Here is a 49,487-nt window from a genome sequence, read left to right as displayed (position 1 = left end):
CACGGCCATCACCGGCTGTTCGCGGTAACGCATGGCGAGCGGGAAGTCCTCGGTGTATCCGTTGCCGCCCAGGCACTCCAGGGCCTCGTAGGAGTGGTGCGGTCCGCGCTTGCAGATCCAGTACTTGGCGACGGCGGTGGCCAGGCGGCGGAAGGCGCGTTCGTGCTCGTCGGCATCCTCGTCGTGGGCGCGGGCCAGTCGGATGGCGGCGACGGTGGCTGCCTCGGACTCCAATGCCAGATCGGCGAGCACGGCTTTCATGGCCGGCTGGTCGGCCAGCGTGGCGCCGAACGCGGCACGATGACGTGCGTGCCAGACCGCTTCGGCGACCGACTGGCGCATCCCGGCGGCGCTGCCGAGCACACAGTCGAGTCGGGTCTGTGCGACCATCTCGATGATGGTGCGCACGCCACGACCTGGTTCGCCGACCATGAGCGCGACGGTGCCGTCGAGTTCGATCTCGCTCGATGCGTTGGACTTGTTGCCCAGCTTGTTCTTGAGCCGCTGGATGCGGAAGACGTTGCGGGTGCCGTCGGGTAGCACGCGCGGCAGCAGGAAGCACGAGAGTCCTTCGCCGCCAGGTCCTTCTGCCTGTGCGAGTACCAGGAAAGCATCCGACATCGGCGCCGAGCAGAACCACTTGTGGCCGGTGAGCAGGTACTCGCCGCCTGGTCCGCCGCGTCCGACCGGGCGGGCGACGGTGGTGTTGGCCCGGACATCGGAGCCGCCCTGTTTCTCGGTCATCGACATGCCGAAGATGGCCGAGGTCTTGTCGGCACCCAAGTCGCCGGAGTATTCGCGGGAGAGGGCTTTGGGAACCCAGTTCGCGGCGACGTCGGGCTGGAGTTCGAGTGACGGGATGACCGCGTGGGTCATCGACACCGGGCAGGCGTGCCCGGGTTCGATCTCTCCGAAGAGCATGAATGCGGCGGCGCGGACCACGTGCGAGCCTGGCTGCGGGTCCTCCCAGCAGCGGGTGTGCGCGCCGTAGCGCACCGCGTCGCCGATGATCCGGTGATAGGCGGGGTGATACTCGACCTCGTCGATACGATGACCCCACCGGTCGAAGGTCTTGAGTTCGGGTAGGCGCGTATGAGTCAGGGCCGCATCGTGTTTGAAGGACGCACTGCCCACCAGGGCACCGATCTCACGGAGTTCGTCCTCACCCCACCCGCCGTCGTGACGCCGGACGGCCTCGACCAGGACGGTGTCGAGGTCGAACTCGTTGACGTCGACGCGGGGCGCCGACTGGTTGAACACGGTGTGCGTGAGATGCGGCTGGGGCTTGGTTGGCGTGGCGGACTGGGTCATCGTGGTATCCCTTCAAAGGTTTGCTGGTCGAGTGCCGTTGGCTCCGCGGGTTGAGACCGCCCCTCAGATCGCATGCTGCAGAACACTTTCAGGAATCTGCAGATTCGTGAACACGATCGCAACTGCGTCTTCGAGGCCGGCGTCGGGTTGAGGGCCGGTGGCAGCCTGCTGGAGGACGAGCCCGAAGATCGCGGACCAGAAGGCCTTGGCTTCGACGTCGATGGGTGCCCGCATCTCCCAGCCGGTGCGCACCAGGGTGCGCATGAGTGCCTCGGCGCCGCGCTCGTGCAGGACCGAAAGCGTTTCCGCGATCTGCGGTCTGAGTTCGGCGCGCCGTGACGCCATCGACATGGCGGTGGTGAACAACTCGACGTTGCGTGCCTGTCCGCCGAGCAGTGTGGAGATCAGTGCGTGGGTGTACTCGCCGACGGTCGTCGTCGCCGCCGCGGCTTCTTCTGCGCGACGGCCTGCGCGCAACACGGCCGTGCACGCCACCTCGACGAATAGCTGCTCCTTGGAGCCGAAGTAATAGGTGACCTGGTTCGGATACGCGTCGGCGCGCTGGCAGATCTGCGCCACCGACGCCGTCTCGCCGTGTTCGCAAAAGACCTCGGTGGCCGCGCGCAACAACGACTCTCGCGTGGCCTTACCGGCCTCGCGGGTCGCGCGTCCCCTGGTTGGCATGCCTCGCTCCCTCAAGTGTTTGTACAGGAAACAATAAATGGCGGGGTTTGGTTTGGCAAGCAGCGGCAGCAGCAGCCAGCAGCAGCACAACAACTTTTATGAGATCCACGTGTAGTAAAGGGGGCGCTCAAGCGCAGAGGAAGTAGCCGGTACCAAACGCACGCGACGACCAGCAGGTCAGTCGGTCAGGCGTATGTCGCCCAGTGCCTTGCCGTGATATCGTCGGTGTGATATCGGAGGTGGTCAAAGTGGAACAGATCCTGATCCGTAACCTTCCCGCGGGAACCAAGGCTGCCCTGCGGGCGCGTGCCGAGCAGCATCACCGGTCGGTCGAGGCGGAGGCACGCGAGATCCTCGCCGAAGCGCTCGAGCGGGAGCCGGTCACGCTCGTCGACCTGTTGAGTTCCGACGAGGGTGCTGACATCGATTTCGAGCCTGAACGCCTCGGTCTGACCGCCCGAACTGCTGAGTTGTGAAATACATCTTGGACACCAACGTGGTGTCCGCGCTGAGGGTCCGGGGACGCAACCGGCCGGTCGAGACGTGGGCGGCGTCGGTATCCGTAAACGAGCAGTTCGTGACGGCGATGACCATTGCAGAGATCGAGCGTGGCGTGGTCACCAGGGAGCGATCCGACCCAGTGCATGGACGGGTCTTGCGCCGGTGGTTTGAGGAGCGGGTCTTGCCTGCATTCGCCGACCGTGTGCTGTCGTTCGATCTGCCTGCCGCACGGGTGCTGGCGACCTACCGGGTGCCAGAGCATGCGCCGTTCGACGACGCTGTCATCGCTGCCATTGCGCAGGCCGCCGAGATGACCGTGGCGACGCGCAATACCAAGCATTTCGAGCCGCTCGGCGTCCGATGTGTCAACCCGTGGGAACCGAACTCCTGAGGGGATACTCAGAACTCGTACAACGCACATTCACCGCCAAACCCGATCACCGCCGAAGTGTAAACGAGTCCGATAAGTCTAAAAGTCTCTATACCCGTCGTGGCGTGACGACATGGTCAACTCGCCGAGCTGCGGGAGCTTGCGACAACCGTTCAGCACGCATTCCGTGAAGGCCGAGAGCTCGCGTTTGCCGGCGCGGGACCGGCCCCAAGCGTCAGCGACATCGTCAACGAGGATGTCCTCACGTTCCTACGGCGCGCCGAACGACACACCTCGGTGTCCGTGTCACGTCGCGACGTCGAGAGAGGCTTCAGGGAGCCGATCGAGGCCGCTGGCCGCTCTATCGGCGACGACGCCCTGCGTGCCATGGTCGACGCGGCTGGCGGCTACCCATTCTTGCTGCAGCGCATCGGTGCCCAGACCTGGCGCCTGCATCCCGACCAGACCGAGATCACTGTGGTCGACGCCGAAGAAGGTAATAGCAAAGCGCGTCGCCGGAGTGATGGGTTCACTCATTCATGAGCCGGCGCTCCGCACCGTCTCCGACGTCGACAAGTCGTTCCTGCTTGCCATGGCCCTTGACGAAGGGCCATCGGCGATGGCCGATATTCGGCGGCGACTCAACGTCGGCGTCAACTATGCAAGCCGATAGCCCTGGTAAGCGATCACACTGCTGGCGGCGTCGATGATCGACACGTATTCAATTGCTGGCCAGTTCTTTACGCCAACGGCACTCGGATCTGCCCCCGGCCTCGAGGTCCGTCTCCTTTCCGCACCCGTGTGGGTAGACCGCGTATGGAGCAAGCGGATCGACTCGAAATGGTCGGGTAACGGGTCCGTGACCACCAGGAGAATATCTTCGATAGGCGTGGGCAAGCGTCGCCAGGGCCCACCACAGACGCGAGTAAGACCCGGTCAGGTCAGGGGTGTACTACTCTCGCGGATTTGTCCTACTTTGGTACGGATCTCACAAAGCAAGCAGTGGGTAATGCTGGCCGCGCGGCGGTTGACCTGGTTGACCGCAGACCGCTGCCGCGCTATCTTGAGTTGACTTGGTTGACTCAGGGAGGTGTGTCGGATGTCCGATCTGATGGATCAGAAACGGGCGCTGCTTGATGAGCTCACCAACTTGGTCGATGAGCGTTTCGAGGCTGCAGAAAGAGCCGGTGTGGATGCTGCGCTGTATGAGGACACTGCGGCAATCGCCGCGGCGATGGTCTCTGCGCTTCCCGCGGCTGGTGTCCACGACCAGATTGTGGGACCGTTCTACGACACCACTGGATTGACCTCATGGCTGGGTATCAGCAAACAGGCTGTGGCCAAACGCGTGAAGCACTCGACAATGATCGGCTGTCAGCTCCAGTCCGGAACGTGGGTGTACCCGACTTGGCAGTTCACCGAGCAGGGTGCGGTCGACCGAGAGTTGCTCGAGGCGTGGCGGATTCTGCGGGAGCACGCCAACGCGTGGACTGCTGCGCTGTGGATGCGGTCGCCCAACCCCGACCTGGACGGGCACACCGCGGTCGAGTGCCTGACGTCGGGCAGCGCTGCCCACCGCAAACTCGCCATGGATGCTGCCCGGGCTGATGCGGAGCGTTGGGCGGCGTGAGTCGTCGAGATTCTGTGGCGCTGCGCGTCCCGGATGGCCGAGACCTTTCGGGATTCCCGATTACGGTGGCCGGCAAGGACACTGATCTATACCGCGCGCACCGGAACGGGCGCGGTGCTTGGTACTTCTCGGCCTCTGGCGCGGGTCGGTTCGACCTGGAAGACCCTCGCGGAACCTGCTACCTCGCCATCGATCTGGAGACAGCCGTCCGGGAAGCGCTCGGAGCCACACTGCACGCGCTTGGTGCGGTGGATGCTGACTTCGCTGTCGAACGATCGGTATCGCGCCTGCGGCTTCCTCGCGACCGTGTACTCGCGGACCTCTGCCATCGTCGGGCTGTCGACTTCGGTGTCACGCGCGAGATTCATGCCCTCACCCCCTACATGATCCCGAGGGCGTGGGCCGGTGCGCTGGACGCGATGTGCGACGGACTGCGGTATCAGTCGCGGTTCAGTACTGTACCCACGGCAAACGCGCTGGCGGTATTCGACGATGCCGGATCGAAGAGCTGGCCGGCCGACAACGCGCCGACGTCATTCACGGTCGCAGCCCGCGACGCCGGCATCGCGGTCCTGCACGCACCGAACCGGGTCACGATTGTGCCGCCGCCGGCTTGAACGATGACTCTGGGACGACACAACGCCGAACTGCTTCACTCGGGCGGATTCGTTACACCGAATAGCGGCAGAGGGTTTCGCCGCCGTCGACCTTGATGGGGTCGCCGTGGAGGTAACTCGACTCGTCGGAGGCGAGGAATAGGGCGAGGTTGGCGATGTCGTCGACCTCGCCCCACCGTTTTGAGGGGGATCGATTCGGTGAAGGTTGTGTCGAAGTCCTTGTCGTCGAACAGTGCCCGGGTCAGCGCGGTCTTGGCGTAGGTGGGGCAGATGCCGTTAACGCGAATCTTGTTCTGGCCATACTCGATTGCGAGGATGCGGGTGAGGTTGGCCGCGGCGCCCTTGGAGATGTTGTAGACCGATTGCTCGGGGTGGCCCTGCAAGCCGGCGGATGCAGCGCGTGACCACGCCCGCGCAGTGGGTGGTGATGATGACCATGCCCCTTCCGATCTTAATTCCCATCAGGTAGATTGATCCATGGCTATAAGAAAATGAATCATTGTTCATAGCAGCGTAGAGGTCATAGATGAGTGAGAAGACAGGGCGGGTTGCCGGCAAGGTCGCGTTGGTCACGGGGGCTGCGCGCGGTCAGGGTCGCGCTCATGCGGTTCGGTTGGCTGAGGAGGGGGCAGACATCATTGCCATCGACATAGCCGATCGGCTTCCCAGCGTCACCTATGATTCGGCAACACCCGAAGATCTCACGGAGACGGCCAGGCTTGTCGAGAAACACGGGCAGCGTATCGCGACTGCCCAGGTGGATGTCCGGGATCGGGCCGCCCTCACAGATGCGGTCGGTCACGCTGTCGCGGACCTGGGTCGCTTGGACATCATCATTGCGAACGCGGCGATATCGCCGATCGCGCCGTGGGACGAGATCACGCCGGAGATATTCGACGACACCATGGCGATCAATGTGGCCGGCACGTGGAACACGGTGATGGCCGGCGCGAAGTACCTGGTGGAGGCTGGTGGTGGATCGATCATCTTGGTGAGCTCTGTTGCCGGTATCAAGGTTCAGCCCTTCATGGTCCCCTACACCGCCAGCAAATGGGCTGTTCGGGGCATGGCCAAGGCGTTCGCAGTCGAGCTGGCCAAGGACAACATCCGGGTCAACAGTCTGCACCCAACCGGAGTTGCAACCCCTATGGGTACCGGTGACGTGCAAGAACGGTTGGCCCGTGCGGTCGCTGGCAATCCGCGTCCGGCGCAACTGTTCTCAAACATGCTGCCCGTCGACATCACACAACCCGAGGACGTCGCCGAAACAGTCCTCTTCCTCGCGAGCGATGAATCGAAATACATCACCGCGCACGAGATCGCCCCGGACGCCGGCAACACCGAATTCTGACCGTGATGACAGCGAGGGTCCATCACACCATGAATGCTGAACTGAAATGACGTCCTCATCTTCAGATGTGCTGACTCGACACCGTGTCAAGTCGTTGGACGCGCCGGATCGGCGGAGTGATTTCAGCGCAGAATTAGCGAGAGGGAAGTGAAAAATGCGAAACGATACAGTCGAGGCGCTCATCGCGTTCGAAGGCATTCGACGTACGAAGGCCCGCTATCAATATCTCCTCGATACCAAGCAGTGGGACGAGTGGGCGAGTCTCTTCACGGAGGACTTCCGATGGGAGACCCAAGGCGGAGTCGTTGTTGAGGGACGCGAGAAGTTCGTCGAGATGACCAGGACCTACATCGACAAGGTCTCCACAGTCCATCAGGTGCATGCACCTGTTCTCGATCTGCTGTCACCCACCACGGCATCGGGAATCTGGCCGATGTTCGACTACGTCGAGTTGGAGGAGGGGGCCGCACAAGGCTACGGCTATTACCACGAGACCTATCGTCTCGAAGGCAGCGAGTGGAAGCTCACGACGCAGTTTCTCTCGCGCATCCGCATGGACAATGTCGAGGCTTTGCGTGCCGGTACCGAAGTTGTCTTTTCGCCACTGGATGTCATGATCGCGGCGACCAGAGCGCTTCCGGGACTGGCGTAATAGTCGGCGCATACGGGCTGCGACATCTCTTGGTGTCGTGCTGCGGCGCCCGGTGCATATCGAGTAATTGCGGACCTGATCCCGTCGATGCTTGCGGCGTCGGATGTGTTGGGCACCGGTTGGTTTGGTGCGGTCGGCGCGGACGTCGGGCCGATGAAGACCCTTGCGGTGGGTAAGGAGCGGTCGGGTCGTGAGGCGTATGACGCCCAGGTGGTTCTCGGGATGCCAAATCGGTTGCCCGCCAGTGAGATCCGGTCTCGGATACGATCTCGACTTTGGGGACTTAACTATTGACTAATGAGTTAATAACTGACACCATGACAAATGGTCGACCAAAGAGTCGATACTCGAGTCGTCGCGACGACGACTCCTCGGCAGCGGCTAAGCGGCGGCATTCCAGGTTTGGGACGCCGCCTCGTGCGTGACGGTGCAGAACCGGCCGCGGGCATGCGCCGCGAGTCCCCTGCCGGGCCTCCCGAGATTCTCGGTGTTGGCGGTGCGGGTGTCGCAGACGGTGCCCTTGTTGCGGCCCGCGCCCAGATTCGGCGAGTCCACCAGGGTGAAGACGAAACAAGCTGTACAACTGTAGTTTTCGACAATCGAAGGGATGACGGTGTCCGAGGCATATGTAGTAGACGGCGTGCGCACGGCAGTGGGCAAGAAGAACGGCGCGCTCGCACATACCCACCCGGCGGACATTGGCGGCCGCGTTCTCTGTGAATTGATCACACGAACCGGCATCGATCCGGTCGCCGTGGACGATGTGATCTTCGGGTGCCTCGACGGCATCGGCCCGCAAGCCTCGAACGTCGCAAGAACGAGTTGGCTCGCTGGTGGACTGCCGGAAGCGGTCCCCGCCGTGACCCTCGACCGGCAGTGCGGGTCATCACAGCAGGCACTACATTTCGCCGCGCAAGGGGTCATGAGCGGGACCGCCGATCTGGTCGTCGCGGGCGGCACCCAGAACATGAGCACGATTCCGATCGCGGTGTCAGCGCTACTCGGTGAGCAGTTCGGACACCCCGACGCGACCTCTCGAAGCGAGGGTTGGCAGGTCCGATTCGGTGATCAGGAGTTCTCCCAGTTCCGCGCGGCGGATCTGATCGCCGAGCACTGGGACATCTCCCGCGGTGAGATGGAGAGTTTCGCGCTCGAGAGTCACCGGCGGGCCGCCGCGGCGATCGACGAGGGATACTTCGTCGACCAGATCGTCCCGATTGGCGACTTTGCGATCGACGAAGGGCCGCGCCGAAACACGAGCCTGGAGAAGATGGGGGCGTTGCAGCCGCTGAGCGAGGGCGGACGGATCACCGCAGCAGTGTCAAGTCAGATCTCCGACGGCGCCGCAGCGATCCTCGTGGCGTCCGAAGATGCAGTCGCAGAACACGGTTTGCGGCCGAAGGCACGCGTGCACCAGATGACGGTGCGGGGCGATGATCCCGTCATGATGCTCACCGCCCCGATCATCGCCACCAGGCTCGCGCTGGACAAGGCGGGGATGACGATCGACGACATCGACTTGTTCGAGGCGAACGAGGCATTTGCATCAGTTGTCCTCGCGTGGCAGCGGGAATTGGGGATTCCGTTGGAGAAGGTCAACGTCAACGGCGGAGCCATCGCGCTGGGGCATCCGCTGGGTGCCACCGGAGCCCGCCTGATCATCGACCTCATCGAGGAACTGCGCCGTGCCGACCTCCGATTCGGTCTGGTCACGATGTGCCAAGGCGGCGGTCAGGCCAACGCGACGATCATCGAACGCCTGCAGTGATGACGCCGCGATCGGCGGCGACGCGGTCGGATCCATCGAAAGTTTCTGTGGTGCGACGTGTCTTGGCGAATCCTCCTGCGTCTCGGTGTCGTCGCCGGCTCCGGCGTGGCGGATGCCAGCCGTTCGCATTTCTTGACCTACAGATTGAAAACTGACTCACAGGTTGATAAGTTCGATGGACGAGCCGCCCAGGTCCTGATGCGGCCGCCCGGAGGGAAGGAGGCACCGATGTCGACAGAGGATCCACTCCTCAGCGGTGATCACGCGGGTGTGGTCAGTGCCATCGACAAACTCTGCGCGAGTGTTGTCGACGACGAGTACTTGGCGCGGATCGACCGCGATGCGGTATTCCCGGCTGAGGTCATGAAGGTGTTGTGCGAGAACGGCTGGGCGTCCATGGTGGTCCCGGAGGAGTACGGCGGCTCCGGTGCGAGCGCGAGTGACTTGACGGTGGTCCTCGAGGCCCTGGCGCGCCGAAGCCTGACGGTGTCGCAGAGCTTCTTCTCCATGTGGTTGCTTGGCGCGGCTGCCATCGCGGCACGGGGGACGGAGCAGCAGAAAGAGAAGTGGCTGTCCCGCGTCGCCCGGGACGGCGCGCTGATCGCCTTCGCCCTGACCGAACCCGCCTCGGGCTCGGACGCTGCGGCTGTGTCGACGTCCGGCACCCGGACCGAGGGTGGCTGGATTGTCAATGGGCAGAAGGTGTTCATTACCGGTGCCGCGATCGCCGATGTGATCATCACCGCGATCCGGACCGGCCGCGGGGGAACAAAACGCGACGGCATAACGACAGTCCTCCTCGATCCCCGCGCGCCCGGTGTCGAGATCCGGCCGCTGTCGAAGATGGGGCTGAAGGGAATCGACCTGTGCGAGGTCTTTCTCGATGGCGTGTTCGTTCCCGACGACGATGTGCTCGGTACCGCGGGCGAGGGCTGGAACGGCGTGGTCGACGGCCTTGCGCTGGAACGGGTATGCCTGGCGGCAATCAGCACCGGCGCGCTCACCGACGTCCTCGACCGGTGTCTCGACTACGCCACCGTCCGCAAGACATTCGGCAAATCGTTGGCGTCGCACCAGATGATCGCGGAGAAGATCGTGGAGATGCGCACGGCGGTCGACGCCGGTCGCGGACTGTACAAGCGCGCCGCCGAACTCGTCGATCGGTCCCATCCAGAGGCGGCCACCGCGGGTTCGGTGGCCAAACTCTACTCGACCCGCGCCTATGTCGACGCCACGCGCGAAGGTGTGCAGATCTTCGGCGGATACGGGTTCACCGACGAATACCCGATCTCCCGGCACTACCGGGACTGCAAATACCTCGAAATCGGCGGTGGCGCGAACGAGATCCAGAAGATCATCATCGCCCGCGGGATGGGGCTCAGGGTATGAGCGTCCTCGATCAATTCCGTCTGGACGGTCGTGTCGCGGTCGTCACCGGCGGCGGCGGTGGGCTGGGCTCGGCGACGGCGGAGGCGCTGGCCGAAGCCGGAGCACGCGTCATCGTGGTCGGTCGGTCGCAAGACGTTCTGGTGAAGACGGTCGACCGGATCACCGGAGCAGCGGGAATGGCCGATCATCGGGTGACCGATGTCTCCGACGAGGCCGACGTGGGCGACCTGTTCGATTGGGTCGAGCACGAGTACGGACCCGTGGATGTGCTGGTGAACAATGCGGCGGTCGCCGACGAAGCTGCGTTCGTCGACGTGACGGTCGCCGACTGGGACCGTGTGCTGAACATCAACGCCCGCGGGGTGTTCCTTGCTTCCCGCGCGCTTGCGCGCCAAGAGCACAGTGGGACACGGTCGATCATCAACGTCTCGTCGCTCGCCGCGTCGGTCGGGGTGAAGAACCAGGCCGCCTACAGCGCGAGCAAAGGAGCGGTGACAAGCCTGACTCGAGCGCTCGCCATCGAGCTGGCCGCCAGCTCGATCCGGGTGAACGCGTTGGCGCCCGGATACTTTCACACAGACATGCCGGCGCAGGTGCTTGCGCACGAGCGTGCCCGCGACGCACTCCTGCGCCGCATCCCGCAACGCCGCGTCCCTGATCCGCGTGAGATCGGCCCATCGATGGTCTATCTCGCCTCCGACGCCTCGGCGTTCATGACCGGTTCCACAATCCACCTCGACGGAGGGTATACCGCACAATGACAACTCGATTCACCGGCAAGACCGCTCTGGTGACCGGCGCGGCCGGCGACATCGGACAGGCTACCGCGGTCCGGCTCGCGACTGAAGGGGCCGCGGTCGCAGTCGCCGATCGTAAGGAAGAGTTACTCGACGAGACGGTCTGGCTGTGCAAGGACGCCGGGGGAGTGGTCCTCGCCCTCGGCATGGATCAGACGGACCGCTCGGCGGTCGAGGAGGGTATCGCATCGGTCGCCGATCGTCTCGGCCCAATCGATACGCTCTTCGCCAACGCCGGATATGGCAAGTTCGCAACGTTTCTCGAGCAGCCCGCAAAGGAATGGCTGCGCCATGTCGACGTCAACCTCACAGGCACGTTCAACGTGTGCCAGGTCGTCGCTCAGGGCATGGTGGAGAACAAGCGGGGCGGAGCGATCGTCGTCAACGCCTCCTCGGGTGCCACGCAGCACACCGACTTGCTGACGGCGTACTGCGCGACCAAGGCGGCCCTTCGGATGCTGGCGATCGGGATGGCCTCCGAGCTGGGCAACCATCGCGTCCGCGTCAACACGGTGCTGCCCGGGGTGATCGAGACGGGGATGACTTCTCCGATGCTGTCGGGACCGGACGGCGACGTACATCGCGCGGCACTCCTGTCCGACACCCCGGTCGGGCGGCTCGGGGAACCGACCGACGTCGCCTCGCTGGTCACCTTCCTGCTCTCGGACGAGGCAGCGTTCATCACCGGCGAATCCGTCGCGGTCGACGGCGGCCAGACGATCCTCGGCCACCCGCGCTGGTACTCGACCGATCACCGCAAGTCGCACGAAGAGTTCTGGAAGGCCGGACGATGACCGAGAAAACCATGACCGACCTCGAGACCGCACCGAGACGGAACGGGCGAGTGACCGATGCGGTCACTGTCGGTACACACATCGCCGACGGGATGACCGTTGCGATTGGCGGTTTCATCAACTCAGGTCACCCGATGTCGCTCGTCCGGCAGCTGATACTGGACGGCCGACGGGGGTTACGGGTAGTCGGCGCCGCGTCGGCCGGGCTCGAGATCGACCTGTTGATCGCGGCCGGGTGTGTGGACACCGTCGTCACGCCCTACGTGGGAGCCGAGGGCTTGACCGGAATCGGTGCGGCCTTCCGGAAATCCGTGCAGGATGGCACCGTTCGGGTTTTCGAGCTCGACGAGGCCCACTTCTACGCGGGTCTGCGCGCATCCGCGCAACGACTACCCTTCAATCCGTGGCGCGCCGGCGTCGGCACGTCCTACCCCGTGATCAACCCGGCGCTCAAGGAGTTTCGCGACCCGATCAACGGTGAACTGCTGCTGGCAATCCCGGCGATCGAGATCGACGTCTGCCTGCTGCATGCGTCGATCAGCGACGAGTACGGAAATGTCCAGCACAACGGCACCCGCTACGGCGACATCGCGATGTATGCGGCATCGGAGAAGACGTTCGTCTCGGTCGAGCGCGTCGTCTCGCCCGAGGAGATCCGGGCCAACCCGCTCGCGACGTCGATCCCCGGCGCCACCGGGATCGTCCGGACCCCGTTCGGCGCTCATCCGTACTCGGCGGACGGGCACTATGCACCCGATGTCACGCACATCCAGCAGTACATCGCAGCCGCGACCACATGGCTCAAGCACGATGATCGGACCGACGTGGACCGGTACATCGACGACCACATCCTGTCGGTTCCCACGCACGCCGAGTACCTCGCGCGGATCGGAACCGAGCGACTGCTGTCACTCAACGAGTACTAGGGGAATCGCATGAGCATTCTTGAGGCAGAGGCGACCGAATCCACGACCGCACCGGCCGCCACGGCCAAGGAGATCATGGCGGCGACCATCGCGCACGGATTGCGCGACGGACAATGGGTCGAAGTGGGTGCCAACCTTCCGGTGCCCCGCGCCGGCGCGCTGTTGGCCCATCTGACCCATGGGCCGAACATGACCGTGATGATCGCCATGACCAAGGCGTATCTGCGAGACGAACCCGTCATCGACGAGTTCGAGTTCATCACCGACGTTCGTGCGATGCGGTGGGCCGAGGCCTATTACCAGCACGACCAGTTGCTGAACAACCAACGGCACCGGCCCAACGGTGTGTTCTTCTGTGGCGGTCTGCAGGTCGACGCGTACGGCAACTCGAACCTCATCGGTATCGGGGATGACTACGAGCGACTGAAGTTTCGGGGGCCGGGCGGCATCGGCACCTGCAACGCCACCATCCAGGTCGGCACCTGGCATCTGGTGACGACAGCGCACAACCCGCGCACTCTCGTGGAGAAGGTCGACTTCATTTCCGCACTCGGCTACGGGCGCGGGGAACCCGGACTGCGGGAATCGTTGGGCCTGCAGAACTCCGGGCCGAGTTCGATTATCACGCCGCTGTGTGTCTTCGACTTCGACGAACTCACCCATCGGGCGCGCCTCAAGTCACTGCATGCGGGAGTCGCGCTGCAAACGGTCGTCGAAAACACGGGGTTCGAGTTCGACGTGCCGGCCGAGATCCCCGAGACCGACGGTCCCACCCCGTCCGAACTCCAGATCCTGCGCACGCGAATCGATGCCGGCGGTGCGTTGCGTTGACCTTCGACCACTACGACGACGCCACCATCATGTGGCAGAAAGCAGGACAGTGATCATGGCCGAATTTCTCACCAGCGTCAGCCAGGTGGAGGCGGGTCAGGTTCTTCTGCGCGGATTTTCGCTGGAAACCGTCATGCGCCGGCTCACCTACACCGAGGGCGCATTCCTCTCGATCATCGGTCGCTTGCCGACCCCCGCCGAGGCGCGGCTGAGCGATGCGATCCTGACCAGCCTGCTCGACCACGGATTTGTCGCGTCGACCATCACCGCCGCCCGCTACATCGCGTCGGGCAACCCGCAGATGATCCCGGCGACGGCAGGCGGACTCCTCGCCGCCGGGAGCAACACGCTCTCGCCCGAGCATTCCTACGCTCTGCTCGCGCATGCACGGTCGCTACGTGAACAGCGGGGACTCGACATCGACGGCGCGGCCGACGCGATCGTCGCGGAATACACGTCGGCGCGCAAACGCCTTCCCGGATTCGGGCATCCGGTGCACAAGTCGAGTGACTTCCGTACCGATGTCGTGTTCGAGGTGGCCGAGGAACTCGGGCTGGCCGGTGACGGTATCGCGCAATACCGAGCGTTGTTGCGTGCCTTTGTCGCCAAGACCGGCAAGACCGGGATCCCGATCAACATCGACGGCGGGCTCGCGGCCGTCGGCTGGGACCTCGGGTGGACCGCCAACCAGACGGTCGCATTCGCCGTGCTCTCCGTGCTGCCCGGCCTGATGGCCCATGTCGTCGAGGAGATCGATCAGGGCAAGCCGCTGCGCTACATCCTCGACGGCGAATACATCGGAGCGCCACAACAAGAACTCGACGAGCTGGATTCCCTGCAGAGAAAGGCAACATTGTGAACGACAACACGGTCGACTGGAACCGGGTCTCCGAAGGCGTCGAACGAGCCAAGGGACGGATGATCTGGAAGCCGTACGGCCTCCCCGAGATCATCGACCCCGAGAAGTCGGCATTCTTCGAGGGCACCATCCAGCCTCCCTGGGATGTGCCGGACAAGATCATCATCCAGCCGGCGATCACCGGGGCGTTCTTCACCCGGAACGCCAATCCGAACCAGCCGATCACCGTCGACGAGATCCGCGAGGAGGCACGCGCCTGCCTTCTGGAGGGTGCGAGTGCGATCCACCTGCACGTGCGCGACGACCGCGGCTACAACACGCTGTCTCAGGAACGGTTCGAGGCCGTCGCCGGCCCGCTGCGCGACGAGTTCCCGGACGTGTCCATCGACGGCTGCTATGTCACCGCCCTCGATGGCGAGTGGGACGAGATGAAGCGGTGCCTGGACGCGCACATCCTCGATGCCGTCCCGGTCAACACGACCGCGGTCTACAACGGGGACTCGCTGTTCGCCAAACCGGTCCCACTGCTGCTGGAGAAGACGCGCCTGATCCTCGAGTCCGGTTCGCGGCCCATCATCGCGACCTACACCGACGCCGACGTCAACAACGCCGAGCGCTACCTGTTCCGCAGCGGGCTGCTCGATGCGGGTCAGATCTGGTGTGTGCTCCCTGGTCTGCCCGGCTGCTCTCCGATGGAGAATCCGCGACAGATGGTCGATGGGCTGCTGCGGTTCGTCTCGTTGATCAAAGACGTAGACCCAGAAGCGGAGATCCTCGTCTGCGCGGCCGGTCGTGCGTCGATCTATCTCGCGACGATCGCCGCGGCGATGGGTCTGCATATCCGTGTGGGCATGGAGGACACCGTCTGGAAGTGGCCGCACAAGCAGGAGAAGCTCAGTTCGAATCTCGAAGCATTCCGGATGGCCAAACAGCTCGCAGAGGTGCTGGGCCGCGAGGTCGCGACGCCCGCGGAGTACCGGAAGATGCTCGGGCTGGCCCCGCTCGTCGCGCGGTAGATGGGAGCGCGAGTGATGCCGGCATCGAAAACGACCGATCCGTTCGCCGGGTCGGCGATCGACCCGGCGCGATCGTCGTCTTCCGGCGTCGGCGTGACGGTGGTGCAACAGCATCACGACGCCCTCTCGATGTTTCGCGCGGCGGTCGACGAGTTCGCCGACCACACGATGGTCGCGTACTTCGACGGTGAGCTGACGTTCGCCCAGGTCGACGCCGAGTCGGATGCCATCGCATCCGCGCTCGTCGCCGACGGGGTGGCGGTGGGCGACCGGGTCGCGGTCGTCGCGCAGAACATCCCGCATTTCCTCGTCGCCCTGGTCGGTATCTGGAAAGCGGGGGCGGTGATCGTGCCGGTCAATCCCATGGTCGGCGACGCCGAACTCCGCCACATGCTGTCCGACTCGGGCGCGGTGGTCGTGTTCTGCGAGGAGACGCGTATCGGCTCGCAGGCGTGGCTCGAGGGCATCGACCTCACCGCACCGGTGATCTCGATGTGTCCCCGCGACTACCAGCATCGCGACGACGAACGGGTCCTGCCTCCGTGCCCGGGCACCATCACCGGCCGGGATTTCGCGGGAATCGTTGCCTCGTTCGCCGGAAGGACTCCGAAAGCGTATACACCCGATGGTGATTCGCCTGCGGCACTCACCTATACGTCCGGGACGACGGGCAGGCCGAAGGGGGCGGTCAACCGGCATCGGAACCTGGCCTTCGCCGGGCAGGTGTATCGGGATTGGTTGCCGCTCAGCGAGCACGACGCGATTCTGGGCGTACCCCCGATGTCGACGATCACGGGTCTGGCGATCGGGGTCGCGGCGACCTTGCTCACCGGCTGCCGGTACGTGATCAACTACCGCTTCGCACCGGGTGTTCTCGTCGACATCATCCGTGAACACCGGCCGACGTTTCTGGTCGGCCCACCGACGCTCTACACCGCTCTCCTCAACGACCCGGAGCTCACGGCATCCGACACCGCCTCCCTGACACATCTGTACTGCGGTGCCGCGCCGGTGCCGCCGGTTCTGGTGGAGCGATGGCGTAAGCGGTTCGGTCAGGAGATTCGCGTCGCGTACGGAATGACCGAGGCCACCGGCCCGACTCATCTGGCCCCGGTCGGCGTGCCGATTCCCGTCGACGAGATCACGGGTGCACTGTCCGTCGGGGTTGCGGTGTTCAGCACCCGGGCCCGGGTCGTGCGTCCCGACGGGACCGTCGACGACGAGGTCGGCGACGGGGAGCCAGGCGAGCTGATAGTTTCTGGCCCACAAGTGATTCGAGAGTATTGGCGCAATTCCGAGGGGACGAGGCAGACGATCGTCGACGGCTGGCTGCGCACCGGGGACATGGCCGTCCGGCACGGCGACTGGTTCTTCATCGTCGACCGTCTGAAGGACCTCATCATCACCTCGGGCAACAATGTCTCGCCGCGGCAGGTGGAGGATTGTCTGCTCGGGCATGCTGCGGTGCGGGAAGTGGCCGTGATCGGGGTGCCGGACGATTATCGGGGCGAGGCGGTCTGCGCGTTCGTGGTCACCGATCCGACGGCGGTCGTGACCGAATTGGAGTTGATCGGCCACTGTCGGGACCGTCTGGCGCCGTACAAGGCACCCCGCCGAATCGAGTTCGTCGATGAGCTACCCAAGAACATCGCCGGCAAGATTCTCCGTCGGGTGCTGAAGGATCGGGTTGTCGCGCATGAATCCTGTTGAGTCCGAGCTAGTTGTCGATATGGGCGAAGAACTCGCCGAGTTCCGCGCATCCATGCGGGATTGGATCGGGGGGTCGGCACCGCGCGGCCTGGCCGACTTGGTGGACTGGTACGACGGTGCCACGATTCTCGCCGGATCGAACCGGAACGTGCACGCGGATGCGCTCGCGTCACCGGAGTACGCCGCGTGGGAACGTGCGCTGGTCGACGAGGGCCTCATCTATCCGCACTGGCCGGTGGCCGCGGGCGGAAAGGGCTGGACCGAGGTCCAGACGGCGATCTTCGCGCAGGAATGCGAACGCGTCGGCGTTCCGCGGGTGAAGCGGGGGTTTTCGGCGGACCTGGTGGGCACTGCGCTGCTCTCCCACGGCACCGCCGAGCAACAGGCATTCTTCCTGCCGCGTATCGTGGCCGGAACAGATCGCTACTGTCAGGGCTTCTCAGAGCCGAACCATGGTTCCGACCTCGCCGGGGTGACGACACGCGGGGTGGTGGATGGCGACGAGATCGTCGTCACCGGACAGAAGGTGTGGACATCGGCATACGAGCCCGCCAACATGATCTTCGTCCTGTGCCGAACCGACCCGGCGGCGCCTCGCCGCGACGCACTTTCCTTTGTGCTCTTGCCCTTCGGGCCCGACAACAACATCGAGGTTCGCGGCATCCGTCAGATGACCGGCGCAATCGAGTTCGCCGAGGATTTCCTCGACGGTGCACGAGCCCCGCTGTTCAACGTCATCGGCGGGCTGGGCAACGGGTGGGCTGTCGCGATGTCCACGCTCGCCACCGAACGGGGCGCCGACCTGCTCGGGTCCTACCTCGGTTACGCACGCGAATTACGCGCTCTCATCGACCACGCCCACGAGACGGGCGCAGTCGATGACCCGCTGTTACGCCAACGTCTCGCGCGGGCGTATGTCGACGTCCAGATCATGCGTGCCCAGGCAGCCATCGCCCTGAGTAACGCCGCGTCCGGACAGCCGTCAGACACCCTCGGATTCGTCTCGAAGTTGCAGTGGAGTGAGTACGGGCTCCGACTGGGACAGCTCGCCGTCGACGTCGCCGGTGTCGACGGAATCATCCGGCCCGACGTCCAGGCGCCCGGTGCTCCGGCATTCGTCGGCGACTATCGGACCGACCGTTGGCAGGATCTCCTGCTCTCTGGTCGGGGGGCGACGATCTTTTCGGGCAGCAACGAAATCCAGCGCAACATCATCGCTGAACAAGTCCTCCAATTGCCGCGCGAACCGCGCGGGATCAAACCCGTCGAGAACCAGGCGCAGCAGGTGAGTTCATGAAGATCACTGATTCGGCGGAGCTCACCGAGCTCCGGCAAAGCCTGTCCCGCATGCTGTCCGGGCACGAGTCGTACTCTGTGGGCTCGGGCTCGCCGGACGCGCGGGCCCGCGAGTGGAAACTGCTGAGTCAGGAGTTCGGACTGTTCGAGGCCATCGCCGACCCGGATGTCCAGGGCGACGTCGGCCGGCTCCGACTCATGTGCACGGTGTGTGAACGGCTCGGCGGCGTACTCTCTTCTGCAGCCGTCGGATCGACGATGACGGGCGTCGGTGTACTTGCCGAATCATCGGAACCCGTCGCGCAGCAACTGTTAACAGAGGTGCTTGCACAGATGCACGTCGTGGCGGTTGCGCCCGGCGACGCAGGCCGGCCGTTGTCGGCGGCGCTCGACGGCACCCGCACGACGGTGTCTGGCACGATGCGGTTGGTACTCCATGCCGATGACGCGGATGTCTTCCTGGTCCCGGCGCGGATCGAGACCGACGAGGTTCTGGTGGCGGTGCGGCGGGCCGACGGCGGCGTGAGCACCACACTCACTCCGACGCTTGATTCGACGCGCACATTCGCTCTCGTATCCTTCGATGCGGCCCCGGCCGCCATCGTCGCCCGGTCGGGCGACGCGCCGGCGGCCATCGCTCGGTTGGTGGACACCGGAACGCTGCTGATGGCAGCGGAGTCGCTCGGTGGCGCGCGGCGATGCTTCGACATGACTCTGGAATTCGTTCAGGTGAGGGAGCAGTTCGGCCGGACCATCGGTTCGTTCCAGGCCCTCAAGCACCGGTTGGTCGACATGTTCGTCGCCATCGAGGCGACCTCCGCGCTGGTCGATTATGCCGCCGCGGTCGGAGACGTCACGGATGTGGACCCCACGCACTTCCGGACGTCGGCCAGCGCCGCCAAAGCGTATGCGTGCGAGACGTTCACGACCGTCGCATCGGAGTCGATCCAGATGCACGGCGCGACCGGATTCACGTGGGAACACCAGGCTCACCGTTACTTCAAACGAGCGCAGGTCGTCGCGAAATACTGGGGCACGAACGAGGTGCATTGGGAGCGGGTGGCGTCGGCCACTCTCACCACATCACAGTGAGAGGAGATGACGTGGAGGTCATCGAGAATCTGCGGCGGTGGGCGACCGGACTCTGGGAGCCATTCGCCTCACAGGCGAGGGAATCTCAGAAGCAGTGGCCACCGACAGGGGAGGTCGCGGAGCGGCTGCGACGGATCGAGGACGAACGGGAGATCGAAAAGGTCTTCCGCCGCTACCACCATTTCTACGACGCGCACGACATCGACGGCGTCGTCAACTGCTTCACCGACGACGCCGTTCAGGTCAACGGACGTGGGACATTCATCGGCCGGGACAGCATCCGGCGAAGCTATCAGTACCTGATCGACAACCAGCAGGTCATCTTCCACTACGGAACCGGTGTGCTCGTGACGCTGGACCCCGACGACCCGGACGCCGCGATCCTGACCGCCCGTCACTTCGACATCTGGCAACCGACGGTCGGTAAACCTCACGCTGCGGGCGGCACCTACATCAACCGCATGCGTCGCGTCGAAGGCCGTTGGCTGATCGCCGAACAGCGGATCACCTTCAACTTCAAGTTCGAGGTCGAGCTCAGCCCCCGGGTCCTCGGTTCGAATCAAGCCCCGGCCGAGTTTCCGTTCAGCCAGGTCGATCTGGTGGATCCGCGGCACCTGCTCTCCTGACCACCGACGAGACACAATCCATGGGTATTCCGCTACACCGCATCGAACCCGCCGTCCGGGAACGGCTGGACCAGCTGCCCCACTGGGACAACTCCAGCGTCGATGCCCTACGTGCCAGCCAGCGCTCGGTGGAAGGGCCGCCAGCGCCGGTCGACCCACGAGTCACGCGCGAGGACGTCGTCCTGCGGGGCTGGGACGGCCGACCCGATGTCCGTGTCCGCTGGTACCGGCCCGTCGCCGGACAGGGCAACCTGCCGTGCCTCATCTATCTGCATGGCGGCGGCTACGTACTCGGATCCATCGAGGCCAACGATGACCGCCTCGACCTGATGGCCGCGACGCTGGGTTGCGCGATCGCCTCCGTGGACTGGCGGCTCGCGCCGGAGCATCCGTACCCGGCGGGTCTCGATGACGCGGAATCGGTGTGGCGCCATCTGTCCGGCCCCGACCAGGATTCGGGCATCGACCGCAGCCGGATCGTCGTCGGAGGGGCGAGCGCCGGGGCCGGCCTCGCGGCCGCGCTCTGCCTGCGGCTGCGAGATCTGGGCGAGGTCCAGCCGATACTGCAGCTGCTGATCTATCCGATGATCGACAACCGCCACGAGCATGTCTCGATGCGCGAATACTGCACCGACGATCCAGGCCATCCAGGATTGTGGCACGCCGCGGCGCAACGCCTCTGCTGGTCCTCATATCTGAAAAATGTTCCTGCCGAGAATGTTCCGGCGACGGCCGTACCCGCGCGCGCGGAAAGCCTCACCGGCCTCGCGCCGGCCTTTATCGGCGTCGGCGATGTGGATCCCTACCGGGACGAGGATGTCGAGTACGCCCGCCGCCTGGCCGAGGCGGGCGTGCCCGTCGAATTGCACGTCTATCCCGGCGTGATCCACGGTGGGCTGATCGCCCGGCCCTACACGCCAAGGACCAAGCAGTTTCTTCGTGACGTCCACCAGGCATTGGCCGGCGCCTTCCGCCCCGGGTCGCCCCACCCGCTGATCGAATAGGGCTCCGAGTGCACTGAGGCGCCGCATCGAGATCAATTGCCGCTCAGCGAGAACCCTGGTCGGCCACCAGCCGGCGACTGCGGAATCGCCAGCCGTTCTCCGTGCGGACCACGTCGTCGTGGTAGCGACCCGACATCACGAGCGTCGACGGATCTCCCGCAGCGACGAGCAGCAGTGAGGACCGCGCGCGCCAGCGGTTCTCGGTCTCCGCCCGGATCTCCAGATCGGTGGTGAAGTGATGGGTGACTCCGCGTCGCCGGGAGAACCGCGTGACGAACGCACGCAACTCGTCATGACCGCGGTGGGCGACACCGTCGGCGACGAACTCGAGGATGCCATCGTCGGTGAAGCAGTCGACCCAGGCGTCCGTGTCGCCGGCGTCGACGGAGTGGCAGTAGCGCGCACACAGGTTCAGGACCGAAAGGTGGTCTGCGGCAGACAAGGATGTCTCGGCGAGGTTGTCGAACACGTCGGTGGTCATGGTCCTTCTCCTGAGGTTGGTTGATCTACTACTGCTGGGGAACGGGGCGCAGGACGCTGCGCTGGATCTTGCCGGTTGCCGTCTTCGGAACCTGGTCCACGAGGTACACCCTGCGGGGGTATTTGTAGGCGGCGATTCGCTCCTTGACGAAGGCCACGAGTTCGTCAGGCTCGGCGCGGCTGCCGTTGACCAGCGAGACGTACGCGACGACGGTCTCGCCGCGATACTCGTCGGGCTCTCCCACGACGGCGGCCTCGAACACCGCCGGATGCTGGTACAGCACGTCCTCGACCTCGCGGGGCCAGACCTTGAATCCTGATGCGTTGATGAGGTCCTTGAGCCGGTCGACCAGATAGACCCAGCCGTCGGCGTCCATGATCGCCACATCGCCGGTGCGCAGCCGGCCCTCGGGGAAGGTCTGAGCGGTCGCCTCGGCGTTCTGCCAGTAACCCGGAACAACTTGCGGGGCATCGAATTCGAGTTCGCCCGGTTCGCCGGGCGCCACATCGTTCCCCTCCGGATCAACAATGCGCACGGTGACATTCTGCATCGGTACGCCGACGGACAACGTGCCGCTCGGGCCGTGCACGGGGGCGGACGCACCACGGGGAACCGCGATACCACCGGCGGTCGTTTCGGTCATGCCCCAGACGTTGTGGAGGTAGATCCCGAAGCGGTCCCGGAATGTCGTGATCGTCGACGGCGGAATGGGAGCACCGCCCGAATAGAACGTCTTGACGGACCGGAAGTCCTCGGCGCCGGCCGAGTCGACGGCGAGCATCGCGTTGAACGCGGTGATGGATCCGATCGTGAAGGTGACGCCGTGGTCCCGGATGGCCCTGACCGTGTCCCCAGGGTCGAACCGTCCGGTGAGGACGAGCGTCGTATCGGTGAGCAGCGAGATCCCGGCGTTGAGGATCAAACCCGTGATGTGAAACAGCGGAGCGATCGCGAGGACGACATCTCCCGGGCTCAGCGCAACCCACGTCGCGTAATTCGACGCCGCATGCAAGAAGTTCGCGTGCGTGTTCAACGCGCCCTTCGGGGAGCCCGTCGTGCCCGACGTGTAGGTGATGAGGGCCAAATCATCCGGGGTCGATTCGTGGGGCACCAGAACGCGGCCGATGAACTCGTCGAGGACGGTGCGGAGGCTCTCGCGGGGCGATTCGTCGGGAGCGGAGCCGGGCGTGTCACCCGACGACGAGGTCGGGAAGTCTGCGTCCGAGGCCGAGAGGACCCACTGCGCCGAACTGTCGTTGAGCGTCTCGCGCAACTCACCTCGGTCGGTCGGTCCGGCGATGATGCCCACCACGTGCGCATCGTCGACGATGTGGCGCAACTCGGCCCGCCGGTACATGGGGTTGATCGGCACCCCGACCGCGCCGATCTTCCAGAGCGCCAGCAGCGCGAGCGGGTACTGCGGGATGTTCTGCATGTACACACCGACGTGGTCGCCCGGTCGCACTCCGCGGGACTGTAGGGCGATCGCGAGCGCGTCGCTCATCGCGTCGACATTCCGGGCGGTGAACCGCTGGTCGGCATAGGCGATCGCGATGCGGTCCGGGGCGGCTGCGACCCGCGATCGCCATGCTTCCGGAATGGAGTCGAACACGAGCGTCGGAGTGGGATCGAGACCGGTGGAGTATAGGTGTTGCCAGCGACGATCTTGGTTATCCCTTTGTGGCGCAGTCACTTCAGTCTCCCTTGTCGGCGGCATGCACACCGGCCAGCCAGCCCCAGGTCATCGCGGGGCCGAGTGTCCCGCCCACGCCGCCGTATCCGGTTCCGGTCGGTGATGACGCGTTGCCGACCGCGTACAGGTTGTCGATGACGTTGCCGTCCAGGTCGATGACGCGTGCGCGGTCGTCGACCTTCGGTCCGCCCTTCGTCCCGATCACCCCGGGCTTGAGTTCCATTGCGTAGAAGGGAGGATTCTCGATCGGACCGAGCGTTCCGTCGAGTTCGCCCTTGCGATACGGGTCGCCCCACCATCGGTCGTGGGCACTTTCGCCGCGATGGAAATCGTCGTCGATGCCTGCGGCCACCTGGGCGTTCCATCGCGCGACGGTGTGCTCGAGGGCATCGGCGGGGATGCCGAGTCGTTCGGCCAGATCACGGATCGTCGGTGCCTCGACGAGCCACGGAGGCGTGGTCCCGTCGTACGGGGTCCCGCGCGAGCCGTACCGCTTGAGGTTGGTGTCGTCGATGATGATCCAGGTCGGCAGATTCGCGTAGTCGAAGGTGTTGACGTCTTCCTGGTAGAAGGCCCCGCCGATGGTGTTGTAGTCCGCCGCCTCGTTCGTGTATCGCTTGCCCTTGCCGTTGATCATGATGCTGCGCGGCCGCGTCCGGTCCGCGTTGATCATGTCGAGGTTCATCGAGTTGATGCCCTCGGGTAGATCGGTGACGGGGATCCACCACGCTTCGCGCATGTTCTGCAGTGCCGCACCCATTTTCATAGCCATCCGCAGCCCGTCGCCGGTGTTCGTCGGTATCGACGCCGGCTTGTGGACCGGGCCTCGGAGGAACGTACGGCGGTACTCCTCGTTCCAGTCGAATCCACCGGTGGCCAGAATGACGCCGTGCTTTGCGTGGACCTCGGTGCGGCCGTCGCCGGAGTCGATGACAACCCCGGTGACGCCGGTGCCGTCGGACAGTAGCTCCGTGGCGGAGGCATTGGTCTCGAACGTCACGCCGGCCTTCAGGCATGCTTCGAGAAGTGCGCCCACGAGCCCGACGCCGCCGCCGCGTTCGTCGCGTTCCTGTCGTCGGGCGATCTCTTCCGGCGAGGGCGGTTGTGGCACCGCCTTGCCGATCCCCAGCTCGTCGCCGCGCAGGTACGGCGCGTAGTAGGGACTCACCTCGACGCGGTCGGCCCACTCGCCCAAACGGTCGAAGGGAAACAGGTCCAGTCCCATCGACCGGCCGCCCTGAGGTTTTCCACCGGGGTGGTGGGGGTGGTAGTCGGGCAGTCCGACGACGGCGTAGAAGGCGAAGTCCGCGCGCTCGGCGAGGTAGTCGACCATCCGCGGGGCGTTCTGGACGAATGTGCGGATGAGGTGCTCGTCCACCATCCCGCGACTTTGGTTCATCAGGTAGGTGACGGCTTCTTCCGTGCTGTCGGACGCGCCGAGCGCGGCCATGTACGAGTTGTTCGGCACCCAGATCCAGCCACCCGACCACGCGGTCGTCCCTCCGATACGGCTGTGCTTCTCGAACACCGAAACCTGTGCACCTTCGCTGGCAGCGGCGAAGGCCGCGGTCAAACCGGCTGCGCCGCTGCCTAATACTGCTACGTCGCAGGACTGTGTCATGTCGAACCTCGCTTTGCTTACCATCATTCAAAAACTTGCACTATGGTTCAGTCAAGCGTATATCAACTTATGAGTCATATTCCAAACGATAGGTCGAATTGATGGGCGGCGATGTGCCGACGCTGGTTAAGTATTCTGAACCATGGTTCACAGTCTACCGCCAGGTTCGCGCACGATCGGTCGAATCGAGTCGATGAAAGGACCCACTCATGGTGGATGTCATGACCGAACCGGGTCAGGTCAACGAGAGTGCCGCAGATCTGAACGGCACTGAAGCGAACGACGCAGGGGAGACAGGCGCAGTGGTGGCGGCCCGGGACTGGGTGGACACGCTGAACGTCGCGATCGGCGCGAGGGATTCAGATGCGCTGACCGCACTGTTCTGCGAGGACGCGACCTGGCGTGACTTCATGGCATTCCGATGGGACTTCGTCAGCAAGGTCGGCCGCGGCGCCGTTGTCGCTGCGTTGCTGGAATGGGCAGAGTCCTGCGACGCAACGGGATTCACCCTGCACGATCAACTGCCGCCGGTAGTCGGCGACGGGCAGATCGAGGTGTTCTTCGACTTCACGACGTCGAACCGCATCGACCGGGGATATGTGCGGCTCGTCCGCGCCGGCGATGGCTACGCGGCCATGACCGTTCAGTCGCAGATCACGGAGATCGAGGGGCATCCCGAACTCGTCAACCGGCATCGGTCCGAGGGCAAGGTGTACGGAATCGTGCCCGGGCGCAGTCGTTGGCGCGCGGATCGTCAAGCCGAGGCAGCCTTCGAACAGGACGAGCCCGCCGTCCTGATCCTGGGCGCGGGCCACAACGGCCTCGCCGTCGCCGCCCGACTGGCGGCCCTCGATGTCCCGACACTCGTGGTCGATCGGCACGCGCGGGTCGGTGACCAGTGGCGCAACCGGTACGAGGCGCTGGCTCTGCACAGCAGCGTCTTCGGTGACCACATGCCCTACCTCCCGTTGCCGCCGACGTGGACTGCTCACACACCGAAGGACAAGTTTGCCGACTGGCTCGAGTGCTACTCGACGCTGATGGACGTGAACGTCTGGACCGGCACCGAGTACCTCGACGGGGACTACGACGAGGTCGCGCAACGATGGACGATCCGGGTGCGGCGCGAGGACGGCACCATCCGCGAGCTTCGTCCACGGCACTTCTTCGTCGCCGGCGGCATGTTCGGCGCCCCCAAGGTGCCCGACATCTCGGGTATCGAGACGTTCGCGGGCCGGTACATGCATTCCGACGCGTTCAAGGATGGCGCCGACTTCGCCGGGAAGCGGGCCTTGGTTGTCGGGTCCGGGGTCAGCGGACATGAGATCGTCCAGGACCTCTACGAGCACGGTGCTGACGTCACGATGGTCCAACGAAGCTCGACCTACGTCGTCACCTACGACTCCTACCACCGGTTCGGCAACTCGCTGTTCGGGGAGGAGATGACGTTCCCGGTCGAGTATGCCGACCAGGTCAACAACTCCAGTCCGTGGGTCAGGAGTGTCCCGGGCTTCAAACGCGTCGTCGAGCAGAGTGCCGAGGCCGATCGAGACCTTTTGGACCGCCTGCAAAGCGCGGGATTCAAGCTGAACTGGGGCCCGGAGGGAACCGGCGTCGTCGGAGCCCATCAGTCCGGGTACGACGGCTACCAGATCGACATTGGCGCGTCGCAGTTGATCGCCGACGGTCGGGTGAAGCTCAAGCAGGGCGTGGAACTCGCTTCCATCGACCAGCACACCGTCACGTTCACCGACGGCTCGACGCTCGACGTGGATGTCATCGTCTTCGCCACCGGCTACCACCAGTTCTGGGGCCACATGGGGCCGAGCCTCGGTGCCGCGGCAGCGAAGATCGACACGGCATACTCGCGTGCCGCCGACGGTGAGTACGCCAACACGTGGCGACGCTCGGCGCAGCCCGGGTTGTGGTTCGGTTCCGGCTTCATCCGGATGGCACGCTTCTACTCGCGATTCAGCGCGTTCCTGATCAAGGCCATCGAACTCGGCATCGAACCCATCGATCCAGACCGGCGGTAGATCCCATTGGCCACGAACCCGTCTCAGGGGTCGAATTCCGGCCAAGACGACGAAACCCCACCAGCGGGACGACATTGATCCGGGCGGACGATACGCTGTGAATGACAATTTCCGTCAGACATGAGGGTGGGATGAACTCGAATCAGGTGACCATGTCCTCTTTGTGGTCGGGGACCGCGGATGGGACCGCAAGCCGCCAGCAGCGTCGGCGCGATCGCAAACTGAACGAGATGATGTCGTTGACCGCGCAGATGATCGCCCAGCGCGGCTATCACCTCACCAACCTCGATGACATCGCGGAACAGATGGACCTGTCGAAGGCCTCGATCTACCACTACTTCGACGGCAAAGAGGCGTTGGTGATGGCGACGCTGGAGTCCTGCGCGACGTATGTGGAGCAGAGACTCACCGAGACCGCGGCGCGCGAGGGCACGTCGGCGGAGCGGCTCGAGAACCTGATTCGCACACAGATCGAACTGATCTCGGTGGAGAACGTCGACATCGCCCGACTCTTTCTGCAGTCGTTCGACTGGCCGCCGTCGATCGGGGATGCAGTGCACGAATGGCAGCGTCGTCACGGACGGATCTTCCGCGAGGTCATTCACGCCGGGATCGAGTCCGGGGAGTTTGTCGTGCGCGATGAACGGATCGCCTGCATGGCCATCCAAGGAGCGATGAACCTCGTGCCGGTCTGGTACGGAAACGAGCTGGCGCGCGGTGACACAAAGGTTCTGGACGACATCACGGCTTCGCTGATGCGCATCGTCATCGCCGCCGGCTGATGCTCTGATCGGATCGGGATCGTCGACGGTCTGTAGCTGACCGGCGGAGCATCTTCTCACCACGTGTGGTGAAGGGCGGCCAGGCCATCCGGATCAGCTTGTCGGAGACGTTGTATCGACGGAACGCGGACCGTTCGTGGCTGAAGACCCGGAGGCTGCTCTCGCCGTGGTAGGTGCCCATTCCGCTGGCACCCACTCCGCCGAAGGGCAGATCGGGTATCCCCAACTGGAGCATGACGGCGTTGAAGGTGACCGAACCCGAACTCGTCCGGGTGAGCAGCGCTTCGCGGGTGGACGAGGAGGTGGTGAACGCATACATGGCCAGCGGCTCGCCGCGGCTGCGGATCGTCGTAATCGCCTCGTCGAGACTGTCGACGGTCACGATCGGAAGGATCGGGCCGAAGATCTCCTCGGTCATCACCGGCGAGTCGGGGGCGACATCGGTGAGCACGGTCGGCTCGAGATACCGATCGTCCACATCGTGGCGGCCACCGACGACAACCGTTCCCGAGCCGAGCAGGTCGATGAGACGCCGGGTGTGGCGCGCGTTGACGATCCGGCTGTAGTCGGGATTCGAGCGGGGATCGTCACCGTACATCCTGCGGAACGCTGCACGGAGCGAATCGACGAGCCGGGGTACGACATCCGGCGTGGTGATCACGTAATCCGGTGCGACGCAGGTCTGTCCGTTATTGGTGGTCTTTCCCCAGGCAACCCAGTCGGCGGCCTTGTCGAGCGGGAAGGAGTCATCGATCCACACGGGGGATTTGCCGCCGAGTTCGAGGGTGACCGGGGTCAGCGTCCGGGCGGCGGCCGCCATCACGATCTTGCCGACCGTCTCGTTCCCGGTGAAGAAGATGTGGTCGAATTTCTGGTCGAGCAGGTCGGTGGTCGCCTCGACCCCGCCCTCCACCACCCTGACGGCCTCGGCATCGAGATACTCCGGGAGCAGCGCTGCCAACGCGGCCGAGCTGGCCGGTGCCAGCTCACTGGGCTTGAGGACCACCGCGTCACCCGCCGCGAGCGCCCCGATCAGCGGCATCAGGGACAGATGGATCGGATAGTTCCACGGGGCGATGATCAACACGGTGCCCAACGGCTGCAGGTGAATCCGTGACTGTCCCGGACCCATGGTCAGGGGTGTCCTGACCTTCCGGTCCCGGAGCCACTTGCGCAGGTGCTTCTGCACATGTGTCAGTTCGTTCTTCACCGAGATGATGTCGGCCATGTAGCCATCGATCGGCTTGCGACCGAGGTCGAGCGCAAGGGCTTGTTCGAGTTCGGTGCTGCGCTCCTCGAGCAGTCGCTGCAGGGCCTGCAGTTGTTGCTGCCGCCAGGCGAACGTACGGGTGCGTCCGGTGTCGAACGCGGTCCGAGCCCCGTCGACGATATCCCCGGTCGAGCCGGTGGCCGCCGATTCTGACGACATCGTTCGCATGAATTCGCTCCTCAGTGGTCCAGACGCGCCCGTACGTGCCGTAGGGACCGAACCTAGTCGAATGGTCGTTCATCTGTCCATAACATCGTTCAAACGCGAACCCGGCACTTGCCGACCATGATGGTCGGTATTATCTTCATCACAGAGAGTCGGTCGTCGCGACAGACTCACAGAGCCCGATGCACAAGGAGCGAGAGTGACCACCTCCGATCTCGAATATCTGCGCGGCGACGATGCACGTCGTTTGCCGGACCTCACAGTGATCCGCGCGGATGACGACCCGTTCGAGTCCCTGGTGACACCCGAGGAATCACCCGTCGACATCTACTGCGACCTGTCGGATCCCGTGGGGGTCGAGCGCGCCCTCTACGAACTCGGCACAGGGTGCGATGCGCTCATCCACATCGACGGTGTTCCGGGTGTCCCCGGCGTTCTGCCCATGGGGATCCCGTGCTCCGGCACCGCCAACCCCGAGATCGGGTGGCGATGACGGAGGTCTCGGCGGCTCCGCGACCCCGGGGGCGCCCCCGTGACGCGGACGTCGACCACCGGGTGATGGACGCGGCCCGGACGATCTATCGCGAACGAGGTTGGGCCGGATTCAACTTCGGCGCGATCGCGAAGGCCGCACGGGTCAGCAAGGATTCTCTCTATCGTCGGTTCGACTCGCGGGAGGATCTGCTCGTGGCCGCGCTCACCGTCCCGCCGGCCGATGTCCAACTCGACGGTCATGGTGACATCCGAGGACGCCTGATCGCCATGGCCGCTGAAACACTGGCGGGATTCGCGCTTCCCGACGGGATGATCATGTTCCGGGTGTTCGTGGAGTCCGCGTCGAACCCCGAATTGCGCGACGTCTACCACAGCCAGGTGGCCCTGCCGCATATCAAGAACGTGCGACGAGCAGTCTCCGAGGCCATTGCGGATGGGACGCTGCCCGAGATCACGAATCCCACCGTGTTCATCGATGCCCTGTTGGGCGGCCTGGTCATGCACGTCATGGTCACGCCCGCACATCTGCGCGACCAGATGATGGAGAAATCGGATCAGTTCGTGCGCGATCACGTCGACCTGCTGCTCAGAGGTGCCGGATACCGCGGCGGGGACGCAGACTGACGCCGGCGGTCACACGCTCGCATCCGTGGTGTTGACGACCGGCTCGGCGGACTCGTCGAGAGTTGCCGAGGTGTCCGGTGGACGATGGAACGCCACCAGTTGAGCGGCCGCGCCTCCCAGACCGAGCCCGGCCGCAATGGCTGCACCCTTGAGGCCGGCGAACCGACGATCGATGCCGAGCCACCGGTCGGCACTCCACCGGCCAGGGCCGAGCTCTGCCAGGACCACTGACGCCGTAGCCAGATTGGCGACGTATTCCCAGCCCTCGCTGGTGATGAAGAACCCGTTCCGGACGTGCACCGACCGCGCCGCAACGCTCATCGTGCCCACCACGGCGGCCGCGGCGACCGGAGTGCCGAGGCCGGCCAGCAGAGCCGCGCCGGCGCCGACCTCCACCACTGCACTTGCCCACGCCTGCATACGCGCCTCGCGGAATCCGATGGACTCGAACCACCCGGCCGTCCCGTCGATGCTACGGCCGTGTTTGACTCCGTGGGCCACCATCGTCGAACCGATGGCGCCACGCAAGAGGAGCGGGGCTATGGAGTGCCGGCGATCTTTCGTCGTCATCGTTGTGATTCCCTCTCTGTAAACCTCGAAGCTGGTCCACCTCGTCGATCAGACCTCGACGACCACCGCGCCGCCCTGGCCACCACCGGCACACATCGCGGCGACACCGATCCCGCCTCCACGCCGCCGGAGCCCATGGGTGAGTGTGGTGAGCATGCGCGCGCCGCTCGCGGCGATCGGGTGGCCGAGACTACAACCGCTGCCGAAGATGTTCACCTTTCCGTCGTCGATGCCGAGCTCCTGGCACGCGGCGACCGGGACCGACGCAAAGGCCTCGTTGATCTCCCAGAGCGCGACGTCGGACAGCGAGATCCCCGCCCGCTTCAGGACGAGCGGGATCGACACGATGCCGCCGTCGCCGGTATATTTCGGGTCCACGCCGATCGCGCCCCAGGCTCGGATGGTGCCGAGCGGCTGTAGGCCCTGTTCGGCCGCGTACGACGAGGACGTCAGGGTCAAGGCGGCCGCCGCATCGTTCATGCCGCTGGAGTTCGCGGCGGTGATCGAGAATGCGTCGATCTCGGGATGCAGTGGTTTGAGGGCTGCTGCCTTTGCCAAGGACGTGTCGCGACGTGGGTGCTCGTCGATAGCGAATTCGACGACGCTGCCGTCGGGGCGGGTGACCTTGAGCGGAGTGATCTCATCGTCGAAGACACCCGCGTCGATCGCGGCGATCGCACGTTCGTGGGAGCGCACCGCCCAGGCGTCCATCTGTTCACGCGTCAGGCCGTACTTGACCGCGAGGTTCCATCCGACCGAGACGCTGGTGTCGTCGGTCGCCTCCGCGGTGTACGGGAAGGTCGGCGGGATTCGCCGCTGGGTCTCGTCGGTGCCGGGCACGCGCCAGGTCAGCGCGGGGCCGGTGGAGAAGGAATGGACACCGCCCGCGACGACGACGCGGTCCATCCCGGACCGAATCGAGCCCGCGGCATTGCCGACCGCGGTGAGGCCGCCCGCGCAATGCCGGTTCACGGCCTGGCCGGGGACCTGCGTCAACCCCATTGCCGCAGCCGCATAGCGGGCGAGATCACCGCCGCCGTAGAGGGATTCGGCGAAGATGACGTCGTCCACGGATTCGCCGGGGATTCCGGCGCGGCGAATCGCCTCGGAGAGGATGTGAGTCGCCAGTTCCTCGGCGGGAGTGTCTTTCAATGTTCCTTTTCGCGCAGTGGCGATGGGGGTTCGGACTGCGCTGACGATGACGGCCTCGTTCAACTGATTCCTCGATTCACTGAGCGGTCTGCTGTCGGTGCTGAATGCCTGAACCATAGTTCAGGGAGCTGAACAGCACAATGCTCTGTTAGTCTGCCATTCACGGATGCGAGCAGATCATCCGAGGTCCTGGCCCGTTCACCAGCGATCAGCTCGTCGAATATCCACCGTTGATCGGGATGGTCTGGCCCGTGGTCCAGCCGCCGCCGTCCGACACCAACCACAGAACCGCGGCGGCGACATCGTCCGGCATGCCGAGGCGACGAACCGGATAGCGACGGGCGTGGGAGGCGAGGGCCTCGGAGTCGGCGGAGTCGGGTGCGATCGTGCCGAGCGACAACGAATTGCAGGTCACCCCGGACGGGCCGAGTTCCTTTGCCAGTGAGCGCATCAACGACGCCCCAGCGGCCTTGGACGCGGCATACGCCGCCATCTGCGCCTCACCGGTCCGGCCCGAGTCGGAGGAGATCGTGATGATCCGGCCCCAGCCGAGCCCGGTCATTATGGGGATCACCTCTCGACAGAGGTGCATCACCGCGAAGGTGTTGAGCCGGAACATGCTCTCCCACTCGGCCGGATCGGATTCCGAGAACGGTGTGAGCGGTATCCCGGTCACCGGGATACCGGCGTTGTTCACCAGGATGGATATGGATCCTGATGATGTGTGGATCTCGCGAACGATCCGGGCGACAGCCTCGGGATCGGTGACGTCACCCGCGGCGGCGATCGCGTGCCCGCCGCGCGCCGTCAGCTCCTGCGCCACATCCTCGGCGCGGTCCGCGTGGACATCGTTGACGGCGACGTGGGCGCCATTGCCGGCGAGTCGGGCGGCGATGGCCGCCCCGACTCCGCGGCCGGCGCCGGTCACCAACGCGACCCGGCCCGCGAGCATGTCAGTTCGCGTGTTGTGATCGGTCATCTTCAAGCCTCCTCTGTGTTAGAGTACAAAAAAGTGAACTACTGCTCAGTAGATTGATCGCAATTGTAAGAATCGATCGGACGAGTGAGCGTGAGCCCTCGAGCGAAGGAATGGTGAGACGCATATGGCCGAGTACAAAGTGGGCGAGCGGTTGCGAAGCCGGGTGTCGAGCGTGAGTCTGGTGGTGGTTCGGGTTGATCGCCCCGACATCGAGATCACCTGTGGCGGAGAGTCCGTCGCCCGTTCCGGGGACGAACTGACCACGTCGGCGGTGGCCGCCGACGGTTTTGCCGTCGAGATGGGCAAACGCTATGAGGACCCCGATGGCACCGTCGAGGTGCTGTGCGTGGCTGCGGGCGCCGGAGAACTCGCGGTCAACGGAACTCCCCTGCAGCTCAAGACGCCGCGGCCGCTGCCCGCGTCGGACTGACCATCTGGCATGCCGTGGAGTGATCAAGCGAGTGCTCGAGGTGATTCCCGACTGACCACCTAGGTGTCGAGATCGCCGTCCCCGACGAGAACGATGAACTGCCCGGATGAACACCGGGAAACGCGTACGCCGTCTGCTCGCCGACCACAGTGTCGGCACCCTCGATGGCCTCCTCCAACTGAAAGTGCGATCACATGACCGAATCGTCCGGCCGCGTTCTCCCGCTTGTCCTTCCGGAGACCGAGTTCTACTGGACCTCGGGCAAAGACGGGCAGTTGCGCATCCAGGAATGCCTCTCCTGTAGCTCGCTGATTCACCCGCCGAAACCGATCTGCCCGTCGTGTCGCGCCGCCGAGACGCACGAGCGCATCGTCTCCGGAAATGGAATCCTGTTCGGCTACACTGTCAATGAGCGTTTCGGACTACCCGGTCTACCGCCTCCCTACGTGGTGGCGGAGGTGGCGCTCGACGAGGATCCGCGAGTGCGACTCACCACGCGGCTGATCGACTGCGATGCCGACGCGATCGAGCTCGGGATGCCCGTCGAGGTCGTGTTCGAGCAGTCGGACGACGTGTGGTTTCCGCTGTTTCGACCAAGTACCGACGACACCGTTGCCCGCGAACTCCCTGACGACGAGATCGCGCCGGAGGACTACGCACGCCACGTGCGACCGATGGTCTCAGCGGACAAGTTCGAGGACAAGGTGGTGATCAGCGGGGTCGGTGCCTCTGAGATGGGTCGGCGGTTGATGCGCAACCCGCTCGCCTTGACCATCGAGGCGTGTGAGCGGGCGGTTGCCGACGCAGGGCTGAGCTTCGACGACATCGACGGATTGTCGACCTATCCGGCGGGTGGTGTGGAGAGCGGCCACAGCGAGGGAGGGGTGACCGCTCTGGAGTCGGCGCTGCGGATCCGGCCGACCTGGTACAACGGCGGCGGGGAGACCTTCGGGCCCGGTGGCTCGGTGATCGCGGCCATGCTGGCCGTCGCGTCCGGTCTGGCACGACATGTACTCTGCTTCCGGACGGTGTGGGAATCGACTCGCGGACAACTGGTCCGAGAGGGCCGCCTACCGTCTCCGGGTGACGGCCGGGTCGCCGGACTGATGGGCTGGTCGTTGCCGTTCGGCGCGGTATCGGCGGCGCACACCCTGGCCCAGTCCGCACACCGCCATTTCCACAAGTACGGCACCACTCGGGAGACACTCGGATGGATCGCGCTCAACCAGCGCGCGAACGCGGCGCTCAATCCCACCGCGATCTACCGCGACCCGTTGACGATGGACGAGTACCTGTCGGCCCGCACCATCACCACGCCGTTCGGGCTCTATGACTGCGATGTGCCGTGCGATGCGTCGGTGGCGGTGATCGTCTCCGCGGCCGACACGGTGCCCGACCTGGCCAAAGCGCCGGTTCGGGTCGAAGCGGTGGGCACGCAACTCATCGAGAAGATCGACTGGGATCAGAGCACCTCGACCCACGAGCCGCAGGTGCTCGGGCCGGCGGCACACCTGTGGACGCGTACCGACCTCCGTCCTGCCGACGTCGATGTCGCCGAACTCTACGACGGGTTCACCTTCAACTGTGTCTCGTGGATCGAGGCGCTGGGTTTCTGCGGAATCGGCGAGGCCAGGGACTTCCTCGACGGCGGTCACACGATCGCTCGAGGCGGGGTGCTGCCATTGAACACTCATGGCGGCCAGCTCTCCCACGGTCGGACTCACGGGATGGGCCTGATCCACGAGGCGGTCACACAATTGCGGGGCGAGGCCGGGGTGCGTCAAGTGGACGGAGCGCGGGTCGGAGTGGTCAGCAGTGGAGGGCTCACTCCCAGCGGGGTGATGTTGTTGAGAGCCGAGTCATGAGCCCCACGGAGACACCGAGACACGCGGTGTAGGAGCAGGCGGCAGGCGCGTGCTCGGGTCGGGCCACCCGAATGCCCATGACCTGCACGCTCAGGGTTGCGCGGCGGCGAGGTTGCTGCCGCGTATGCTGGATTCAACACAGTTAGTAGTGGTTCAGTTGGGTACACAGCTGTTCGTTCGGTCGGTGGACATGCAGGCTGGTGGTAGGAGGCGAGAACGGAATGGCGAAGGCGAAGACAACGACGACGGCCAAGACAGCGACGACCAAGGCAGCGACGACCAAGGCAGCGACGACCAAGGCAGCGACGACGTCGAAGCGCGCGCAAACCAAGCCCGATGCCGCGGTCCCCGACACGCCGAGCCCACGTGAGATCCGTCGCCAGCAGCGGATCGACATGTCCCGTGAACAGATCCTCGACACCGCTGAGGAGTTGTTTGCCGAGCGCGGGTATCACGACACGGGCCTCAAGGATGTCGCGTCCCGGTGTGAGTTCTCCGTGGGCTCGATCTACACGTTCTTCGAGAGCAAGGACGACCTGTACGAACAGGTACTGATGCGTCGCAGTATCGCGGTCGACTCGATCCAGAACAGTATCCCCGACGACGTGCCGGCCGATGAACGGCTGGTGCGCCTGGCGCAGATCCAGATCGACCACGCGCTGAAACATCCCGCGTGGGGCGCGTTGTCCGCGGAGATCTCGCGCATGGCGCGATCCCGGGGTGCGGTACTTCCGGATGCCTGGATTCACTACAACAAGCGCGTGCTCGGCTATCTCTCCGACTTGATCGAAAAGGGGCAGGCCGACGGTACGTTGCGGCCGGGTTCCCCGATTGCCCTGGCACGCCTGTACTTCGCGGTCGTCTCGTCGTTCATTCTGGTGTCGACGGTGTCGAAGACGACCGACGAAGAGGGTTGGCCCACCGATACCGAAGAGTTCCTCGAGTTCGTCCACGACACGTTCAGCGCGCGGCCTCATCACATCAAGGAGTGGTTGCGCGAATGAGGCCTGAGTCCCTGAAGACCTCACGGTATCGGGCGGCCATCGACGCCACGGTTTTCGCGCACTGCTCACGTGTGGACTTCAGGGGCGGTCGCTGAGGCCCGCAGACTACGACGTGTACGTCCCGCCGGGGATCAGGCGATCGGTCCAGCGGAACACCGCACCGTGCGTGGTGCGTGGGTCGCTCAATACGGTGTGCTCGTCGCGGGCGACGGTCCGTATACCCTTTGACTCGAGATAGATCTCGGCCTTGTCGAGGTCGGCCACCCGGAAGCAGGCAGCGTGGTGAATCTCGCCGCTCGACCGGAAATCGTCTGCGGCGATGGTGTCCTCACGGATGGGTCGGGATGCCTGGATGACGGCATCGCCAACCTTCACATAGATGTCATCGGTGCCGGTGAGTTTCGAGGAGGATTCCTCGAGGAGGTCGCCGTCGAGCAGGTCGACGAAGACCTTCTTCGCTTTCTCGAGGTCGTCGGTCAGCACGGTGGTGTAGGACAGCCCGTAGAGCCCGAGGGGATGGTTGTTCACCCACCAGAGTGGGTCGTAGCCGCTCTGCTGGCGCGGGTCCGCATCGGCGAAATCGCAGGGCGGCTCGATTTCGAGCTGTGCAATGGTGTCGCGTGGGTGGGTGAACAGCGGCGCGTCGTATCTCGGTAGCGTGTCGGCCTTCGCCCCGGCGGATCCCAGAATGCGGATGTTGTTGTCGTGCAATTTCTTCCAGTGGGACATGGTTTCGTCCGCGTACCAGGAGATCGAATGCCAGTGGTCGCCGAACCGGTTGTAGAACCTGCCGAGCGGGTAGGAGTCCCATCCGTCGACATGGAATGACGGCGCGACCGTTTCGATGACGATGTCGCCGACAGTCAACAATGAGGCGTCACGCAACTCCATGTCCAGGAAGTCGTTGTCCATCCAGCCTCGCTTCACGCCGAACACGTCGTCGTACCAGGCGTCGAGGGCGGCCAGGTCGCCCGTCATGTGGATGAGGTGAGAGATCTTTCCAAGTGTCATGTGGCGGACCTCCTGTGTCGCCTGTCGAGAGCTCGGATTCGGAGTCGTTCAACTCCCTGAGCATCCGTTCATCAAACTGTACGGCAAATACTGCCGATTGATCTAGTCATGCAATCACCGTAACGTGAATGGAATCACAGGCACGGCGTCGCCGGTTGGGGGAGGTTCTCCGCGGCTGCGCATGAATCCGGGCACTCACGACGAGAGGGTATTTCGATGACCGAGGCGGCGACCGACAGCGTGACATCGACCACGAGCGAGTCCGAGACCCTTCGTGTCGGGTTCATCGGGCTCGGCAGCCAGGGCGGTCCCATGGCGCGGAGGATCATCGCGGCCGGTCATCGGGTGACGCTATGGGCGCGACGCCCGCAGACCCTGGAGTCGTTCGCCGAGACCGCCGCATCAGTCGCGGAATCGCCCGCCGAACTGGCGCGCATGAGCGATCTGGTCTGCGTCTGCGTGGTGGACGATGCCGGTGTGGAGGCGGTGCTGACCGGGCCCGACGGTGTGTTCGAGGGCATGAAGGACGGGGGCGTGGTGGCCATCCACAGCACGGTGCACCCGGCCACCTGTGTGCGGATGGCCGAGATCGGCGCCGCGCGGGGTATCACGGTCATCGATGCGCCGGTCAGTGGTGGCGGTCCGGCGGCAGACGCCGGCCGATTGCTCGTGATGGTGGGCGGCGATGCGCAGGCGGCCGAGCGGTGCTCGCCGGTGTTCCGCACCTATGGTGACCCGGTCGTACACCTTGGCGATGAGGTCGGCGCGGGCGAGGTCGCGAAGCTGCTCAACAACGCGCTGCTGGCTGCCCACCTGGAGGCCTCCGCTGCGATCCTCGATATCGGTCGATCGCTGGGCGTCGATCCTGTGCGGGTCGGTGAGGTGATCTCGCACGGAACCGGTGCGAGCTTCGCCATGTCACTGTTGGGTCCGAGGGGGGGTGAGTTCGGGACACTCGCCACAACCGCCGGTCCGTTGTTACGCAAAGACGTTGGCATCCTCGCAGAATTATTGGGAGACAACGAATTCGGGAATGGACCGTTGTGGGATGCCGCGGATGGGGCCCTCGGTCGGATGGGTGCCCCGCGCAGCTGACCGAGACGGCGGAGAACTGGAATGAACTTATGTTCAATCTACTGATCCCATTGTGATATGAATCGAATAGCTGTACCGTGGTGATCGATATCTCAGTCCGCGCCGTGCCGATGGCGGGTTCGCGCCCATCATGGAGCACCCGAACCGGAGTAGACGCGGCATCGCATTGGCGCTCGACAAACCCCAGGCCCGCGAGGTGCTTTACGGATTGACGACCATCAACAGGAGGAACATCAAATGAGTCAAGGACGAGTCGAGGGCAAGGTCGCCTTCATCACCGGTGCAGCACGCGGGCAGGGACGCAGTCACGCGGTCCGTCTCGCCGAGGAGGGCGCCGACATCATCGCCGTCGACCTCTGTGAGGACATCGACAGCAACGGATATCCGCTCGCTCGGCAGGAGGATCTCGAGGAGACCGCCCGCCTCGTGGAGAAGTACGACCGGCGGATCGTGACGGCCAAAGCCGATGTCCGCGAACGGGCCCAGCTGGCCGAGGCGGTCAAGAACGGTGTCGCGGAACTCGGGCGCCTGGACATCGTGGTGGCGCAGGCGGGGATCGCGCCGATGGGGTCGAACGGCAACGTGCAGGCCTGGCTCGACGTCATCGATACCAACATGCTCGGCGTGTTCAACGCCATTCACGCAGCGGTACCGTACCTGCAGGAAGGTGCGTCGATCATCGCGACCGGTTCGGCGGCCGCGTTCATGGACTTCGACAACATGCCGGCTCCCGGGGCCGATCCGGGTGGTCAGGGATACACGGTTGCCAAACTGGGTCTGTCGAGCTACATTCACGAGCTGGCGCGAGTGCTGGCGCCGAAGATGATCCGTGCCAACGTGGTTCATCCGACCAACTGCAACACCGACATGCTGCAGTCCGAACCGATGTACAAGGCATTCCGTCCCGACCTCGAGCACCCCACCGCCGAGGACGCATTGTTGGCCTTCCCAGAGCAGCAGGCCATGCCGATCCCGTGGATCGAGCCGGTCGACATCAGCAATGCCGTCGTCTACCTTGCCTCCGACGAGTCGCGCTACGTCACCGGGACACAGATGCGGGTCGACGCGGGTTCGTATCTGAAGTTCCACAGTTTCCATGTCTGAGTTCGTTTCCGATTCCACACGGACTCGCGTCGAGCCGAGTCAGAAGGGCAGATCATGAAGGTCCGAGTAGATCCCGACCAGTGCCAGGGGCACACGCTCTGTTGGATGGCGGCGCCCGACATCTTCACCCTCGATGATGTCGACGGTCATGCCACGGCTATCGACGGGGAGATCCCGGCCGATCAGGTGGCCGGCGTTCGCAACGCGATGATGTCGTGCCCCGAGCGGGCAATTGTAGAACTATAGTTCACCGAAGGTTTGAAAGAGATGACAACAGAGAACGTGGACACACGTCCCGGAACCCGACAGTGTCCGGTCAAATTCGACCGTCATACCACGGACTTTCGTGATTCCTTCGTCGAACTGACAGAGGAACTGCACCGCGATTGTCCGATCGCCTGGTCTGACTCCTACGGCGGATACTGGGTGGCCAACGACATGGCGCAGGTCTTCGAGATCGCGCGGGATCCCAAGTTGCTCTCGAGCGACTACGACCCCAAGGGAGAACGGACAGGCTATCAGGGAATCCAGATCCCGAATCAGCCCGGCGAGCGCCACCGGAGCGGCTTCATCGAGATGGACCCGCCGGAACAACAGGACTACCGAAAACAGCTGAACCCCTATCTGTCTCCCGCCGCGGTGGCCCGATGGGTCCCGATCATCGACGATCTGATCCGGGCGTGTCTCGACGAGGTGATCGAGACGGGGAAGATCGACTTCATCGACGACCTCGCGAACATCGTCCCGGCGGTGGTCACCATGGGACTTCTCGGAATGCCGTTGCAGGACTGGTCCGTCCACTGTGAACCGGTGCACGCCTCGGTCTACACCGATCCGACCTCACCGGAGATCTTCGACGTGATCACGCGCCTTCGCGAAGCGGAGGGTCAACTCGACGCGTGGATTCACCGGATCCGGGAGAATCCGCGCCCCGGCCTGATCAATGCGCTGAACTCGCTGGTGGTCGACGGCGCTCCCGTCGACCACATGGACGTGTTCGGCGCCTGCCAGTTGCTGATCGGCGGAGGGTTCGACACGACGACGGCACTGACCGCACACTCTCTCGAGTGGCTTTCGGAGAACCCGGACAAGCGCCGCCTGCTCCACGAGAACCTGGACACGATGCTCGACTCGGCCACCGAAGAATTCCTGCGCTTCTACACGCCGGCCCAGGGCGACGGCCGGACCGTGGCCGTCGATGCCGAGATCGACGGTGTGCGGCTGCGCGAGGGTGACCGGCTGTGGCTGTCATGGGCCATGGCGAATCGTAACCCGGAGATCTTCCCGAATCCCAACGAGATCGATCTGGAACGATCCCGCAACCGGCACGCGAGTTTCGGGCTCGGAGTGCACCGATGCATCGGATCGAATGTTGCGCGAAAACTGTTCAAGCGCATGCTGGTTCAGGTTCTCGATCGGATGCCCGACTATGTGTGCGATCCGGACGGGGCAATCCACTACCCATCGATCGGATTCATCAACGGTATGAAGAACCTGCCCGCGACGTTCACTCCGGGCAAGCGCATCGGTGAGGGTCTGGAGGCGACGATCGAGCGGCTGCAGACCGTGGTCGACGAGCAACGGCTGGCCGAACCGGTCACCAGACACAAGGACGCCGCGAAGATCTGACCCGCCGTCGACCGACGTCCCGGGCATCGCAGCCGCCGATGGCCCGGGCGTCGGCCGACACGCGACGTTCTCATCCCCAGGCGGTGGCGCTGGCTACGGTCAGGCCCGCTGCGATCCTCGGAGGATGTTCAGTCCGGTACCCGTTGTGCAATCGGTGATGGTGTGCCGCGTACCGACGCGGCGATGAGAACAGGACCACTGAGCGGTGAATACCAGAGACCTGCACTACTTCGTCGTGGCCGCCGAGGAACTCCATTTCACGCGTGCCGCGGAGATCCTGTTCATCACACAGCCGGCACTGAGCAAACAGATCGCGAGCCTCGAACGCGAACTGGATGCGAAACTCTTCGTGCGGGGTCGCGGTGGGGTGACCCTGACCAAGGCCGGTGAGTCCCTGCTGCCCTACGCACGGCAGATCATCGACCTCGACCAGGAGGCGCGCGGCGCGATTCGGAACTCGCTCACTGCTGCGGGCAGACTCACGCTCGGCTTCTGGCTCGCGCCGGGACAGGATCTGCTGAAGCAGATCATCACATCCTTCGCCGCGCGACACCCCGAGACTCATCTGGAGTTGCGTCGTGTGGACTGGGCACACCATGGAGCCGGTGTCGAGAACGGCGAGTCCGATGTCGGGCTCATCTGGTTGCCACGCGGCGGTCGTCTGACTGGGCTGCGGTGTCATCGACTCGGTCCGGAGAAAGTACTCATTGCCATGTCGACGGACCACCATCTCGCCGATCGGGCGACGATCGGGCCCGAGGACCTGGCGGGTGAGACTATCTTCATGGTTCCCACGACCGGTGGCGTCACCGCGCCGCGCGGTGCGGGCCTTGGCCGTGTCCGCACGCGGGTGGTTACGACGATCGACGAGACGCTCGTGGGTATCGCGAGCGGATTGGGCATCTGTGCCTTCACCGAGTCGGTGGCGCGATGGTATCCGCATCCGGGCGTGACGCTCGTCCCGTTCGAGGGTGCCGAGCCCGCCGAGTACTGCGTCGCCTGGCGGGAGGAAGACGAATCCCGCTCCGAGGTACGCGATCTCGTCGCAGCCATCGTGAATTCCTGGAAGTCCGTGACAGAGACCGCATCGAACGCATGACCCGCCGATGCCACTCCTGCGTCGGCGGTCCGGTGTCACGTCACCCGTTGAGTGCTTTGGCCACCGCTGAGTGGTAGATGTCGATGTACTTGGGTTCGAATGACCCGATGAGTCCGGGCGGTAGATCCGAACCCTTCGGCACCTCCACGGTCATGCTGCGATGGAACAGGGTGACGTCCTCCCCGGGGCAGGAGAACGTGTAGGAGATGGTCATGATCCCGTCGTGGCCACCGCTGCCATCCTCTCGACTGTGCGCGAGCTTACCGACAGACTGGAAGACCCACCGCCACGGACGCACCGCGGTGATCAGGCGCCACGTGTACCGGACCGGACCGGTGCCCGCTTCGTGCCATTCATCGCCCAGACGCAAAGGCAATTCCTCGACACCCTCGATCATTTCGCTCCCCGGATAGACCCTGACCCAGTTGCGGGGGTCGGTGACGAAGTCGTAGACCTCCGCAGGCTTATTGGGAAACGCTGTCTCGGAGCTGACCTGGAGAATACCCACTTCAACCGTCCTGTTCGATGATGGTCTGGTCGGTGAGGTGACCGAATATGGTTGTCAGAGAGTGCTGTTGATGACGATAGGCATCTGGCTGTACCCCCATTGGAAGGTTGCCGGGAGACGAACCGCCCGGTCGACGTCGATGTCGTAGTCGTCGACGCGTGCGAGGAACTCTTCGAGGATGATGCGCTCCTCGAGCCTCGCCAGGTGGATGCCGATGCAGAAGTGCTGTCCGAATCCGAAGGCGAGCGTCCGCGGAATCGGCCGGTTCCATCGGAATTCGTCCGGATCATCGAACTCGCGGGGATCCCGGTTTGCCGACTGCGTCAGGTAGACGACGCGCTGACCGGGCTGGACCTCCTGGCCGGCGACGACCGTCTCCTCGCGAGCGGTGCGTCCGAACCACTGTGCGGGACCGCAGAATCGGTTCATCTCCTCGGCTGCCACGGCACAGTTGTTCGGCAGGTCCGAACGAACCTCGGCGAGTTGATCCGGGTGGCGCTTGAGTTCGAGCAACCCGTGTGCGACGACCTTGGGCAGTGTCTCGGTGCCGCCGACCATGACGCACATCAGGTTGGCGGCGATCTCCATGTCACCGAGTGCGCGGCCGTCCACCCGGAGATCGAGCATCCCGTCGACGAGAGGCCAGCTTCCATCGGCGCCCTGCGCGCGGCGCGCGGCAACGAGGGGACGGACATACTCCAGGAGCGCGATCTGGTATTTCGGGGCCCGGATGAAGCCGTCGCTGTTGGTGCGGGTCATCGCGTTGATGTTGTCCAGGACGGTCGTGGCCTCGGTGAGCGGGATGTGGAAGAGCCGGCAAATCGTCGATGCCGCGATGACGCCGGTGAACTCGTGGACCAGGTCGAATCGCTTCGTGTCGATGGCCTCGTCGAGTCTGCTGCGCACCATCGTTCGGATGAAAGGTTCGAGCTGCTTCACATGCCCGGGCCGGAGCTGCTTGCCGTGGGCCTGCCGCACGAGTTCGTAGGTCGGTGCGCCGAAATTGAGATGGGAGCCGAGCATCGGGCTGGTCGGAGGGTCGATGGTGGGACCAGCATTATGCTCGAGCAGCTCAGGGCGGTTGAACACCGAACCCTCGTTGGTCACGAAGACGTTGGTGGGTTGGGAGAGAAAGTCGATGGCGTCCTGGAAACGCGAGAGGAAGAAGGTGTCGTACTTCTCCACGTAGTAGACCGGAAAGCGCTCGCGCAGGATCTGGTAGTACGGGAGCGGATTGCTCATCACGTCGGGCGAGAACGGGTCGTACACGAACTCGTCAACGGTCTGGGTCACTGTGGGACTCCTTGTCGGTCACGATCGGTCGGCGCCACCGGCCGCGGGTAGGAGAGAGCGAGGATGTCATCGTCGTCGTAGTGGCCTGCCACTCGCGGGTGCTGTTCTGTCAGATGCCTGTTGACGTCGATGACAAGGTCTTCCGGCGTGGTGGAGGTGATCTCGAGCCCGCACGGGCAGCGCACTGCCACGGCGATTGCCGGCCGCCGTTCGATCCCCCCGGTAGGGGATTCGCCGATACTCATGAGATTCCTCAGGGGAGGTCGTCCGTGGCCGCACGAATGGCGGCCCGAGCAACACTATGGGCCGTCGCCGCCGGGTATGTCCAAGAACCGGGGCGATAACCGACGGTTATGGATGTCGCCCGCCGCTCCATAACCGATCGGCATGCAAAGTGGTATTGGAGAGACCGGTGTCCACGCGGACAGAATGGTGACGGCCGACACCGGCTCGGGCCGTCGCGGATTGACCGGATTGAAGGGGTGTATCGATGAATGTCATCCAGAAGGCTCTGGCCGCGGGCCGGCCGACGTATGGCATCTGGATGACCGCGCCGTCGAACATCTCGGCGGAGGTGCTCGGGCGCGGGCCGTGGGACTGGATTCTCCTCGACATGCAGCACGGAAGTATCGACGCCGGCAACCTGCTGCCGATGATCCAGGCGGTAGAACTCGGCGGCGGTGCCACCCTGGTCCGGGTCGCGGTCAACGAGCCCAGCCTGATCATGCGGGCATTGGATCTCGGTGCGATCGGGGTTGTCGTGCCGATGGTTTCCACTCCCGAACAGGCACGGGCCGCCGCCGACGCCACCAGATATCCGCCGCTCGGCACCCGTTCCTTCGGGCCCATCCGCAACTTCTACGGCGTCGAGGCCGCGTCCGCGTCGACCACCTGCCTGGTCATGATCGAGACAGTCGAAGGACTCGACAACGTCGAGGCCATCGCGGCGACTCCGGGAGTGGACGGCCTTTTCGTCGGCCCGATGGACCTGGGGCTCTCGCTCGGGGAGGGACTCGATGGCGCCACACCGGGCAACCGGGTCGTCTCCGAGGCCATCGCGAGGATCGTCGCAGCCGCCGACGCGCACGGCATCTTCGTCGGCGTCGCGGGAATGGGCGCCGAGCACACCGAGGAACTCCTCAAGGCCGGGGTACGCCTGGTCACGATGGGTAGCGACATCGGCTATCTCAGCGCTGGTCTGTCCGTCGGCGCACGGCGGATCGACGGTTGGAACGACCGGTTCCGGAACGTCCGCTGACAACCCACCTGCATGCCCGCGATCTGTCCCGAGCCACCACCGAGCGAACGAGGAACCATGAAAGTCACTGTCGACTGGGATCTGTGTGACGGTAACGGCGTCTGCGCGATCGAGGCACCTGCGGTCTTCGAGATCGATGACGACGACGAACTTCGGGTACTGCGCGAGGAGATCGTCGCCGACGACCACGCGTCGGTCGAATCCGCGGTGCGGGTCTGCCCGAAACGTGCGCTCCGCCTCGAGTCCTGAACCGAACCCGCGCGCCAGCGAGAGGAATACGATGTCGACCGTCGAGACCGTCCGAGGGCCGGTGGCCCTGGATCACTTGGGTCCCACGCTCATTCACGAACACCTGATTTCGATCTCCACGGAGTTCGAGAAGTTCTATCCCGAGCTCTGCTGGAGCCTGCCGCGCGCGGAGGTTGTCAACACCGTGACGGCTGCCGTGCAGGCTGTCCGCGATCGGGGGATCACCACGATCCTCGACTGCACCGCGTATTTTCACGGCCGGGACATGGACTTCGTGCAAGAGGTCAACGAGCTTGTCGACATCAACCTCATCGTCTCGTCGGGCATCTACACCTTCGACTACCTGCCCTACAATCTCGCACGGCGAGCGACCCGGGATCCCGAGAAGGACGTCCTGACCAAGATGTTCCTGCGGGACATCAGGATCGGTATCGGAGACTCGGGTGTCAAGGCGCAGTCGATCAAGGTGGCGACCGACCTCGAGGGCATCACTGAGAACAACGAGCGCATCCTGCGCACCGCGGCGTGTGCTTCGGGACAGACCGGTGTCCCGATCACGGTGCACACGCACCCGGCCGATCAACTCGGTCCGCGCATCCAGAAGATCCTGGCCGAATACGGCGCCGACCTCACCAAGGTCGTCATCGGCCACAGTGGCGACACCGCCGACCTCGACTACCTCCGCAGCATCATGGACGCCGGATCGATGGCCGGCTTCGACCGGTTCGGGCTCTACCTCCCTGATACGACGACCATGGAGGAGCGGCTCGACACGGTCGCGACGCTGTGTAGCGAGGGCTACGCGGACCGGATCGGACTCTCGCACGACACGATGGGGTACTCCGATTGGGGTCCTCCGGGATTCGCCGCCAAGCGTTTTCCGACGTGGGTGTTGACCCACGTGTCCGACGTGATCCTTCCGGGATTGCGGGAACGCGGGGTCGGTGACAAGGACATCGAGACGATGATGGTGTCGGCGCCGGCCGCGTTGTTCGACGGGATCACGGGATGACCGGAACCGTCCCACCGATTGCGGTCGTCGGGGCGTCCCTGGCCGGTCTCACGGCCGTGCAGACCCTGGTCGAATCCGCCGATGTCTCGCGTGTCGAGGTATTCGGTGCCGAGCCACATCTGCCCTACGACCGGCCCCCGCTGTCGAAGGAAATCCTCAAGGGCACTTGGGACGTGGAGCGGTGCAGCCTGGAGGCCGTGGACGACGCCCGGGTGACCTGGCACACCGGCACGAAGGTCGTCGGTCTCGGCCTTACCGGTCGTCCCCGACTCCGGTTGCAGGACGGCGCCATTCGAGAGTTCGATGGAGGTGTCGTGATCGCCACCGGGGCGGCGCCCCGCACCTTGCGAGGTGCCGACCTGCCGGGTGTCCACGTCATCCGTTCGCTGGACGACGCGATCGATCTGCGGGCCGACCTCGATCGCGGACCGTCGAATGTGGTGATCGTCGGTGGTGGCTTCATCGGCGCCGAGGTCGCAGCTGCCTGTGTGGAGCGCGATCTGGCGGTGAGCTTGCTGGAGGCCCAGGATGCACCTTTCGAGCGGGTGCTGGGCGCCGAGGTCGGCGAGGCCGTGATCACCGAGCATCGCCGTCGGGGTGTCGACATCGCGACGTCGACGTCGGTCGTGGCGGTCCGTGGCAGCGATCGCGTCGAGGCCGTCGAACTCGTCGACGGATCGATCGTCGCCGCCGACGTCGTGGTCCTTGGACTCGGGGTCACTCCGTGCACCGACTGGCTCGAACACAGCGGAGTTCGGGTGGACAACGGCGTCGAATGCGACGCCACGTTGCTGGCGGCCCCGCGTGTCGTCGCGGCCGGCGATGTTGCCCGGTGGCCGAACCATCGATTCGGCGAGTACCGCCGGGTCGAGCACTGGGACAACGCCATCCGCCAGGGCAGGCATGCCGCCCTGCGCCTGCTGGCCGAACACGGCCGCGGCAGCGCAGAACCCTTCACCACCGTGCCGTGGGTCTGGTCGGATCAGTACGACAACAAACTGCAGGTGGTCGGGTCCACCTTCGACTTCGACGAGGCGGTGATCGCGCACGGGTCGGCTGAGGACCAGCGATTCGTCGCGCTGTACCGGCGTGGAGACCAGCTCGTCGCGGCCGTCGGATTCAACCACGCCAAGCTGGTGACTCGCTATCGGCGCCTGCTGACCAATCCGGTGCTGTGGAGCGATGCCCTCGCCGATGCGGGGCTGTCCGGAGTGGTCACCGGCTGAGCCGACCGAGTTGACACCAGCCTCGCCGGACACGGCGAAGACGATTGGAGGGTTGATCCATGTGGGCCCAGATACTCAGCGCACCATACCGATTCGAGAAGGTTGAGGTCGCCGCACCGGACGCCGCGGACCTCGGCCCCGGACAGGTCCTGCTGGCGACCAAGGCCGGCGCGATCTGCGGCAGCGACCTACCCAACTTCCGTGGTGCGCCCTTCCCACATCCCAAGAATGGGGGCCAGTGGGTGACCAGCGCACCTGGATTCCCGATGCACGAGGTGGTCGGCGAGGTGATCGCCAGCAACCACCCCGAACACCGCACCGGTGACCTGGTCGTCGGGTGGGCATCGGGTTTCGATGCCATCGCCGAGGTCATCGTCAGCGACGGCGACGGACTGGCCGGTTACGATACATCGCTGACACCCACCACAGCGGTGATGCTGCAACCACTGGCCTGCGTGCTCTACGCCGCCGAGCAACTCGACGACGTCACGGGAAAGACGGTTGCCGTGGTCGGCCAGGGGCCGATCGGATTGCTGTTCAGCCATGTGCTCAAGAGCCGTGGAGCGCTTCACGTCGTCGGCGTCGACCGGGTGGACAGGAGCGACGCGGGCACGACCTTCGGTGTGGACGAGGTGGTCACCGCGAGCGCGAATCTCTGGGCCGGCTCGCTGCGCGCCAAGGAACGTCCGCAGGTCGTGGTCGAGGCGGTGGGTCACCAGGTCACCACCATGAAGAACTGTGTGGATGCCGTCGGATTCGGCGGTGAGGTCTTCTACTTCGGGATTCCCGACGACCTGGTCTACCCGTTCGACATGATGACCTTCCTCCGGAAGAACCTCACCCTCCGATCTGGCGCGACGCTGGAACGCCGACGGGTCCTTGAGGACGCGAACGTCTATCTGGCCGAGCACCCGGGCCTGCGCGACGCCTACGTGAGTCACGTCTTCGGGGTCGGAGACGTCGAGGGCGCCTTCCACGCCGCCGCGAATCCCCAACCGGGCCAGTTCAAGATCTCGATCGAGATGTGACGCGAGAAGACGCCGGATCGTCGAGCGTGCGCACCTGCGCGTCGAGCGTGCGCACCTGCGTGTCGAGCGTGCGCACCTGCGCGTCGAGCGTGCTCACGGGAACGTCGATCGTGCACGCCCCACCGTCGATCGTACTGTCGGTGAAGCCGCTGCCGTAGATCTCGGATGACCATAGCCCGCTGCTGGGCGGGGTTCATGGCGCCGGTGCGCACGCTCGACGCGCCAGCGCGCACGGTCGACGTCGGGCCGCGCACGATGGACGTCTCGGTGCGCACGCTCGATGGTTGGGCGCGCACGGTCGACGGTGGGCTAGGGAGCGCTGGTGAGCATCTTCGGGCACCCCCCGAGGCGCGGTGATCCCGCGTCGTCGGCTCTCCCGCGTCAGAGGTCCGAAAGGGCGCTGTGGTGTCCGTCGGCGGTCTCCCGAACACCCTCGGCCTCCGCGGGTGCGCCGTCGAGAAAGTCCCGGAATCCGTAGCGGCGCAGTGGTCCGACGGCCAGCTGTTCCAGCACGCCGAGCCCCTGGCGCCCGTTCCATGTCGCCCGGACCAGCTGCTGTACGTGAAGATTCTCCGGGATTAGCC

The 49,487-nt window shown here is 64.7% G+C and carries 53 protein-coding genes and 2 pseudogenes; 38 read left to right on the top strand and 17 right to left on the bottom strand.

The window, feature by feature from the left end:
* Nucleotides 1–1,311, bottom strand: a 1,311-nt coding sequence (locus GORHZ_RS21340) for an acyl-CoA dehydrogenase family protein (RefSeq protein WP_006336733.1), incomplete at its 3' end; no start/stop codon positions are given.
* A gap of 63 nt (nt 1,312–1,374) precedes the next feature.
* A complete protein-coding gene (locus GORHZ_RS21335) occupies nt 1,375–1,995 on the bottom strand; it encodes a TetR/AcrR family transcriptional regulator C-terminal domain-containing protein (protein WP_006336731.1) in 621 nt (206 codons plus the stop codon).
* Nucleotides 1,996–2,243: 248 nt separating this feature from the next.
* Between GORHZ_RS21335 and GORHZ_RS21330 the strand changes: the two genes are divergently transcribed.
* Together GORHZ_RS21330 and GORHZ_RS21325 are read left to right on the top strand one after the other, a co-directional pair.
* Nucleotides 2,244–2,471: a FitA-like ribbon-helix-helix domain-containing protein gene (locus GORHZ_RS21330; RefSeq protein WP_006336730.1), complete on the top strand. Its 228-nt coding sequence runs from the start codon at nt 2,244–2,246 to the stop codon at nt 2,469–2,471.
* Between the two features lie 8 nt (nt 2,472–2,479).
* On the top strand, nt 2,480–2,887 hold the full coding sequence (locus GORHZ_RS21325; protein ID WP_245551484.1) for a PIN domain-containing protein: 408 nt from the start codon (nt 2,480–2,482) through the stop codon (nt 2,885–2,887).
* A 285-nt stretch (nt 2,888–3,172) separates the two neighbouring features.
* Here the strand turns inward: GORHZ_RS21325 and GORHZ_RS29680 are convergent, their stop codons facing one another.
* Entirely contained in the window at nt 3,173–3,403 is a 231-nt protein-coding gene (locus tag GORHZ_RS29680; RefSeq protein ID WP_051999024.1) for a hypothetical protein, read from the bottom strand.
* Between the two features lie 562 nt (nt 3,404–3,965).
* Between GORHZ_RS29680 and GORHZ_RS21315 the strand changes: the two genes are divergently transcribed.
* Nucleotides 3,966–4,496: an antitoxin Xre/MbcA/ParS toxin-binding domain-containing protein gene (locus tag GORHZ_RS21315; RefSeq protein ID WP_006336727.1), complete on the top strand. Its 531-nt coding sequence runs from the start codon at nt 3,966–3,968 to the stop codon at nt 4,494–4,496.
* The gene (locus GORHZ_RS21310; RefSeq protein WP_040532829.1) at nt 4,493–5,113 is read left to right on the top strand and encodes an RES family NAD+ phosphorylase; all 621 of its coding nucleotides are present in this window, start codon (nt 4,493–4,495) and stop codon (nt 5,111–5,113) included. Before GORHZ_RS21315 ends, GORHZ_RS21310 begins: the two co-directional genes overlap by 4 nt.
* 52 nt (nt 5,114–5,165) lie before the next feature.
* Here the strand turns inward: GORHZ_RS21310 and GORHZ_RS32015 are convergent, their stop codons facing one another.
* Nucleotides 5,166–5,270 carry a hypothetical protein gene (locus tag GORHZ_RS32015; RefSeq protein WP_280986379.1) on the bottom strand — a complete coding sequence of 35 codons (105 nt, stop codon included), beginning with the start codon at nt 5,268–5,270 and terminating at the stop codon, nt 5,166–5,168.
* Nucleotides 5,271–5,379: 109 nt separating this feature from the next.
* A pseudogene (locus tag GORHZ_RS32010) lies at nt 5,380–5,496 on the bottom strand (SDR family oxidoreductase); the annotation flags it as partial.
* Between the two features lie 143 nt (nt 5,497–5,639).
* On the opposite strand from GORHZ_RS32010, the gene GORHZ_RS21305 reads away from it, so the two are divergent.
* The 3 genes and pseudogenes from GORHZ_RS21305 to GORHZ_RS32355 all read left to right on the top strand — a co-directional run.
* On the top strand, nt 5,640–6,464 hold the full coding sequence (locus GORHZ_RS21305) for a mycofactocin-coupled SDR family oxidoreductase (RefSeq protein ID WP_006336724.1): 825 nt from the start codon (nt 5,640–5,642) through the stop codon (nt 6,462–6,464).
* 154 nt (nt 6,465–6,618) lie between these two features.
* Nucleotides 6,619–7,116 carry a nuclear transport factor 2 family protein gene (locus GORHZ_RS21300; RefSeq protein WP_006336723.1) on the top strand — a complete coding sequence of 166 codons (498 nt, stop codon included), beginning with the start codon at nt 6,619–6,621 and terminating at the stop codon, nt 7,114–7,116.
* Nucleotides 7,117–7,188: 72 nt separating this feature from the next.
* Nucleotides 7,189–7,287: pseudogene (locus GORHZ_RS32355) on the top strand (zinc-binding dehydrogenase); the annotation flags it as partial.
* 210 nt (nt 7,288–7,497) lie between these two features.
* Here the strand turns inward: GORHZ_RS32355 and GORHZ_RS30985 are convergent.
* On the bottom strand, nt 7,498–7,671 hold the full coding sequence (locus GORHZ_RS30985) for a hypothetical protein (protein WP_006336721.1): 174 nt from the start codon (nt 7,669–7,671) through the stop codon (nt 7,498–7,500).
* Nucleotides 7,672–7,723: 52 nt separating this feature from the next.
* On the opposite strand from GORHZ_RS30985, the gene GORHZ_RS21295 reads away from it, so the two are divergent.
* The 13 genes from GORHZ_RS21295 to GORHZ_RS21235 all read left to right on the top strand — a co-directional run bounded on the left by GORHZ_RS21295 (nt 7,724) and on the right by GORHZ_RS21235 (nt 21,224).
* Nucleotides 7,724–8,884 (top strand): acetyl-CoA C-acetyltransferase, encoded by a 1,161-nt coding sequence (locus GORHZ_RS21295; protein WP_006336720.1) that lies wholly within the window; start codon nt 7,724–7,726, stop codon nt 8,882–8,884.
* A 228-nt stretch (nt 8,885–9,112) separates the two neighbouring features.
* Complete coding sequence (locus tag GORHZ_RS21290) at nt 9,113–10,273, top strand: acyl-CoA dehydrogenase family protein (protein WP_006336719.1); 1,161 nt, start codon at nt 9,113–9,115, stop codon at nt 10,271–10,273.
* Nucleotides 10,270–11,034 carry an SDR family NAD(P)-dependent oxidoreductase gene (locus GORHZ_RS21285; RefSeq protein WP_006336718.1) on the top strand — a complete coding sequence of 255 codons (765 nt, stop codon included), beginning with the start codon at nt 10,270–10,272 and terminating at the stop codon, nt 11,032–11,034. Before GORHZ_RS21290 ends, GORHZ_RS21285 begins: the two co-directional genes overlap by 4 nt.
* Nucleotides 11,031–11,864, top strand: coding sequence for an SDR family NAD(P)-dependent oxidoreductase (locus tag GORHZ_RS21280; protein WP_006336717.1), 834 nt, complete (start codon nt 11,031–11,033; stop codon nt 11,862–11,864). The genes GORHZ_RS21285 and GORHZ_RS21280 overlap by 4 nt, the downstream gene beginning before the upstream one ends.
* Nucleotides 11,861–12,790: a CoA transferase subunit A gene (locus GORHZ_RS21275; RefSeq protein WP_006336716.1), complete on the top strand. Its 930-nt coding sequence runs from the start codon at nt 11,861–11,863 to the stop codon at nt 12,788–12,790. Before GORHZ_RS21280 ends, GORHZ_RS21275 begins: the two co-directional genes overlap by 4 nt.
* Before the next feature lie 9 nt (nt 12,791–12,799).
* Nucleotides 12,800–13,621, top strand: a complete 822-nt coding sequence (locus GORHZ_RS29675; protein WP_006336715.1) for a CoA-transferase — start codon at nt 12,800–12,802, stop codon at nt 13,619–13,621.
* 55 nt (nt 13,622–13,676) lie between these two features.
* Nucleotides 13,677–14,480, top strand: coding sequence for a citrate/2-methylcitrate synthase (locus GORHZ_RS21265; RefSeq protein ID WP_006336714.1), 804 nt, complete (start codon nt 13,677–13,679; stop codon nt 14,478–14,480).
* Nucleotides 14,477–15,496 carry a beta-keto acid cleavage family enzyme gene (locus GORHZ_RS21260; RefSeq protein WP_006336712.1) on the top strand — a complete coding sequence of 340 codons (1,020 nt, stop codon included), beginning with the start codon at nt 14,477–14,479 and terminating at the stop codon, nt 15,494–15,496. The genes GORHZ_RS21265 and GORHZ_RS21260 overlap by 4 nt, the downstream gene beginning before the upstream one ends.
* A 15-nt stretch (nt 15,497–15,511) precedes the next feature.
* Nucleotides 15,512–17,206, top strand: coding sequence for a class I adenylate-forming enzyme family protein (locus tag GORHZ_RS21255; protein ID WP_006336709.1), 1,695 nt, complete (start codon nt 15,512–15,514; stop codon nt 17,204–17,206).
* Nucleotides 17,193–18,503 (top strand): acyl-CoA dehydrogenase family protein, encoded by a 1,311-nt coding sequence (locus GORHZ_RS21250; protein ID WP_006336706.1) that lies wholly within the window; start codon nt 17,193–17,195, stop codon nt 18,501–18,503. The genes GORHZ_RS21255 and GORHZ_RS21250 overlap by 14 nt, the downstream gene beginning before the upstream one ends.
* Entirely contained in the window at nt 18,500–19,594 is a 1,095-nt protein-coding gene (locus tag GORHZ_RS29670) for an acyl-CoA dehydrogenase family protein (RefSeq protein WP_006336704.1), read from the top strand. Before GORHZ_RS21250 ends, GORHZ_RS29670 begins: the two co-directional genes overlap by 4 nt.
* An 11-nt stretch (nt 19,595–19,605) precedes the next feature.
* The gene (locus GORHZ_RS21240) at nt 19,606–20,220 is read left to right on the top strand and encodes a nuclear transport factor 2 family protein (protein ID WP_006336695.1); all 615 of its coding nucleotides are present in this window, start codon (nt 19,606–19,608) and stop codon (nt 20,218–20,220) included.
* Nucleotides 20,221–20,240: 20 nt separating this feature from the next.
* Nucleotides 20,241–21,224 carry an alpha/beta hydrolase gene (locus tag GORHZ_RS21235; RefSeq protein ID WP_006336677.1) on the top strand — a complete coding sequence of 328 codons (984 nt, stop codon included), beginning with the start codon at nt 20,241–20,243 and terminating at the stop codon, nt 21,222–21,224.
* A 43-nt stretch (nt 21,225–21,267) separates the two neighbouring features.
* Here GORHZ_RS21235 and GORHZ_RS21230 read toward each other — a convergent pair whose 3' ends face one another.
* From GORHZ_RS21230 to GORHZ_RS21220, 3 genes are read right to left on the bottom strand one after another with little or no spacing between them, the layout of a single operon-like run.
* Nucleotides 21,268–21,705 (bottom strand): nuclear transport factor 2 family protein, encoded by a 438-nt coding sequence (locus GORHZ_RS21230; RefSeq protein ID WP_006336676.1) that lies wholly within the window; start codon nt 21,703–21,705, stop codon nt 21,268–21,270.
* Between the two features lie 28 nt (nt 21,706–21,733).
* Nucleotides 21,734–23,422: a class I adenylate-forming enzyme family protein gene (locus GORHZ_RS21225; protein ID WP_051999022.1), complete on the bottom strand. Its 1,689-nt coding sequence runs from the start codon at nt 23,420–23,422 to the stop codon at nt 21,734–21,736.
* Nucleotides 23,400–25,019: an FAD-dependent oxidoreductase gene (locus tag GORHZ_RS21220; RefSeq protein ID WP_040532815.1), complete on the bottom strand. Its 1,620-nt coding sequence runs from the start codon at nt 25,017–25,019 to the stop codon at nt 23,400–23,402. The genes GORHZ_RS21225 and GORHZ_RS21220 overlap by 23 nt, the downstream gene beginning before the upstream one ends.
* A gap of 221 nt (nt 25,020–25,240) precedes the next feature.
* On the opposite strand from GORHZ_RS21220, the gene GORHZ_RS21215 reads away from it, so the two are divergent.
* Both GORHZ_RS21215 and GORHZ_RS21210 read left to right on the top strand, forming a co-directional pair.
* On the top strand, nt 25,241–27,055 hold the full coding sequence (locus GORHZ_RS21215) for an NAD(P)-binding domain-containing protein (RefSeq protein ID WP_157205297.1): 1,815 nt from the start codon (nt 25,241–25,243) through the stop codon (nt 27,053–27,055).
* Between the two features lie 230 nt (nt 27,056–27,285).
* Nucleotides 27,286–27,837, top strand: coding sequence for a TetR/AcrR family transcriptional regulator (locus GORHZ_RS21210; protein ID WP_157205296.1), 552 nt, complete (start codon nt 27,286–27,288; stop codon nt 27,835–27,837).
* Here GORHZ_RS21210 and GORHZ_RS21205 read toward each other — a convergent pair.
* A complete protein-coding gene (locus GORHZ_RS21205; protein WP_006336670.1) occupies nt 27,821–29,275 on the bottom strand; it encodes an aldehyde dehydrogenase family protein in 1,455 nt (484 codons plus the stop codon). The two genes, GORHZ_RS21210 and GORHZ_RS21205, sit on opposite strands and share 17 nt — an antisense overlap.
* A gap of 196 nt (nt 29,276–29,471) precedes the next feature.
* Here GORHZ_RS21205 and GORHZ_RS21200 point away from each other — a divergent pair, with 196 nt between their 5' ends.
* The gene (locus GORHZ_RS21200) at nt 29,472–29,765 is read left to right on the top strand and encodes a hypothetical protein (protein ID WP_006336668.1); all 294 of its coding nucleotides are present in this window, start codon (nt 29,472–29,474) and stop codon (nt 29,763–29,765) included.
* A complete protein-coding gene (locus GORHZ_RS29665) occupies nt 29,762–30,391 on the top strand; it encodes a TetR/AcrR family transcriptional regulator (RefSeq protein ID WP_006336665.1) in 630 nt (209 codons plus the stop codon). Before GORHZ_RS21200 ends, GORHZ_RS29665 begins: the two co-directional genes overlap by 4 nt.
* Nucleotides 30,392–30,400: 9 nt before the next feature.
* Here GORHZ_RS29665 and GORHZ_RS21190 read toward each other — a convergent pair whose 3' ends face one another.
* The 3 genes from GORHZ_RS21190 to GORHZ_RS21180 all read right to left on the bottom strand — a co-directional run bounded on the left by GORHZ_RS21190 (nt 30,401) and on the right by GORHZ_RS21180 (nt 33,092).
* Nucleotides 30,401–30,961, bottom strand: coding sequence for a DoxX family protein (locus GORHZ_RS21190; RefSeq protein WP_040532811.1), 561 nt, complete (start codon nt 30,959–30,961; stop codon nt 30,401–30,403).
* A gap of 48 nt (nt 30,962–31,009) precedes the next feature.
* Nucleotides 31,010–32,176, bottom strand: a complete 1,167-nt coding sequence (locus GORHZ_RS21185) for a thiolase family protein (protein ID WP_040532842.1) — start codon at nt 32,174–32,176, stop codon at nt 31,010–31,012.
* 145 nt (nt 32,177–32,321) lie between these two features.
* Nucleotides 32,322–33,092, bottom strand: coding sequence for an SDR family NAD(P)-dependent oxidoreductase (locus GORHZ_RS21180; protein ID WP_006336659.1), 771 nt, complete (start codon nt 33,090–33,092; stop codon nt 32,322–32,324).
* A 124-nt stretch (nt 33,093–33,216) separates the two neighbouring features.
* Here GORHZ_RS21180 and GORHZ_RS21175 point away from each other — a divergent pair, with 124 nt between their 5' ends.
* The 3 genes from GORHZ_RS21175 to GORHZ_RS21160 all read left to right on the top strand — a co-directional run bounded on the left by GORHZ_RS21175 (nt 33,217) and on the right by GORHZ_RS21160 (nt 36,391).
* Entirely contained in the window at nt 33,217–33,522 is a 306-nt protein-coding gene (locus tag GORHZ_RS21175) for a hypothetical protein (protein ID WP_006336658.1), read from the top strand.
* 194 nt (nt 33,523–33,716) lie between these two features.
* Entirely contained in the window at nt 33,717–35,387 is a 1,671-nt protein-coding gene (locus GORHZ_RS21170; RefSeq protein WP_006336656.1) for a thiolase C-terminal domain-containing protein, read from the top strand.
* A 221-nt stretch (nt 35,388–35,608) separates the two neighbouring features.
* Nucleotides 35,609–36,391: a TetR/AcrR family transcriptional regulator gene (locus GORHZ_RS21160; protein ID WP_006336655.1), complete on the top strand. Its 783-nt coding sequence runs from the start codon at nt 35,609–35,611 to the stop codon at nt 36,389–36,391.
* Between the two features lie 105 nt (nt 36,392–36,496).
* Here the strand turns inward: GORHZ_RS21160 and GORHZ_RS21155 are convergent, their stop codons facing one another.
* Nucleotides 36,497–37,402 carry a VOC family protein gene (locus tag GORHZ_RS21155; protein ID WP_006336654.1) on the bottom strand — a complete coding sequence of 302 codons (906 nt, stop codon included), beginning with the start codon at nt 37,400–37,402 and terminating at the stop codon, nt 36,497–36,499.
* Nucleotides 37,403–37,618: 216 nt separating this feature from the next.
* Between GORHZ_RS21155 and GORHZ_RS21150 the strand changes: the two genes are divergently transcribed.
* The 5 genes from GORHZ_RS21150 to GORHZ_RS21130 all read left to right on the top strand — a co-directional run bounded on the left by GORHZ_RS21150 (nt 37,619) and on the right by GORHZ_RS21130 (nt 42,329).
* Nucleotides 37,619–38,497, top strand: coding sequence for an NAD(P)-dependent oxidoreductase (locus GORHZ_RS21150; protein ID WP_006336653.1), 879 nt, complete (start codon nt 37,619–37,621; stop codon nt 38,495–38,497).
* Nucleotides 38,498–38,734: 237 nt separating this feature from the next.
* A complete protein-coding gene (locus tag GORHZ_RS21145) occupies nt 38,735–39,601 on the top strand; it encodes a mycofactocin-coupled SDR family oxidoreductase (protein ID WP_006336652.1) in 867 nt (288 codons plus the stop codon).
* 54 nt (nt 39,602–39,655) lie between these two features.
* Complete coding sequence (locus tag GORHZ_RS21140; protein ID WP_006336651.1) at nt 39,656–39,847, top strand: ferredoxin; 192 nt, start codon at nt 39,656–39,658, stop codon at nt 39,845–39,847.
* 21 nt (nt 39,848–39,868) lie between these two features.
* Complete coding sequence (locus GORHZ_RS21135; RefSeq protein ID WP_006336650.1) at nt 39,869–41,230, top strand: cytochrome P450; 1,362 nt, start codon at nt 39,869–39,871, stop codon at nt 41,228–41,230.
* A 205-nt stretch (nt 41,231–41,435) separates the two neighbouring features.
* Nucleotides 41,436–42,329: a LysR family transcriptional regulator gene (locus tag GORHZ_RS21130; RefSeq protein ID WP_006336649.1), complete on the top strand. Its 894-nt coding sequence runs from the start codon at nt 41,436–41,438 to the stop codon at nt 42,327–42,329.
* Nucleotides 42,330–42,369: 40 nt separating this feature from the next.
* On the opposite strand, the gene GORHZ_RS21125 is transcribed toward GORHZ_RS21130, so the two are convergent.
* Both GORHZ_RS21125 and GORHZ_RS21120 read right to left on the bottom strand, forming a co-directional pair.
* Nucleotides 42,370–42,837, bottom strand: coding sequence for an SRPBCC family protein (locus GORHZ_RS21125; protein ID WP_006336639.1), 468 nt, complete (start codon nt 42,835–42,837; stop codon nt 42,370–42,372).
* 54 nt (nt 42,838–42,891) lie between these two features.
* On the bottom strand, nt 42,892–44,130 hold the full coding sequence (locus GORHZ_RS21120) for a cytochrome P450 (RefSeq protein ID WP_006336638.1): 1,239 nt from the start codon (nt 44,128–44,130) through the stop codon (nt 42,892–42,894).
* A 490-nt stretch (nt 44,131–44,620) separates the two neighbouring features.
* Here GORHZ_RS21120 and GORHZ_RS21110 point away from each other — a divergent pair, with 490 nt between their 5' ends.
* The 6 genes from GORHZ_RS21110 (at nt 44,621) to GORHZ_RS21085 (ending at nt 49,260) form a co-directional block, all read left to right on the top strand.
* Nucleotides 44,621–45,388, top strand: coding sequence for an HpcH/HpaI aldolase family protein (locus GORHZ_RS21110; protein WP_006336636.1), 768 nt, complete (start codon nt 44,621–44,623; stop codon nt 45,386–45,388).
* Between the two features lie 57 nt (nt 45,389–45,445).
* Nucleotides 45,446–45,637, top strand: coding sequence for a ferredoxin (locus GORHZ_RS21105; protein ID WP_006336635.1), 192 nt, complete (start codon nt 45,446–45,448; stop codon nt 45,635–45,637).
* Between the two features lie 31 nt (nt 45,638–45,668).
* On the top strand, nt 45,669–46,649 hold the full coding sequence (locus GORHZ_RS21100) for a phosphotriesterase family protein (RefSeq protein ID WP_006336634.1): 981 nt from the start codon (nt 45,669–45,671) through the stop codon (nt 46,647–46,649).
* Nucleotides 46,646–47,875 (top strand): NAD(P)/FAD-dependent oxidoreductase, encoded by a 1,230-nt coding sequence (locus tag GORHZ_RS21095; RefSeq protein ID WP_006336633.1) that lies wholly within the window; start codon nt 46,646–46,648, stop codon nt 47,873–47,875. Before GORHZ_RS21100 ends, GORHZ_RS21095 begins: the two co-directional genes overlap by 4 nt.
* Nucleotides 47,876–47,934: 59 nt before the next feature.
* Entirely contained in the window at nt 47,935–48,903 is a 969-nt protein-coding gene (locus tag GORHZ_RS21090; protein WP_006336632.1) for a zinc-binding dehydrogenase, read from the top strand.
* A gap of 165 nt (nt 48,904–49,068) precedes the next feature.
* Nucleotides 49,069–49,260, top strand: a complete 192-nt coding sequence (locus GORHZ_RS21085) for a hypothetical protein (protein WP_006336631.1) — start codon at nt 49,069–49,071, stop codon at nt 49,258–49,260.
* A 24-nt stretch (nt 49,261–49,284) separates the two neighbouring features.
* Here the strand turns inward: GORHZ_RS21085 and GORHZ_RS21080 are convergent.
* The coding region (locus tag GORHZ_RS21080) for an Rv3169 family protein (RefSeq protein ID WP_006336630.1) at nt 49,285–49,487 on the bottom strand (203 nt) is incomplete at its 5' end.

This window comes from Gordonia rhizosphera NBRC 16068 (assembly GCF_000298195.1).
GTDB classification, from domain to species: Bacteria; Actinomycetota; Actinomycetes; order Mycobacteriales; family Mycobacteriaceae; genus Gordonia; species Gordonia rhizosphera.
The sequence above is the reverse complement of the archived record's forward strand: the minus strand, read 5'-3'. Positions and strand labels throughout refer to the sequence as shown.

What these genes read in the sequence shown, in the direction of transcription:
- GORHZ_RS21135 (WP_006336650.1), top strand. Translation starts at nt 39,869, where the DNA reads ATGACAACAGAGAACGTGGACACACGTCCCGGAACCCGACAGTGTCCG.
- GORHZ_RS21215 (WP_157205297.1), top strand. Translation starts at nt 25,241, where the DNA reads ATGACCGAACCGGGTCAGGTCAACGAGAGTGCCGCAGATCTGAACGGC.
- GORHZ_RS21145 (WP_006336652.1), top strand. Translation starts at nt 38,735, where the DNA reads ATGAGTCAAGGACGAGTCGAGGGCAAGGTCGCCTTCATCACCGGTGCA.
- GORHZ_RS21315 (WP_006336727.1), top strand. Translation starts at nt 3,966, where the DNA reads ATGTCCGATCTGATGGATCAGAAACGGGCGCTGCTTGATGAGCTCACC.
- GORHZ_RS21160 (WP_006336655.1), top strand. Translation starts at nt 35,609, where the DNA reads ATGGCGAAGGCGAAGACAACGACGACGGCCAAGACAGCGACGACCAAG.
- GORHZ_RS21190 (WP_040532811.1), bottom strand. Translation starts at nt 30,961, where the DNA reads ATGACGACGAAAGATCGCCGGCACTCCATAGCCCCGCTCCTCTTGCGT.
- GORHZ_RS21225 (WP_051999022.1), bottom strand. Translation starts at nt 23,422, where the DNA reads ATGCCGCCGACAAGGGAGACTGAAGTGACTGCGCCACAAAGGGATAAC.
- GORHZ_RS21250 (WP_006336706.1), top strand. Translation starts at nt 17,193, where the DNA reads ATGAATCCTGTTGAGTCCGAGCTAGTTGTCGATATGGGCGAAGAACTC.
- GORHZ_RS21085 (WP_006336631.1), top strand. Translation starts at nt 49,069, where the DNA reads ATGACCATAGCCCGCTGCTGGGCGGGGTTCATGGCGCCGGTGCGCACG.
- GORHZ_RS21305 (WP_006336724.1), top strand. Translation starts at nt 5,640, where the DNA reads ATGAGTGAGAAGACAGGGCGGGTTGCCGGCAAGGTCGCGTTGGTCACG.
- GORHZ_RS21255 (WP_006336709.1), top strand. Translation starts at nt 15,512, where the DNA reads ATGCCGGCATCGAAAACGACCGATCCGTTCGCCGGGTCGGCGATCGAC.
- GORHZ_RS21110 (WP_006336636.1), top strand. Translation starts at nt 44,621, where the DNA reads ATGAATGTCATCCAGAAGGCTCTGGCCGCGGGCCGGCCGACGTATGGC.
- GORHZ_RS21220 (WP_040532815.1), bottom strand. Translation starts at nt 25,019, where the DNA reads ATGACACAGTCCTGCGACGTAGCAGTATTAGGCAGCGGCGCAGCCGGT.
- GORHZ_RS21095 (WP_006336633.1), top strand. Translation starts at nt 46,646, where the DNA reads ATGACCGGAACCGTCCCACCGATTGCGGTCGTCGGGGCGTCCCTGGCC.
- GORHZ_RS21265 (WP_006336714.1), top strand. Translation starts at nt 13,677, where the DNA reads ATGGCCGAATTTCTCACCAGCGTCAGCCAGGTGGAGGCGGGTCAGGTT.
- GORHZ_RS29670 (WP_006336704.1), top strand. Translation starts at nt 18,500, where the DNA reads ATGAAGATCACTGATTCGGCGGAGCTCACCGAGCTCCGGCAAAGCCTG.
- GORHZ_RS21105 (WP_006336635.1), top strand. Translation starts at nt 45,446, where the DNA reads ATGAAAGTCACTGTCGACTGGGATCTGTGTGACGGTAACGGCGTCTGC.
- GORHZ_RS21150 (WP_006336653.1), top strand. Translation starts at nt 37,619, where the DNA reads ATGACCGAGGCGGCGACCGACAGCGTGACATCGACCACGAGCGAGTCC.
- GORHZ_RS29675 (WP_006336715.1), top strand. Translation starts at nt 12,800, where the DNA reads ATGAGCATTCTTGAGGCAGAGGCGACCGAATCCACGACCGCACCGGCC.
- GORHZ_RS21140 (WP_006336651.1), top strand. Translation starts at nt 39,656, where the DNA reads ATGAAGGTCCGAGTAGATCCCGACCAGTGCCAGGGGCACACGCTCTGT.
- GORHZ_RS21290 (WP_006336719.1), top strand. Translation starts at nt 9,113, where the DNA reads ATGTCGACAGAGGATCCACTCCTCAGCGGTGATCACGCGGGTGTGGTC.
- GORHZ_RS21170 (WP_006336656.1), top strand. Translation starts at nt 33,717, where the DNA reads ATGACCGAATCGTCCGGCCGCGTTCTCCCGCTTGTCCTTCCGGAGACC.
- GORHZ_RS21210 (WP_157205296.1), top strand. Translation starts at nt 27,286, where the DNA reads ATGATGTCGTTGACCGCGCAGATGATCGCCCAGCGCGGCTATCACCTC.
- GORHZ_RS21100 (WP_006336634.1), top strand. Translation starts at nt 45,669, where the DNA reads ATGTCGACCGTCGAGACCGTCCGAGGGCCGGTGGCCCTGGATCACTTG.
- GORHZ_RS21300 (WP_006336723.1), top strand. Translation starts at nt 6,619, where the DNA reads ATGCGAAACGATACAGTCGAGGCGCTCATCGCGTTCGAAGGCATTCGA.
- GORHZ_RS21175 (WP_006336658.1), top strand. Translation starts at nt 33,217, where the DNA reads ATGGCCGAGTACAAAGTGGGCGAGCGGTTGCGAAGCCGGGTGTCGAGC.
- GORHZ_RS21230 (WP_006336676.1), bottom strand. Translation starts at nt 21,705, where the DNA reads ATGACCACCGACGTGTTCGACAACCTCGCCGAGACATCCTTGTCTGCC.
- GORHZ_RS21295 (WP_006336720.1), top strand. Translation starts at nt 7,724, where the DNA reads ATGACGGTGTCCGAGGCATATGTAGTAGACGGCGTGCGCACGGCAGTG.
- GORHZ_RS21275 (WP_006336716.1), top strand. Translation starts at nt 11,861, where the DNA reads ATGACCGAGAAAACCATGACCGACCTCGAGACCGCACCGAGACGGAAC.
- GORHZ_RS21280 (WP_006336717.1), top strand. Translation starts at nt 11,031, where the DNA reads ATGACAACTCGATTCACCGGCAAGACCGCTCTGGTGACCGGCGCGGCC.
- GORHZ_RS21180 (WP_006336659.1), bottom strand. Translation starts at nt 33,092, where the DNA reads ATGACCGATCACAACACGCGAACTGACATGCTCGCGGGCCGGGTCGCG.
- GORHZ_RS21285 (WP_006336718.1), top strand. Translation starts at nt 10,270, where the DNA reads ATGAGCGTCCTCGATCAATTCCGTCTGGACGGTCGTGTCGCGGTCGTC.
- GORHZ_RS21090 (WP_006336632.1), top strand. Translation starts at nt 47,935, where the DNA reads ATGTGGGCCCAGATACTCAGCGCACCATACCGATTCGAGAAGGTTGAG.
- GORHZ_RS21235 (WP_006336677.1), top strand. Translation starts at nt 20,241, where the DNA reads ATGGGTATTCCGCTACACCGCATCGAACCCGCCGTCCGGGAACGGCTG.
- GORHZ_RS29665 (WP_006336665.1), top strand. Translation starts at nt 29,762, where the DNA reads ATGACGGAGGTCTCGGCGGCTCCGCGACCCCGGGGGCGCCCCCGTGAC.
- GORHZ_RS21205 (WP_006336670.1), bottom strand. Translation starts at nt 29,275, where the DNA reads ATGCGAACGATGTCGTCAGAATCGGCGGCCACCGGCTCGACCGGGGAT.
- GORHZ_RS21335 (WP_006336731.1), bottom strand. Translation starts at nt 1,995, where the DNA reads ATGCCAACCAGGGGACGCGCGACCCGCGAGGCCGGTAAGGCCACGCGA.
- GORHZ_RS29680 (WP_051999024.1), bottom strand. Translation starts at nt 3,403, where the DNA reads ATGAGTGAACCCATCACTCCGGCGACGCGCTTTGCTATTACCTTCTTC.
- GORHZ_RS21155 (WP_006336654.1), bottom strand. Translation starts at nt 37,402, where the DNA reads ATGACACTTGGAAAGATCTCTCACCTCATCCACATGACGGGCGACCTG.